Here is a 56,039-nt window from a genome sequence, read left to right as displayed (position 1 = left end):
CACCGTCAGCGGGGTGACCGCGGGCCTGGCGGCGACCGACCGGCGCCTGGTGCCCTACGGCGCGCTGACCGCGACCTTCCATACCGGGCTGGGTTGCCTGCTGGGGCCTTCGTTGCTGTTCTTCATCGTGCGCGGGTTGGTGGGGTAGGGGGCGGCTGGCCTTATCGCGAGCAAGCTCGCTCCTACAGAGGTATACGGTCTCCTGTAGGAGCGAGCCGCGATAGCGCTCGTGTAAACACCGCGCTTTATGTGTCTTGCCGGTTGGCATACATCCGGCACTCGGCCAGCAGCGCCAGCAGGTTCGGGTCGCGTTCCTTGGCCTTGAGGAACACCACGCCGATATGCTGTTGCAGCCGGTAGCGCGCCTGCAGCGGAATCAGCTTCACGCGGTTTTCGTACACCGCGGCAATCCTTCCCGGCAGCAGGGCATAGCCCACCCCCGAACTGACCATGCTCAGCAGGGTGAAGATGTCGTTGACCTGCATCGCCACCTTCGGCTCGAACCCCGCCTGCTTGAACACCCGCACCCCGTCCTGATGGGTGGCGAAGCCCTGGGTCAGGGTGATGAAGGTCGCGTCGCGCACATCGCTGAGGTCGACTTCCGCCTGCTGGGCGAACGGCGAGTCGGCCGGCGTGGCCAGGAAGATATCGTCGGAAAACAACGGGATCTGCTCGCAGTCCGGGTCGCTGACGCTGTCGTCCAGGGACACCAGGATCGCGTCGACCTCCATGTTCTTCAGCTTGTATAGCAGGTCGATGTTGGAGCCCAGGATCAGGTCGATATTCAGCTCGCTACGGCGCAGCTTCAGGCCCATGATCAGCTGCGGAACGGTCTTCACCGTCAATGAATACAACGAGCCGAGCTTGAAGCGCTCCGCCGAGAACCCGGCGGCTTCGCGGGTCAGGCGCACGCTTTCGACCACGTCCTGGATCAGCTTCTGCGCCCGTTCTTCGAGGACGAAGGCGCTTTCCAGCGGTGTCAGGTTGCGCCCTTCATGCTTGAACAGCGGGCAGCGCAGGGCGCTTTCCAGGGAGTGAATGGCCCGGTGCACGCTGACATTGCTGGTCTGCAACTCGGCGGCGGCGCGCGCCAGGTTGCCGGTGCGCATGAACGCCAGAAACACTTCGAGCTTTTTCAGGGTCAACTCTTCATCGATCAGCATGATGGGCGCTCTTATTCGAATGCTCCGATTGTGCCTGCCGGGTCATGACTTGGCTGGAGGTTTTTTCGTCCATAGCTTTATTCGCAAACATTGCGCTTTCAGGCTACAGGCCTGAGCCTTGCGCAGATTTTCGCCTTGGGAGGTGAGTGGCACATGTATCACGGGGAAAGACTCAACGCCTGGACGCATCTGGTGGGCGCGATTGCGGCACTGGTCGGAGGGATCTGGCTGCTGGTGTTGGCCAGCCTCGACGGCAGCCCTTGGAAAATCGTCAGCGTGGCGATCTACGGCTTCACCTTGCTGGTGCTGTACAGCGCCTCGACCGTGTACCACAGCGTGCGCGGGCGGGCGAAAAGCATCATGCAGAAGGTCGATCACTTCTCCATCTACCTGCTGATCGCCGGCAGCTATACGCCGTTCTGCCTGGTGACCCTGCGCGGGCCCTGGGGCTGGACGCTGTTCGGGATCGTCTGGGGGCTGGCGCTGATCGGCATCCTGCAGGAGATCAAGCCGCGCTCCGAGGCGCGCATCCTGTCCATCGTGATCTACGCGGTGATGGGCTGGATCGTGCTGGTGGCGGTCAAGCCGCTGCTGGCGGCCCTGGGCCCCGCCGGCTTCGCCTGGCTGGCCTCGGGCGGGGTGCTCTATACCGTGGGCATCATCTTCTTCGCCCTCGACAGCCGTTTGCGCCATGCCCACGGGATCTGGCACCTGTTCGTGATCGCCGGCAGCCTGCTGCACTTCGTGGCGATCTTGTTCTACGTGCTCTGATCGGCGAGCGCGTTATCGTTCATCGCGAGCAAGCTTCAATTCCCGGTCATCAACCGATCCAGTTGCTCCTGCGCGCGGCCGCCGAAGATCTCCAGCAGGCTGCTCAAGGTGTGCGGCAGCGCCTCCGCCGCGCGGGTCACGGCATACAGGGTAATCGGCAGCGCCGGGGTCAGCGGGCGGATCGCGGTGCTGGCGGGCGAGGCGCCGAGGGCGGTGAAGGGGTCGATCACCGCCAGCCCGGCGCCGGATTCGACCATGGCCCGCGCCAGGGAGTAGGTCTGCACGGCAATGCTGACCCGTGGCGCCGGTTCCACGGCTTTCAGGTAACCGTCGAGTTTCGCCGCCAGCGGGTCGGCGCTGGACAGGCCGATCAAGGGCGCCCCCGCCAGCTCCAGCAGCGGCAGCGGCGTGCCCCTGGCCGCCTGGGGCCAGTAATCCAGCGGCGCCAGCGCCACCAGCACCCCGCTGGCGAGGGCCTGGGCGGTCAGCCCCGGATGATCCGGGCGTTGCAGGGTCAGGGCTACGTCGATCTCACGCATCAGCAGGTTCTGCACCAGCTCGCGGCTGTGGGCGCTGGACAGCTCGCAGACGATGTCCGGGTAGCGCCGGGTCCACTGGTTGATGGCCGGCGGCAACAAGGACAAGGCCAGCGCTGGCGTGGCGCCGATCCGCAGGCTGTGGCCCGGCTCGCGGCGCAGGCTCTGGGCCAGGCGCCGCACCCCTTGCAGGCTTTCGCTGACCTTGTCGACCTCGCGCTCCAGTTCCAGGGCTTCCGGGGTGACCTGCAACTTGCCCTTGACCCGCAGGAACAGCGGGAAGCCCAGCTGCTGCTCGGCGTGCTGCAAGACCTTGGTCACCGCCGGCTGGGAGACGTGCAGCAGTTGCGCCGCGCCGCTGATCGAGCCGGTCTGGCGGATGGCCTGGAAAATCTCGATATGGCGCAGTCGCATGATGAGTCCATAACCTTTGTTTATGGGTGGTCCATCTTTATTCATTGTCCCGGGCCTGTCACCTGGTCCTAACCTGAAGCCCGCTCAACAAGGCTTTAAGGACTGACATGGCACAGCGGGTTTGCATCATCGGCGGCGGGGTCATTGGCCTGGCCAGCGCCTACGCCCTGGTTCGCGAGGGGTTCGACGTCAGCCTGGTGGAGGCGCGCGACGCCTTCGCCAGCCAGACCAGCTTCGCCAACGGCGGCCAGCTGTCGTACCGCTACGTGGCGCCGCTGGCCGATGCCGGCGTGCCCTGGCAGGCGTTGGGCTGGATGCTGCGTGGCGACTCGCCGCTGAAGCTGCGCCTGCGCCTGGACCCGGCACAGTGGCGCTGGATGGCCGGGTTCCTGGCGGCCTGCCGCGGCTCGGTCAACCGCCGCAACGGTGCCCATCTGCTGCGCCTGGCGCTGCTGAGTCAGGCCACCTTGCAGAGCTGGCGCGAGGAGGACCGGCTCGACGGTTTTCACTGGCGGCGCAATGGCAAGCTGGTGACCTTCCGCGAAACCACGAGCTTCGAGCACGCCCGCCACGGCCTGGCCGATCCCCGCCAGCAGCAGGTGCTGTCCGCTGGCGAATGCGCGCAACTGGAGCCGACCCTCGGCGGCGCGCCCTTTGTCGGTGGCATCTTCACCCCGGACGAAGAAGTGGCCGACTGCCATGCCTTCTGCCAGCAACTGGTGGCGCGGCTACAGGCTTCCGGCCGTTGCCAGTTGCTGACCGGGCGCCCGGTCACCGGCATTCGCCAGGTGGGCGGCCAGGTGCAGGCCATCGAGCTGGGCGATGAAGTGCTGGCGGTGGATCAACTGATACTCGCCGCCGGTCATCGCAGTGGCGAACTGGCGTTGCCCGGGCTGAAGCTGCCGCTGTATCCGCTCAAGGGCTACAGCCTCAGCGTGCCGATCGGCGCGGGGCAGCGGGCGCCGGAAATCAGCATCACCGACTACAACCGCAAGATCGTCTACGCGCGGATCGGCCAGCAGCTGCGGGTGGCGGCCATGGTCGATATCGTCGGTTTCGACCCGGCCCTGGACCCCAGGCGCCTGGCCCTGATGCAGCGCCAGGCCCGGGAAACCTTCGCCAACGCCGGCGACTACAATGCCGCCATCGAGTGGGCCGGCATGCGCCCGGCGACCCCCAGCGGCGTACCGCTGATTGGCGCCACCGGCTACCGCAACCTGTGGCTCAACCTCGGCCATGGCGCCCTGGGTTTCACCCTGGCCTGTGGCAGCGGGCGCCTGCTGGCCGAGCTGATCGGCCAGCGCCGCACTTCCATCGACATGCAGGGGCTCGCGCCCCATGCCGCCTGATTTCTTTCGCATACAAGGAGCTGTCCCATGACCATCCAGCGTCTTCACAGCAATGACCGCCTCAGCGCTGTCGCGGGTTTTGCCGATCTGCTGTTCCTCTCCGGCCAGGTGCCGGGCGCGGCCACCGATGCCGCCGGCCAGACCCGCGAAGTGCTGGCGAAGATCGACGCCTTGCTGGCCGAGGCCGGCAGCGACAAGGATCATCTGCTCAGCGCGACCCTCTACCTGAAAGACATCCAGCGGGACTTTGCCGCGATGAACGAGGTCTGGTCGGCCTGGTTGTCCCCGGGCCAGGCGCCAAGCCGCACCACGGTGCAGGCCGCCCTGGCGCGTCCGGACATCCTGGTGGAAATCACCGTCATCGCGGTTCGCCGCTAACGCCTTCACCCACAACGGAGAATAACAATGCAAAAAATCACGTTGCTCGGCTGCACCCTGGGCCTGTTGCTTGGCTCCCCGCTGTACGCCAGCGAGGCGCCGCTGACCGGCACCCTGGGCAAGATCGCCACTGCCGGCAGTATTACCCTGGGCTATCGCGATGCCTCGGTGCCGTTTTCCTACGTGGGTGACAACAGCGGCAAACCCATGGGCTACTCGGTGGACCTGGCGAGCAAGGTCGTCGAGCGCATCCGCGACAAGCTGGCGCTGCCGCAACTGGCGGTGAAGTACAACCTGGTGACGTCGCAGACGCGCATTCCGCTGGTGCAGAACGGCACCGTGGACCTGGAATGCGGCTCCACCGGGGTGACCGCCGAACGGCAGAAGCAGGTGGCGTTTTCCTACGGCTTCATCTACGTCAAAGGCCAGTTGCTGACGGCCAGGGACAGCGGGATCAAGCGTTTCGCCGACCTGCGTGGCAAGAACGTGGTGACCACCGCCGGCACCACCAACGAGCGCTTCCTCAAGAGCTACAACGTCGAGCACAAGGTCGACATGTTCGTGATCAGCGCCAAGGACCACGGCGAAGCCTTCCAGATGCTGCAATCCGGTCGCGCCGCGGCGTTCTACATGGACGACGCACTGCTCTACGGCGAACGGGCCAAGGCCCGCGATCCGCACAACTGGGTGGTGGTCGGCGAGGAGCAGTCGCGGGAAATCTACAGCTGCATGGTGCGCAAGGACGATCCGCAGTTCCTGGAACTGGTGAACGCCACCCTGGCGGACCTGTACCGTTCAGGGGAAATCAACGGGATCTACCAGCGCTGGTTCGAGCAGCCGATTCCGCCCAAGGGCCTGAACCTGGAGTTCCCGATGACCAGCGAGTTGAAGGCGATCATCGCCAAGCCGGTGAGCGATCCGGTGGAGTGAACACCGGTCCGCTTCTGTAGGAGCCAGGCTTGCTGGCGATGGGGGCGGCGCGTATGTCAGGCGGGTTAGAAGTCGCCCCACAGCTGTTGGGCTACCGCCAGCGCCACCACTGGCGCGGTTTCGGTGCGCAGCACCCGCGGCCCGAGGCGCGCCGGCAGGAAGCCCGCGTCCTGGGCCTGGTCCACTTCGGTGTCGGACAGACCGCCTTCCGGGCCGATCAGGAACGCCAGGGTCGCAGGCTTGGCGTGGCTTACCAGCGGCTCGGCCACCGGGTGCAGCACCAGCTTGAGGTCGGCCTGGGTCTGCTTGATCCAGTCGGCCAGCAGCACCGGCGGATGAATCACCGGCACCCGTGAGCGCCCGCATTGTTCGCAGGCGCTGACGGCCACCTGGCGCCAGTGGGCCAGGCGCTTGTCGGCGCGCTCGTCCTTGAGCCGCACCTCACAGCGCTCGCTGAAAATCGGGGTGATTTCATTCACCCCCAGCTCGGTGGCCTTTTGAATCGCCCAGTCCATGCGCTCGCCCCGGGACAGGCCCTGGCCGAGGTGGATCTGCAGCGGCGACTCGACCTGCCCGGCAAAACTTTCATCGAGCCGGACCACCACGCGTTTCTTGCCGACTTCCAGCAGCGTGCCGCGAAATTCGTTGCCCGAACCGTCGAACAGCTGCAGCGCGTCGCCCTCGGCCATGCGCAGTACACGCCCGATGTAGTGGGCCTGGGCTTCCGGCAGCTCGTGCTCGCCGAGGTTCAGGGGGGCGTCGATAAAGAAGCGGGACAGTCTCATGGTGGTTCTCTGGGAAAATTCGGTTCGAGGTGGGTCAATGGATCGTTGCGTCGGCAAGCCCGCTTCTGCAAACGGCGGGCTTGCCGACGAGGGGCTCAACCCGGATCGCGGAAGCCTGGGTGGAAGTCCTTGGGCACCGCCACGCTGACCTTGTCGTTGGTAGCAATGTCGATACCTTCGCTGGCAACGATGGCGAGGAAGTCGATCTGCTCCGGGGTGATCACGTAGGGCGGCAGGAAATACACCACGCTGCCCAGCGGACGCAGCAGGGCGCCACGCTCCAGGGCGTGCTGGAAGACTTTCAGGCCACGGCGTTCCTGCCACGGGTAGGCGGTCTTGCTGGCCTTGTCCTGGACCATTTCGATGGCCAGCACCATGCCGGTCTGGCGCACCTCGGCAACGTGCGGGTGGTCCGCCAGGTGCGCGGTCGAGCTGGTCATGCGCTGGGCCAGCGCCCGGTTGTTCTCGATGACGTTGTCCTGCTCGAAGATATCCAGGGTCGCCAGCGCCGCCGCACAGGCCAGCGGGTTGCCGGTGTAGCTGTGGGAGTGGAGGAAGGCGCGCAGGGTCGGGTAGTCGTCGTAGAAGGCGCTATAGACGTCGTCGGTGGTCAGGCACGCGGCCAGCGGCAGGTAGCCGCCGGTCAGGGCCTTGGACAGGCAGAGGAAGTCCGGGCGGATGCCGGCCTGTTCGCAGGCGAACATCGTACCGGTACGACCGAAGCCGACGGCGATCTCATCATGGATCAGGTGCACGCCGTAGCGGTCGCAGGCCTCGCGCAGCAGCTTGAGGTACACCGGGTGGTACATGCGCATGCCGCCGGCGCCCTGGATCAGCGGCTCGACTATCACTGCGGCGAGGGTGGCGTGGTGTTCCGCCAGGGTCTGCTCCATGGCCGCGAACATGTTGCGCGAGTGTTCTTCCCAACTCATGCCTTCGGGGCGCAGGTAGCAGTCCGGGCTTGGCACCTTGATAGTGTCCAGCAGCAGGGCCTTGTAGGTCTCGGTGAACAGCGGCACGTCGCCCACCGACATCGCGGCGATGGTTTCGCCGTGGTAGCTGTTGGTCAGGGTGACGAAGCGCTTCTTGTCCTTCTGGCCGCGGTTGAACCAGTAGTGGAAGCTCATCTTCATCGCCACTTCGATGCACGACGAGCCGTTGTCGGCATAGAAGCAGCGGGTCAGGCCTTCGGGAGTCATTTTCACCAGGCGCTCGGACAGCTCGATCACCGGCTGATGGCTGAAGCCGGCGAGGATCACATGCTCCAGCTGATCGACCTGATCCTTGATGCGCTGGTTGATGCGCGGGTTGGCGTGGCCGAAGACGTTGACCCACCAGGAACTGACCGCGTCGAGGTAGCGCTTGCCTTCGAAGTCCTCCAGCCACACGCCTTCGCCGCGCTTGATCGGGATCAGCGGCAGCTGCTCGTGGTCTTTCATCTGGGTGCAGGGATGCCATAACACCGCGAGATCGCGTTGCATCCACTGGTTGTTGAGGCCCATGTTCAGTCTCCTGGAGGCGGCTCTAAGTACGCGAGCAAACAATCGCGCAAGCCTATGCAATGCCAGGCCGTGTCACAACCCATTGCATGCCTGGAAGGGCGAATTGATCGCGGTCGCAGGACGGTCTGTCACGTTTTCCCCACGTAGACCTTAATGCCTGGTTAATTTAGTGTTCGTAGGATCAACATCGTATTTCTCGATATTTCAAAGCGAAAATTTCCGCTTTAATTCGATAGTTAAATCGATAGTCTTGGGCAGCAGTTCTTACAGGATTTAAGTAATGCAGCTAGGTAACTCTTCTTCCCGCTACGGCTGGGTAAGCATTTTTCTGCACTGGAGCGTGGCGCTGGCAGTCTTTGGATTGTTCGCCCTGGGCCTGTGGATGGTCGGCCTGGATTACTACAGTGCCTGGCGTAAAGATGCGCCGGACCTGCACAAGAGCATTGGCTTGACGCTGTTCGCGATCATGTTGCTGCGGGTGCTGTGGCGCTTTGTCAGCCCGCCGCCACCGGCACCGGCCAACCACGGTCGCCTGACGCGCCTGGGCGCCAAGTTCGGTCATGCCTTCCTTTATTTCAGTCTGTTCGCTGTGATGATTGCCGGTTACCTGATTTCCACCGCAGACGGTGTCGGGATTCCGGTGTTTGGCCTGTTTGAAGTACCTGCCCTGGTTTCCGGACTGCCGGACCAGGCAGATGTGGCCGGCGAGGTGCATTTGTACCTGGCCTGGGCCCTGGTGATCTTCGCCGGAGTGCATGCTCTGGCTGCCTTGAAACACCACTTTATCGATCGTGACACGACCCTGGCTCGTATGCTGGGGCGCAAAGCCTGATGCTCAACCTCGACTCAAAAGGAATAGAAAGCATGTTGAAAAAGACTCTCGCCGCTCTGGCAATCGGTTCTGCTCTGTTGTCTGCCGGTCAGGCGATGGCCGCGGACTACGTGATCGACAAGGAAGGCCAGCACGCCTTCGTCGACTTCAAGATCAGCCACCTGGGCTACAGCTTCATCACCGGTACTTTCAAGGACCTGGACGGCAAGTTCAGCTTCGACGCGGCCAAGCCTGAAGACGCCAAGATCGAAGTCAACGTGCGCACCGCCAGCGTGTTCACCAACCACGCCGAGCGTGACAAGCACGTCAACAGCAAGGACTTCCTGGAGTCGGGCAAATTCCCTGACGCGAAGTTCGTTTCCACCAGCGTCAAGCCAACCGGCAAGAATGCTGATGGCAAGCAGACCGCCGATGTGGCTGGCGACCTGACTTTCCACGGTGTGACCAAGCCAATCGTGGTCAAGGCCACCTTCCTGGGTGAAGGCAAGGATCCATGGGGCGGCTACCGTGCCGGTTTTGAAGGCACCACCAGCATCAGCCGTAAAGAGTTCAACAAGGACGGGATGGATGTTGGTCCGCAGTCCGACACCGTTCAGCTGTACATCACCTTCGAAGGTGTGAAAGCGAAGTAATGCTTCGCCTGTAGCCGCTGCCGAGCTCGCGAGGCTGCGATAAGGTCCGCAGGACCTTCCAGGGTCCTGAAGCCTGCGACCGGTTCCCGGTCGATCGCAGCCTCGCAGGCTCGGCAGCGGCTACAGAGATCATAAAAAAACGCCCCTGATCGCGAGATCAGGGGCGTTTTTATTGTCGCGAAAACTTCAGCGATTGCGGGTCAGCAAGGCTGGTTTCTCGCCACGTGGACGGCTTGGCAGTTGATCGAGCTGCTCGGGTGTCGGGAAGCGGTCGGCTTTCGATTCCTTGTGCATGATCTTCGGCTGGTTGCCGCGCGGGTTCTGCACCGCCGGCTCCTGACGCGCCTGGTCGTCACGGGCCGGACGACGATTGCGCGACTCTTCGCGACGGGCCTGGCCGTCACGTGGAGCGCCGCTGCGTGGGCCGTTGCGCTTGGCAGGCGGGGTGCCGGTGGTGGCACCGTTGCTGGTGCGCGGACCGCCGGAGCGACCCTGGCCGCCGCTGCGTGGCGCGTTGCTGCTGGTTGCACCCTGGGCTGGCGCGCCAGGACGACGGCCGCGGCCCTGGTTGTTCTTGTTCTGGTACGGGCTGACGTAGTCGGCGCGATTGCCGAAGTTGTCCACGTCGTCGTCCAGGAACTCATCCGGCGCACGGTCGGCGCGTGGCGTCGGCTGGCGCTGTTCGCGGGCCGGGGTGCCTTCGCGAGGCTTCTGCTCACGGGCCGGGCGGTCGCCGCGAGCGGCCGGTTTGTCCTTGCCCTTGTCCTTGCCTTTGTCTTTACGGCCGCCGCCGCCACCGCCGCCATTCGGACCGTCGCCACGCGGGCCACGGGAATTGCGCGGGTTACGCACATCCGGACGCTCGCGCACTTCCGGCTTCTCGGCTTCCACGGCGCTGGCATCGAAGCCCAGCAGATCGCCGTCGGGGATCTTCTGCTTGGTCATGCGCTCGATGCTCTTGAGCAGCTTCTCTTCGTCCGGCGCGACCAGCGAGATCGCTTCGCCCGAACGACCGGCGCGGCCGGTACGGCCGATACGGTGCACGTAGTCTTCGTCGACGTTCGGCAGCTCAAAGTTGACCACGTGTGGCAGCTGGTCGATGTCCAGGCCACGGGCGGCGATATCGGTGGCGACCAGGATCCGCACTTCACCGGCCTTGAAGTCGGCCAGGGCCTTGGTGCGGGCGTTCTGGCTCTTGTTGCCGTGGATGGCGACGGCGGTCAGGCCGTGTTTGTCCAGGTACTCGGCCAGGCGGTTGGCGCCGTGCTTGGTGCGGGTGAAGACCAGTACCTGTTCCCAGGCGCCGGCGGTGATCAGGTGGGCCAGCAAGGCGCGCTTGTGGCTGGCGGCCAGGCGGAACACCCGTTGCTCGATACGCTCGACCGTGGTGTTTGGCGGCGTGACTTCGATGCGTTCCGGGTTGTGCAGCAGCTTGCCGGCCAGGTCCGTGATGTCCTTGGAGAAGGTCGCGGAGAACAGCAGGTTCTGGCGCTTGGCGGGCAGGCGCGCGAGGACTTTCTTCACGTCATGGACAAAGCCCATGTCGAGCATGCGGTCGGCTTCGTCGAGCACGAGGATTTCCACGTGGGACAGGTCGACGCTGCCTTGGCCGGCCAGGTCGAGCAGGCGGCCGGGGCAGGCCACCAGCACATCGACGCCACGGGCCATGGCCTGAACCTGTGGGTTCATGCCGACGCCGCCGAAGATGCAGGCACTGACGAACTTCAGGTCGCGGGCATAGACCTTGAAGCTCTCGTGCACTTGCGCGGCCAGTTCGCGGGTCGGGGTCAGGACCAGTACGCGCGGTTGGCGCGGGCCGTGACGCTGGGATTTGTCCGGGTGACCGTTGGGAAACAACCGTTCCAGGATCGGAAGGGCGAAACCGCCGGTTTTACCAGTACCTGTCTGTGCCGCAACCATCAGGTCGCGACCTTGCAACACGGCGGGAATGGCCCGCTGTTGCACCGGAGTAGGCTGGGTGTAGCCGGCGGCTTCGATGGCGCCGACTAAAGCCTCGGAGAGACCGAGGGAAGCAAAGGACATGAGTAATCCTGTTTTAGTGAGGGCTTGGCCCAGAGGGATAGTCTTGCCTGGCGCGAATGGCGTTTAAGAGGACGCAATCCCGTCCGGTCCTGCTGGCTCCTGAAGGCTCATCGGCGAGGGCTCGCGCGGGCCTTGTGGCTGCGCTGTAGCGGTATCGAGATGCCTTGAACAGGATCGAGCGTCCGGGCGTGAGCCTGGCGGGAAGGCCGGAGTATAACAGAGCAATCAGCGTGCGCTGCTTTCCTGCTGCTCAACGGTTTTGCGCGGTGTGCCGGGCGGCATTGCGCTTGAGTCGGCGATGGCCGGCGCCGCGCCATAGCGGGCGCTCAGTTCGGCGTAGGCCGGCTCGCGCTTGAAGCGCTTGAGTTCGGCGCCGAAACGCTGCACCAGCAAGTCCATGCCAGCATTGCGCCGCACCGCCAGAAACTGGCTCTGGCGGCTGATGACCACCGGGTTCTCGGTGATCTGCTGGCGAATGTTCAGTTGATCGAGCAGATGCTGGCCGACCCGCCGATCGGTGATCAGCAGGTCGATGCGGCCGCGCAGCAGCTTGCCGAAGTTGGCTTCGTGGGTCGGCGCCGGTTCGTGCTTGAACAGGGTGGATTCCCTGAAGTCCTGGCTGTACAGGTAGCCGGGGGAGGTGCCCACGGTCAGCCCGCGCAAGTCTTCCAGGGTGTGGAAGGGAAAGGGCCGGGCGTTGGCATAGAACATCACGAACTCGACGTCCGACAGCGGCTCGCTGGGGTAGAGCAGGCTGCTTTCGCGTTCATGGCTGTGAAAGATGTCCAGGGCACCGTCGGCCTGGCCTTGTTCGAGCATGGCCAGGCAACGTTTCCAGGGCAGGAACTGCCATTCGACTTCGATCCCCAGGCGCTGGAAGACGATCGCCGTGGTTTCGTAATCCAGGCCCTGGGCCTTGCCCTGTTCCTCATAGACATAAGGGGCCCAGGGCTCGGTGACAATGCGCAGCTTCTCGCCATGGGCGGTGAGGCTCAGGCAAGCGCAGATAAAGGCTGTCAGCAGCTGGGCAATGACGGGCATCGCTGGAGATTACGACGAGAGGTCGTCCAATGCTAGAGGCCGTCTAGCTCAAGCCTCAATCAGCCTTTGTCTCGATCAGATGCAGGTAGATGGCCTTGCGCCGCTGGCCCAGTACCAGGCGAATCACCGGGTGGTTGAACCAGCGCTCGAGTTGATGGCTGTTGAGCGGTTTTTTCAGGCGGCCTTCGGCGTTTTCCCGGGCTTTCTCCCACCAGACCGGGGCGCAGGCCTGGTCGAATTCGTTGGTGTGGCGGTAGCAGCCGTAGAGGATTTCGCGCATGAACTGCCGCTGGTGCCCGGGCAGGGCCAGGGTCACGATCTTGTAGGCCAGGCGTTGCAAGGCCGGCGGGCGTGGCAGGGTCGCGGTGACCAGGCGGGTTTCGTCCAGGGCGACGCTGCTGGTGGGCGCTGCGCCGTGCTTGTCCAGCCAGGCCTTGATCTTGGCGCGAAACAGTTGCTTGCGGCTCCAGTAGTGGTGGATCAGGTCGGGGCATTCGCGAACCTGTTTGGTGCGATAGGCCGCCACCGACAGGCAGAACTCTTCGAGGGTGTAGGCGCCGTTGGCCAGCGGGTACAGCTCGTCCATCAGGGCGATGGAGCGGTCCAGCACATCGGCGTCCGCGCGATGCAGGCCGATCACGCCGGAGTTCAGCAGCGGCATCTGGTCGTCGGCGAGTTTTCGTTCCCGCAGCAAGTCGGCCAGGCACTGGTAGAGGCCGGACTCCTTGTTGGCGCCGTAGCACATGCCGAATGCGTTACACAGCAGAGTGCCGGGCTGGACGCGGCGAAACAGCTCCAGTGGCGAGCAGTGGAAAAAGGTATCGGTGTCGATCAGCAACGCCAGTTCGGACTCTTGCAGCACCTGCTGCATCACCACGTGCTTGGCACGAAAGTGGTAACCGTGTGGGGCGATCCAGGCCTGGCGGGTGTTTTCGTCCAAGGGGCGCACGCGCACAGGCAGGTCGCGGTAAGGCGCGGGATTGTCGGTGAAGACCTGGATATCGAGGGCTTCGCCCGGTGTTTCGCGCAGCCCGGCCAGGGCGCTGGCAATACTGAACGCGGCTTCCTGGTGATAGGTCGCGGCGCCGTAAACCAGATAGATCAATTGTGGGCGTGCTGCGGTGCTGCCTGTGGACATCTACGGCGATCCTTCGGATGTATTGGGGGTTAAAAAAAAGGCCCTGGATTTCGCCAAGGCCTTTTTCCGATGCTGTCGGGCGGTTAACGCGGCAGCTTCAGGTTGTTCCAGACGGCCAGGCTTGGCTCGGCTTGGTTCAGAGTATAGAAGTGCAATCCTGGCGCACCGCCTTGCAACAAACGCTCACACATTTCGGTGATGACCTGTTCGCCGAACGCCTGAATGCTTTGGCTGTCGTCGCCGTAGGCTTCCAGTTGCTTGCGGATCCAGCGCGGGATTTCCGCGCCGCAGGCGTCGGAGAAACGCGCCAGCTTGCTGTAGTTGGTGATCGGCATGATGCCGGGCACGATCGGGATGTTCACACCCATTTGTTGCACGCGTTCGACGAAGTAGAAATAACTGTCGGCGTTGAAGAAATACTGGGTGATCGCACTGTTGGCGCCGGCGTTGGCCTTGCGCACGAAGTTGTTGAGGTCGTCTTCGAAATTGCGCGCCTGTGGGTGCATTTCCGGATACGCCGCCACTTCGATGTGGAAGTGGTCGCCAGTCTCTTCACGAATGAAGCTCACCAGGTCGTTGGCGTGACGCAACTCGCCGCTGGCCATGCCCATGCCCGAAGGCAGGTCGCCGCGCAGGGCGACGATACGGTTGATGCCGGCGGCCTTGTACTGGGTCAACAGGCCACGCAGGTCGGCCTTGCTGTCACCCACGCAGGACAGGTGCGGTGCGGCGGGGATCTTCACTTCGCTTTCGAGCTGCAGCACGGTGTTCATCGTGCGGTCGCGGGTCGAGCCACCGGCACCGTAGGTGCAGGAGAAGAAGTCGGGGTTGTAACTGGCCAGCTGGCGGGCAGTGGCGAGCAGTTTTTCATGCCCAGCATCGGTCTTGGTCGGGAAGAACTCGAAGCTGTAGCGACGGTCTTGGGACATGGAGGAAACCTCCAGCTACAAGCTGCAAGCCACAAGCTGCAAGAGTAGCGGAGGTGCGCTCAGCTCTTGTGCCTGGAACGGGCTGCTTGAAACTGTTTAAGCAAATAGGGACGAAGCCGAAAGCTTCGAGCGGCAAGCGCGGCTTGTGGCCTTTGCTTGCTGCTTGAAGCTCAAGGCTTGCAACTGCTCTTAGTACCGGTAAGCGTGCGGCTTGAACGGGCCTTCGACGGTGACGCCGATGTAGTCAGCCTGCTGCTTGGTCAGTTGGGTGACCACGCCACCGAAGCCGCGGACCATTTCCAGGGCCACTTCTTCGTCGAGTTTCTTGGGCAGTACTTCAACGGTCAGGCGCTCGGCTTTCTGGGCTGGCGACAGGTCGGCGTACTTCTGGCCGAACAGGAAGATCTGCGCCAGAACCTGGTTGGCGAACGAGCCGTCCATGATGCGGCTTGGGTGACCGGTGGCGTTGCCCAGGTTCACCAGGCGGCCTTCGGCCAGCAGGATCAGGTAGTCGTCGTTCTGGGCGTCGAAAGCGCCTGGGCCGGTGCGGTGAACCTTGTGCACCTGCGGCTTCACTTCTTCCCATGCCCAGTTCTTGCGCATGAAAGCGGTGTCGATTTCGTTGTCGAAGTGACCGATGTTGCAGACAACGGCGCGCTTCTTCAGGGCCTTGAGCATGTTTGCGTCGCAAACATTGACGTTACCGGTGGTGGTCACGATCAGGTCGATCTTGCCCAGCAGGGCCTTGTCGATGCTCGCTTCGGTGCCGGTGTTGATGCCGTCGATGAACGGCGAAACCAGTTCGAAACCGTCCATGCAGGCCTGCATGGCGCAGATCGGGTCGACTTCGGAAACCTTGACGATCATGCCTTCCTGACGCAGGGACTGGGCCGAACCCTTGCCCACGTCACCGTAGCCGATGACCAGCGCTTGCTTGCCGGACAACAGGTGGTCGGTACCGCGCTTGATCGCATCGTTCAGGCTGTGACGGCAGCCGTACTTGTTGTCGTTCTTGCTCTTGGTCACCGAGTCGTTGACGTTGATGGCCGGGATCTTCAGCTCGCCCTTGGCCAGCATGTCCAGCAGGCGGTGCACGCCGGTGGTGGTTTCTTCGGTCACACCGTGGACGCGGTCCAGCACCTGCGGGTACTTCTTGTGCAGCAGCTCGGTCAGGTCGCCGCCGTCGTCGAGGATCATGTTGGCGTCCCAAGGCTTGCCATCCTTGAGGATGGTCTGCTCCAGGCACCACTCGTACTCTTGCTCGGTCTCGCCTTTCCAGGCGAATACCGGGATACCGGCGGCAGCGATGGAGGCAGCGGCCTGGTCCTGGGTCGAGAAGATGTTGCAGGACGACCAGCGTACTTCGGCACCCAGGGCAACCAGGGTTTCGATCAGCACGGCAGTCTGGATGGTCATGTGGATGCAGCCGAGAATCTTCGCGCCCTTGAGCGGTTGTTCAGCGGCGTACTTGCGACGCAGACCCATCAGGGCCGGCATCTCCGATTCGGCGATGATGGTTTCACGACGGCCCCAGGCGGCCAGGGACATGTCGGCGACTTTGTAGTCGGTAAAATCTGCAGGCGTGATGACAGCGCTCATGAAGAGCCTCCATTCGTAAGTATGCGAATGGGCGCCGTTGTGCGTTTAGTGACTGACCGAACCATCACGGCCAGACAACGCCCCATCCGAGCCTGACAGGTCGAACCTGCTGCAGCGCCCCTCGGACAGGTGGCGGGAAAACGGTATCAGGTGATCGTTACCGTTTTGAAACGGAGGCGATTATAGCCGTCTGCCAGCGACTTCCCAAGGATTTCTGTCGGACGATGATCGAACGGTTATCGCGACCATAGTAGAAGCTCAATAGAGCTCTGCGCCGGGGTCTGCCATGATGCCGGCATCAATCGGCAAGACGGTCAGGAGTGAGTATGAATTTCCACACCCGCAAATGGGTAAAACCCGAAGACCTCAACCCCAACGGCACGCTGTTCGGCGGCAGCCTGTTGCGCTGGATCGACGAAGAAGCGGCGATCTACGCCATCGTCCAGCTGGGCAACCAGCGCGTGGTCACCAAGTACATTTCCGAAATCAACTTCGTCAGCGCCTCGCGCCAGGGCGACATTATCGAGCTGGGCATCACTGCCACCGAATTCGGCCGGACCTCGATCACCCTGACCTGTGAAGTGCGCAACAAGATCACCCGCAAGAGCATCCTCACCGTCGAGAAGATGGTCTTCGTCAACCTGGGCGAGGACGGCTTGCCGGCTCCCCACGGTCGTACCGAGATCCGGTACGTGAAAGACCAGTTCAAGGACGACGAGCCCATCGCCTGACCGCTGTGGGCGTGAGTCTGCCAGCTCCTGCATGAGGGCACTGAACGAGCCCTGAACCCCGGATGTCGTACCTGACAGGGTACCCACAGGTTCAGGAGCCATTAACGTGCAGACAGACGGCAAGACCCCGGGCCTTTCTCCCGAAGAGCAGCACGACGTAGACAAGAACCAGCCGCCCCGCGCGGCGGTCTTGCACGAGATCATCCGCACCCAGGGCGACAAGGAGCTGGAGCGCAGCGTCGCGGCGCTCTGGTGGTCGGCCCTGGCCGCCGGCCTGACCATGGGCCTGTCGCTGATGGGCATGGGCCTGCTCGACTCGCGCCTGCCCGACGGCGAAGGGTTCAAGGTGATTGCCAGTTTCGGTTACTGCGCGGGCTTCCTGGCGGTGATCCTGGCGCGCCAGCAACTGTTCACCGAAAACACCCTGACGGCCGTGCTGCCGATCATGAGCAAACCCACCCGGGGCAATTTCGCGCGCCTGTGTCGCTTGTGGGGCGTGGTCCTGGTGGGCAACCTGTGCGGCACGCTGCTGGTGGCCTACGTGATGCTGCACCTGCCGATTTTCGACGCCAGGACCGACCTGGCCTTCCTCGATATCGGGCGCAATGTCATGGAGAACGATGCCGGACAGATGTTCGCCAAGGGCATCGTCTCCGGCTGGATGATCGCCACCATGGTCTGGATGATCCCGTCCATGGAGAGCGCCAAGATGTGGATCATCATCCTGATCACCTACCTGATGGCCCTGGGGGACTTCACCCATATCGTGGTCGGTTCGGTGGAGGTCTCGTACCTGGTGTTCGCCGGCGAGTTGCCGTGGCGGGATTTCTGGTGGGTGTTCGCCGGGCCGACGTTGGCGGGGAATATCATCGGCGGCAGCTTCATCTTCGCCCTGATCAGCCATGCCCAGGTGCGCAGTGAAAGTGGCCTGCCAAAAACGACTGCGGACCCTGGGCGGGTCCGCGATCGATCAAGAAACGATCAGTGAGCGTCCTGGGTGGCCGCCGGTGCATCCTGGGTGACATGGCGCACCAGTTTGCCGATGGTCAGGCCCTGCAGGAGGATCGACGACAGCACCACGATGTAGGTGATGCTCAGCACCAGGTCGCGCTCCGGGCCCAGTGGCAGGGCCAGGGCCAGCGCCACCGAAACCCCGCCGCGCAGGCCGCCCCAGGTCAGCACCCGGATAGTGCCGCGCGGCACGCTGCGCCAGCGGCGTAGCAGGACGATGGCCGGGGCCACGGTGAGCAGGCGCGACAGCACGATCGCCACCGCCAGCAGGCTCGCAGCCAGCAAGTGCAGCCAGTTGAACGGCAGCAGCAACAGCTCCATGCCGATCAGGGCGAACAGCAGGGCGTTGAGCATGTCGTCGAGCAGTTCCCAGAAGCCGTCCAGATAACGCCGGGTCATGTCGTTCATCGCCAGGTTGCGCCCCAGGTTGCCGATGATCAGGCCCGCCACCACCATCGCGATCGGTGCCGAGACGTGCAGTTCGCTGGCCATCGCCGAGCCGCCGATCACCAGGGCCAGGGTCAGCATTACCTCGATCTGGTGCTGCTCGATGCTCTTGATCATCAGGTACACCAGGTAGCCGATCAGCCCGCCGAACACCACGCCGCCGATGGCCTCATGGGCAAACAGCAGGGCGGTGGCGCCGACGGTCGGGGTTTCGCCGAGCTGGGCGATACCCAGCAGCACAGTGAACACCACCACCGCGGTGCCGTCGTTGAACAGCGACTCGCCGACGATGGTGGTTTTCAGCGGCTTGGAAGCGTTGGCGGTACGCAGCACGCCGAGCACCGCGATCGGGTCGGTCGGCGAGATCAGGGCGCCGAACAGCAGGCAATAGAGGAAGCTCACGTGCCAGCCGAACAGGCCGAAGATCCAGTAGGCCAGGCTGCCGATGACGAACGTGGCGATCAGCACGCCGACCGTGGCCAGCAGGCCGATGGGCCAGCGATAGCTGCGCAGGTCGTTGAGGTTGACGTGCAAGGCGCCGGCGAACAGCAGGAACGACAGCATCCAGTTCATCAGCAGGTCGCCGAAGTCGATCTGGCCGATCAGCTGTTGCACATGCTCTTCCAGGCCGGGATAGCCGAGGAAGCTCAAGCCTTGCAACAGCAGGGAAAACAGCAGGGCGGTGACCATCACGCCGATGGTCGGCGGCAGGCCGATGAAGCGGAAGTTGACGTAGGTGAGCAGGGTGGTCAGGCAGATGAAGGCGGCAACGAGTTCAAGCATCCGGAGTCCCTTGGATAGAAACGTGAAAAGAAAGCCCGAAAACCATCGGGCAAGGGTTTGATGGGCCGCTGGCGACCCGGGGCACACCGACAAGGAAAGTTCAGATTCTTCTGTCGGTGAGCCGGTCGGGACAGTGCGTGGTTCTGTAGGCGAGCGTGGGTCAGTCGCGCGCTCGTCGAGGTTTAGCCGGATACATTGATCGCGGCCGCCTGGCGACGTTGCAGGTGAATGAACAGTAGCGCGGTCAGCACCGTCAGTCCGCCGACCAGTGCGCCGGTCCACGGCAGGTCGGCCAGGTCGGCGCCACTGGCGACGACCAGCCCGCCGATCCAGGCGCCGGCGGCGTTACCCAGGTTGAAGGCGCTCTGGTTCAGGGTCGAGCCCAGGTTCGGAGCCTCATGGGCCTGGTCGATGATCAGCAATTGCAGGATCGGGCACAGGGCGAAGGCGAAAATCCCCCACAGCAGCAACGTGATCGCCGCCGGGATCAGCAGGTGGCTGGTCTGGCTGAACGCGGCCAGCACCAACACCACGGCCAGCGCCATGGCCACCAGCGACGGCAGCAGGCGGCTGTCGGCCAGGCGGCCGCCGAGCATGCTGCCGGCCGTCAGGCCGACGCCGAACAGCAGCAACATGATGGTCACGCCATGGGGGCTGACGCCGGTGACGTCCTGCAGGATCGGCGCGATATAGGTGAAGACGCTGAACAGGCTGGTGGAGGCCAGCACGCTCATGCCCAGGGCCAACAGCACGTTGGTCTTGCCCAGGACCTTGAACTCGCTGGCCAGGTTGGCCTTGTCCATGGCGATGTGCCGGGGCAGCCAGAACCACTGGGCAATGGCGGCGATCACCCCGATCACCGACACCGCCCAGAAGGTCGAGCGCCAGCCGGCGTATTGTCCCAGTGCCGTGCCCAGCGGCACGCCGAGCACATTGGCCAGGGTCAGGCCGGTGAACATCATGGCGATCGCCTGGGCGCGTTTGTTCGGCGCCACCAGGCTGGCGGCGACCACCGAGCCAATGCCGAAAAACGCACCGTGGCACAGCGCGGTGATCACCCGCGCGGCCATCAGCGTGGCATAGTTCGGCGCTAGCGCGCAGAGCACATTGCCGAGGATGAACATCAGGGTCATGCCCAGCAGCGTGGCCTTGCGCGGCATGTTGGCGGTGCCGACGGCGAGGATCGGCGCGCCGAACACCACGCCCAGGGCGTAACCGGTAATCAGCAGGCCGGCATGGGGAATGCTGACGGACAGGTCGCGGGCGACATCGGGCAGCAGGCCCATGATGACGAATTCAGTGGTGCCGATGCCGAAGGCGGCAACAGCCAGTGCGAGCAAGGCGAGTGGCATGCGAGGATTCTCTGTCTGTAGTCTTGACGCCCTGATCAGGCATACGCATGCCAGCTTTGCGCCTCCATCGGATCAGGTCCGGCGGATTGGGCAGCGGCAGGAATTATTGGAATGGATATGCGCAACTGAGTGCGGCGTGGTCGGCGTCAGTATAGACAGCCGAGGCCCTTAGGTGAATCGATTCTCTTATAGCAAACAGGGAGTGTGAGGTGCTGGCGACAACTCTGGTTCTGGTGGCGGCGCTGCTGCATGCGGCGTGGAATACCCTGATCAAGTTCAGTGGTGAACGGTTATTGGTGGTGGCCTGCATGGACAGCGTCGCCTTGTTGTTCGTGGCATTGATGCTGGGGTTCGTCGAGTGGCCACCGCTGCAGATCTGGCCGTGGATCCTGGCGTCGGCGGTTTTCGAGTTGCTCTACCGCTACCTGCTGATCCAGGCCTATCGGGTCGGCGACCTGGGCCTGGTCTATCCACTGATGCGTGGCCTTTCGCCTCTGGTGGTGCTGGCCCTGACCCTGATCTTCGCGGGCGAGGTGCTCAGCCTCCAGCAGATCCTCGGCATCCTGTTGATCCCTTTCGGCATGCTGTGCCTGCTGTGGCAGGGCGGTGGCGGCGACCGCCTGCCATGGTCGATGTTGCCGGTAGTGGCGCTGATCGGCCTGTGCATCGGTTGCTACACCTTTATCGACGGCCAGGCATTGCGCCGCTGGTCCCATCCGCTGGATTACCTGGTGTGGGTGACGCTGCTCAGCGCCTGGCCCTTTCCGTTGCTGGCGTTGCTGCGCAAGCGTGCGGCCTTCAGCCTGTTCTGGCGCGAACAATGGAGGCTGGGGTTGAGCGTCGGGTTCTGCGTATTGTTCAGCTACGCTCTGGTGCTGTGGGCCATGCAGCTGGGATCGATCGCCGAGGCGGCGGCGCTGCGGGAAATCAGCGTGATCCTGGTGGTGCTGTTCGGCATGCGTTACCTGAAAGAACCTTTCGGCCGACCTCGGCTCTTAGCTTGTGGACTGGTGCTGATCGGCATGCTGGTGATGAAGTTCTGACCCCGTTCCCCTCATGACTTTAAAAAGGACTCTGCCATGACCGTCGCTTTCTGGTGTGTATTGATCGCCATCTTCCTGCCGTACCTGTGCAACAGCATCGCCAAGTTCAGCGGGGGCAACTTTGGCCTGCGGCAGAACCATGACCCGCGGGCCTACCTCGAAACCCTCGAAGGTTTCGCCCGGCGGGCGCAAGCGGCGCAGCTCAACAGTTTTGAAGTGACCCCGGCCTTTGCCGCGGGGGTGATCATTGCCCACATCGCCAACGTCGCCGAACTGGTGACCATCGATGTGCTGGCGGTGCTGTTCATCACCAGCCGCCTGCTGTACATCATTTGCTACCTGGCGGACTGGGCGATCCTGCGGTCGCTGGTGTGGCTCGTCGGCATAGCGCTGATTGCCAGCTTCTTTTTCGTTTCGATCTGATCCTGTAGCCGCTGCCGAGCCCGCGAAGCTGCGCTCGGGCGTGCAGCAGGCGCGGTTATCCTGACCCCGCGCATTCTCAGGTTTTGCGCCTGCTACGCAGTCGATCGCAGCCTCGCGGGCTCGGCAGCGGCTACGGGGCTACAGGGTCATTTGCTGTCGGTGACTTCAGGCACTTTCGGCAGCGTGGCGCCCTTGGGCCAGAGCATCCAGATCTGGCCCTGCTGTTTCATGTCTCCCGCCAGTTGCCCGGCCGCGTCGCCGGTGCCCCAGAACAGGTCGGCGCGAACTTCGCCGGCGATCGCGCCACCGGTGTCCTGTGCCGCCACCGGGCGGATCAGGCTGCTGCCATCCGGCCGGGTGGTGGAGAGCCATAACAGGCTGCCCAGCGGAATCACCTTGCGGTCCACCGCCACGCTGTAGCCGGACGTCAGCGGTACGTTCAACGAGCCGCGCGGGCCTTCGTTGCTGTCCGGGTTGCGGTTGAAGAACACGTAGCTGGGGTTGCTGCCCAGCAATTCCGGGATGCGATTGGGGTTGGCCTTGGCCCAGGCCGCGATGGTGCCCATGGTCACGTCTTCTTTCTTCAGCTCGCCCTGATCCACCAGCCAGCGGCCGATGGGGCGGTACGGGTGGCCGTTCTGGTCGGCATAGCCGATGCGCAACTGGCGCCCGTCTTCCAGCTGGATGCGGCCCGAGCCCTGGATCTGCAGGAATTGCAGGTTCATCGGGTCGGTCAGCCAGGCGATCACCGGCGCCTTGACCCCCTTGGTCTCGATGGTCGCGGCATCGTCGTAGGGTTTCAGTACCCGGCCTTCGAGGCGGCCGCGCAGGCGCTTGCCCTTGAGTTCGGGATAAATGCTGTCGAGGGCGACGATGATCATGTCTTCCGGCACGCCATAGACCGGCACTGAAGCGGCCTGGGTCTGGGTCAGGCTGCCCGGATAGACCGGCTCGTAGTAGCCGGTGATCAGGCCGTTGCTGCTGCCGCTGGCCGAGCGCAGGCCGTAGACGTCCAGGTGCTGCTTGAGAAAGCTGCGGACATCGAGGGCGGTGAGCGGCACATTGGCCGCCGTCGCGCAGGTCGGGCCCCACACCGGGTCGGCTTTCAGTCGGGTGCAGGCGCTGCGCCAGGAACCGAAGCCGGCCAGCAGGTCGTCGTCGGACACAGTGGGCAAGGCTTCCCAGCTGGCGCTGGTATAGGTGGCGATGGCATGGGGCTGGGGTGGCTTGCCGACTTCGCCGCCATTGCATCCGGCCAGCAGGATCGCGGTCGGCAAGGCCCAGGCCAGGTGTCGACGCCACAGCTTGAAACGGGTGTTCATTGGGTACTTCCTTTGTGGCTTGCCTGGGCGCATGGCAACGTCAGGCAATCCATATTGTTAATAGGGCTATTGGTCTTTGCCGGACAGGCGAGGATACTGGCGGCCGTTTCCCGTGACTCGAAGCCACCATGACGCTTAAAAGACTCTCTGTTGTATTGCTGGCCTGCCTGACGCTGTCCGCCTGCGGCGGTGTCGATCCGAACTCCCCGCTGGGTCAGCGCAAGGCGATCTTCAAACAGATGCTCAAGACCGGTGAAGACCTGGGCGGCATGCTCCGTGGGCGTATCCCGTTCGACGGCCCGCGCTTTACCGAAGGCGCAATCAAGCTGGACAGCCTGTCCCATGAACCCTGGAAGCACTTCCCGCAGGTCAAGGAACAGGAGCACACCAGCGCGACTGACGATGTCTGGCAGAAGCAGGCACGTTTCCAGGAACTGGCCCGCACCCTCGAGGCGGCCACCGGTGAACTGGTCATCGCCAGCAAGGTCCAGCCATACAAGGCCAGCAACCTGGGGCCGGCGGTACAGAAAGTCGAAGATGCCTGCAGCGCCTGCCATAAAGAGTTTCGCGATCACTGATCCCGTCGCCTGAGGTGTCTGCGGCAGGCACATCTGCCGCGGCGGCTTGAACTTACTTGTCCAGTTCGTCGAGGGCTTCCTGCAATTCCTTGCGGGACTCGGCCAGCTTGTCCTTGCGCTTGTTGATCTTCTCGGCGTCGCCTTTTTTCATGGCCTTGTCCAGGTCGGTCTGGCGCCGGCTGACTTCGTGCTTGGCGTCCAGCACCTTGTTTTCGCGTTCCTTTTTCAGCGAGGCGTCGGTGCAGTTCGCGGTGGCTTCGCTCAGGGCTTTTTCCAGGCCGGCCTGTTGTTCGCTGTTGCCGTGGGCCTTGGCCTGTTCGAGCTGGGTGCTGATGGCCTGGCGCTTGGCGGCGCAACCCGTGAGTTCCGGTGCCTGCTCGGCGGCCATCAGGGCTGGGGTTGTCAGGGCGAATGCGGCGAAGAGGGTGAACGGTGCAAGAAATTTCATAAAGGCTCCATGTGAAAAGATGAATAGCAGGAGTGGGGCGACGGGCTGTTTGAGCCATCTGCATCCTCGGGGTTCAATGCCGCCGGCTGTAAAGGTTTCAGAAGCCTTCGATTCCGGCGGCACGTAATTCTTCACTCACGGCCAGGACCTGCGGATCGCGGAAGAAGGCGCTCAACTGAGCGGCGCGTCCCGGGCCGATAGCGCTTTGGGCCTGCCATTGTTCGGTGGTTCTGGCAGCCAACGCTGCCCAGCCATCTTCGAGCCTGGCGTCGCCGGTCGGTGGCAGTCCAAGGGCTTTGAGCCAGCGATGAAACGGTTGCCGGCGGGCGCTGTGCAGGCTGTTCAGCAAACGCGCGATGCTGCGTTCGCCAAGGCCGGTAATGTTAGCAAGCTCTGCAGGTTCAAGGGTCAACCAATCGACCAAGCCGTTGATCAGTCCGGCGTCCACCAGCTTCTCCCAAGTGCCAGGGCCGACATGGGGCAGGTCCAGCCCGGATTTTCCGCTCAGCCAGGTCAGGCGTGCGAGGAACTGGCTCTCACAGCCGGGCAGGGGGTGCCAGCAACTGAGTGCATGGAAGGCCGAGGCATCCGGAACCTGCAGCGGAACACGCTGGGGCGTGCGCAGTATCACCGCGTTCAGGCGCGGGATGGTCAGGCCGGCGAGGCTGATCGACACCTGGTCGCCAGGGCGGATATCCAGTTTCTGCCAGCGCGGCAGCGAGCCGACGCTGACCCGCCTGATCTGCCGGTCGTCGAGCTGGACCGGCTCCAGTTCGAGCATCGGGGTGATCCGGCCGGTGCGGCCGATCTTGAAGTCGACCTTGCGCACCCTGGCCAGGGCCTGGGCGAATGGGTATTTCCACGCGGCGATCCAGTAGGGCGCCTTGGCCTGCCAGCGTTGCGCCTCTGGGCGTCGGCTCTGGCGCAGGACGATGCCATCGCTGGCGAAGGGCAGGGCCGAGCGATACCAGTGCTCTCGCCAGTGCCGGACCTCGGCGAATGTGCTGACGCGCTGGCTGTACTCGCTGCTGTGGGCAAATCCCAGGGCCTTGAGGCCGGCCAGGCGCTGCACCAGGGTGCTCGGGCCTTGTGGCCAGTCCCAGACGAACAGGCCGATCCGGCTGGCTTGCCGAGGGTCCAGCTGGTTGCGGGCCAATAGGCCGGCGACCTGGCCGCGGGCATTCAGGCTGCCAGCCTTGGCCTGTATGTGATCGTTCTGGCGCCAATAGAGCTCGCCCTGTAGCAGCAGGTCCCGCGGTTCGGGCAGGCGTTTGGGGATGGCGCTTATCAGTTGCGCGGGCCCGGTCCAGTCCTGGCCCTGAAGGCCATCCCCGCGGCTGATGGCTTGCTGGAAGCGTCCCTGGCGATAGATCAGGGTCACGGCCACGCCGTCGATCTTGGGCTGTACCCAGACCTCCTCGCGCCCGGCGAGCCACTGGCGTACGGCACTTTCATCGGCCAGTTTCTCCACTCCGGTATGGGGAATGGGGTGCAGGACAGTACCGCGTGCGGTGCGTAGCGGGTTGGCGCGGTCTGCGCTGACGGTGGGGAAACAGCTTTGCCAATGTTCGAGCCGGGCGCGGGACTGGTCGTAAAGCTCGTCAGTCACCGGCGACAGGCCTTCACGGTGGTAGCTGTCGTCCCAGCGGTTGATTTGCTGTTGCAGGGTGGCCGTTTCGGTTTGCGCCTGGGCAGGTGTCCAGTCGGGACACGGGCTGGCGACGCTTGGCAGGGCGATGGCGCTCAGGAGGATTGCGGCCAATAGCGTTGCTCTGTAGGGCATGGGGAGCATCCTTGCTCGGGGAGTCAGGTTGCAGGCTAGTGGGGTGGATAGCAGGGAGAAAGGGTGTATGGATTGCCGGGTATTTCGCGGGCTGGTTGGACGATGCGCGGGTTTTTTCGCGAGCCGGCTTATACCCCCAGGAATCAGGCTGACCCTATAGGAGCGCCCTGCAAATCATGAAACCTTCAGCCACAAAAAAGCCCCGCAAGGCGAACCGTGCGGGGCTTGGGTAAGTGCTGCCGGGATTACAGGTTGGCAGCGGCGCGCAGGGTTTCGGCGCGGTCGGTCTTTTCCCAGGTGAAGGTGGTGAAGGTGTCATCACCCACGGTCTTGGTTTGCGGGGTACGGCCGAAGTGGCCGTAGGCCGCGGTTTCGCGGTACATCGGGTGCAGCAGGTCGAGCATGGTGGTGATCGCGTACGGACGCAGGTCGAACACTTCGCGCACCAGCTTGATGATCTTGTCGTCGCTGATCTTGCCGGTGCCGAAGGTGTTCAGCGAGATCGAAGTCGGTTGCGCCACGCCGATGGCGTAGGACACCTGGATCTCGCAGCGCTCGGCCAGGCCGGCGGCGACGATGTTCTTGGCCACGTAACGACCGGCATAGGCGGCCGAACGGTCGACCTTCGATGGGTCCTTGCCGGAGAACGCGCCGCCGCCGTGACGGGCCATGCCGCCGTAGCTGTCGACGATGATCTTGCGACCGGTCAGGCCGCAGTCGCCGACCGGGCCGCCGATGATGAACTGGCCAGTCGGGTTGATGTGGAACTGGGTGTCCTTGGACAGCAGCTCGGCCGGCAGCACGTGCTTGACGATCAGTTCCATCACGCCTTCGCGCAGGTCTTTGTACGACACGTCAGGGTTGTGCTGGGTCGACAGGACCACGGCGTCGATGCCGACCACCTTGCCGCCTTCGTAGCGGCAGGTGACCTGGGACTTGGCATCCGGACGCAGCCACGGCAGCAGGCCGGACTTGCGGGCTTCGGCCTGGCGCTGCACCAGTTGGTGCGAGAAGGTGATCGGGGCCGGCATCAGCACGTCGGTTTCGTTGCTGGCGTAGCCGAACATCAGGCCCTGGTCGCCGGCGCCCTGGTCTTCAGGCTTGGCGCGGTCGACACCCTGGTTGATGTCGGGGGACTGCTTGCCGATGATGTTCATCACGCCGCAGGTCGCGCCGTCGAAACCGACGTCGGAGCTGGTGTAGCCGATGTCGGTGATGACGTCACGAACGATCTGCTCCAGGTCAACCCAGGCCGAGGTGGTGACTTCGCCGGCGACGATGGCCACACCGGTCTTGACCAGGGTTTCCACCGCTACGCGGGCGTGCTTGTCCTGGGCAATGATGGCGTCCAGCACCGCATCGGAAATCTGGTCGGCGATTTTGTCCGGATGCCCTTCAGACACGGACTCGGAGGTGAAAAGGGAGTATTCGCTCATCTCGACGGTTTCCTAAAATTTACCGATGGTGAGTGTCGCCAGCCGGTCGCTGAAAGTGGCGGACCTGGATCTGGAAACCATTACGTAAACCTACATACAGACTTTCTCCGGGAACCAGTCCCGCAGCGGTGGCCCAGCGGGCCAGATCATCCTGGTCAAACCCCAGCCAGAGATCACCGCAGGCCTCCCTGGCCCAACTCTGGTTGTGGCTGCACAACTCTGTCACTAACAGGCTGCCGCCCGGTTGCAGCAAGCCGGCCAGGCGCTTCAGCGCATCGGCCGGCGCGGCGAAATGGTGCAGGACCATGTTCAGCACCACGCAATCGGCCGTCAGGCTCGCGCCATTCAATGCATCGGCCAGTTGCAGGCTGACGTTAGCCAGCGTTTCGCGCTCACAGACCTGGCGTGCCAGTTCGAGCATGGCCGGGCTGTTGTCCAACGCGGTCACCCGGGCGAAACGACGGGCCAGTTCCGGCAGGAAACTGCCATCCCCGGGGCCGACTTCGATCGCCGTGGCGGTGTCCGTGAAGTTCAGTTTGTCGAGCAGTGCCAGCACGCTTTCGCGGTACTGGGGCAGTCCTGCGATCAGGTCCTGCTGGGCGCGAAATTTCTCCGCGACCCGTGAGAAAAAGTCCTGGCTGGCGGCCGCCCGCTGGCGGTGCACCAGGCCGATACGCGATTGCACTTCGCCGGGCAGCGTCAGGTTGTCCACTTCATCCAGCAGGGCGGCGTGCAGCCTGCCGCCCAGCAGTTCGGTGTGGGGCAGGGCGCGCCGGTAGAAGATCGCGTTGCCTTCGCGGCGGGTTGCCACCAGGTCGGCCTGGGCCAGGACCTTCAGGTGGTGGCTCATGCCGGACTGGCCGATGGCGAAGATCTGTGCCAGTTCCAGTACGCCGAACGAGTCGTTGGCCAGCGCGCGCAATACATTCAGCCGCAGCGGATCGCCGCCGGCCTTGCACAGGGCCGCCAGCTCGTCGCAGTCTTCATGGTTCATGGAGGGCGCGCGTAAATTCATAAGGCCAGCAGTCTAGTGACGCACCCCCAACCTCGCAAGACCAATATCAAAAAGTTTTGATATTGCTCGATAGATGGCACTTAACGCAGGTCCCTGTGTTCTACAAACGAACCGCGGAATGGTTTCATCAGGCGATTGCCCCTTTATCGACCGGAAAAACGCGCCAGAGTCACTATCTGTCATTGCCCCCGCCTACCGGCTGAGGGAAAATGCACGCCTTTTTCCGATTCGTTTTTATTCAACCCGACTTAGATAACCCCCAGGAGATCAGCGATGCCAAGCCGTCGTGAGCGTGCCAACGCCATTCGTGCCCTCAGCATGGATGCCGTGCAAAAAGCCAACAGCGGCCATCCCGGCGCCCCCATGGGGATGGCGGATATCGCCGAAGTACTTTGGCGTGACTATCTGAAGCACAACCCGAGCAATCCATCCTTCGCCGACCGTGACCGCTTCGTGCTGTCCAACGGCCACGGCTCGATGCTGATCTACTCGCTGCTGCACCTGACCGGCTACGACGTCACCATCGACGACCTGAAGAGTTTCCGCCAGCTGCACAGCCGCACCCCGGGCCACCCGGAATTCGGCTACACCCCGGGCGTCGAGACCACCACCGGCCCGCTGGGCCAGGGTCTGGCCAACGCCGTGGGCTTCGCCCTGGCGGAAAAGGTCCTGGCGGCGCAGTTCAACCGTCCAGGGCACAACGTCGTCGACCACCACACCTACGTGTTCCTGGGTGATGGCTGCATGATGGAAGGCATTTCCCATGAAGTCGCTTCCCTGGCCGGCACCCTGGGCCTGGGCAAGCTGATCGCCTTCTACGATGACAACGGCATCTCCATCGACGGCGAAGTCGAAGGCTGGTTCACCGACGACACGCCAAAGCGTTTCGAAGCCTACAACTGGCAGGTGATCCGCAACGTCGACGGTCACGACCCGGAAGAGATCAAGACCGCGATCGACACCGCGCGCAAAAGCGAGCAGCCGACCCTGATCTGCTGCAAGACCACCATCGGCTTCGGTTCGCCGAACAAGCAAGGCAAGGAAGACTGCCACGGCGCGCCACTGGGCGCCGAGGAAATCGCCCTGACCCGCGCCGCGCTGAAGTGGAACCACGGCCCGTTCGAAATCCCGGCCGATATCTATGCCGAATGGGATGCCAAGGAAGCCGGTCGCGCCGTCGAAGCCGAGTGGGACCAGCGTTTCTCCGCCTACTCCGCCGAATTCCCCGAGCTGGCCAACGAGCTGGTGCGTCGCCTGAGCGGCGACCTGCCGGCCGATTTCTCCGAGAAGGCCGATGCCTACATCGCCGAAGTCGCGGCCAAGGGCGAAACCATCGCCAGCCGTAAGGCCAGCCAGAACGCCCTGAACGCGTTCGGCCCGCTGCTGCCGGAATTCCTCGGCGGTTCGGCCGACCTGGCCGGTTCCAACCTGACCCTGTGGAAAGGCTGCAAGGGCGTCAGCGCCGAAGACGCCAGCGGCAACTACATGTACTACGGCGTTCGCGAGTTCGGCATGACCGCCATCATGAACGGCGTGGCCCTGCACGGTGGCCTGGTGCCTTACGGCGCGACCTTCCTGATGTTCATGGAATACGCGCGCAACGCGGTACGCATGTCGGCCCTGATGAAGCAGCGCGTGATCCACGTCTACACCCACGACTCCATCGGTCTGGGCGAAGACGGCCCGACGCACCAGCCGATCGAGCAGATCGCCAGCCTGCGCTGCACCCCGAACCTCGACACCTGGCGTCCAGCCGATGCCGTGGAATCGGCGGTGGCCTGGAAAAACGCGATCGAGCGCAAGGACGGCCCTTCGGCACTGATCTTCTCCCGTCAGAACCTGCAGCATCAGACCCGCAATGCCGTGCAGATCGCCGAAATCAGCCGCGGCGGCTACGTGCTCAAGGACTGCGCAGGCGAGCCTGAGCTGATCCTGATCGCCACCGGTTCCGAAGTCGGCCTGGCGGTGCAGGCTTTCGACAAGCTGACCGAGCAGGGCCGCAAGGTGCGCGTGGTGTCCATGCCATGCACCAGCGTGTTCGATGCCCAGGACGCCGGCTACAAACAGTCGGTCCTGCCGTTGCAGGTCAGCGCGCGTATCGCCATTGAGGCCGCACACGCGGACTACTGGTACAAGTACGTCGGCCTGGAAGGTCGCGTCATCGGCATGACCACCTACGGCGAGTCGGCGCCTGCGCCGGCCTTGTTCGAAGAGTTCGGTTTCACCCTGGAAAACATCCTGGGTCAGGCCGAAGAGCTGCTGGAAGACTAAAAAAGCGCGAATGCGGCGGCCTCTGGTCGCCGCATCACTTTGTAGGAGCGAGCTTGCTCGCGATGGTCGTCAACGATAACGCTGGCTATCTGGATAACCGCGTCGTCCTGAAGTCCATCGCGAGCAAGCTCGCTCCTGCAATGGTTTTGTATCGCTCATGAAGTTGTCGGCTAACGAGAACCCCATGCCTCAACCGCGTCCCTACAAAGTTGCACTCAACGGCTACGGCCGGATCGGTCGTTGTGTCTTGCGTGCCCTGTTCGAACGGGGGGCTGCGGCCGGGTTCGAGATTGTCGCGATCAACGATCTGGCCGACATGGCCAGCGTGGAATACCTGACACGCTTCGACTCCACCCACGGCCGGTTTCCCGGCGAAGTGAAGGTCGACGGCGACTGTCTGCATATCAATGGCAACTGCGTGAAGGTCCTGCGCAGTGCCACCCCCGAAGGCATCGATTGGGCGTCCCTGGGCGTCGATCTGGTGCTCGAATGCTCCGGCGCCTATCACACCCGTGAAGACGGCCAGCGTTTCCTCGACGCCGGTGCGCCGCGGGTGCTGTTTTCCCAGCCGATGGCCAGCGAGGCGGATGTCGACGCCACCATCGTCTATGGCGTCAACCAGGACTGCCTGACCGGCGACGAGCTGCTGGTGTCCAACGCGTCCTGCACCACCAATTGCGGCGTGCCGCTGTTGCGCCTGCTGGACCAGGCCATTGGCCTGGAGTACGTGTCGATCACTACCATCCACTCGGCGATGAACGACCAGCCGGTGATCGACGCCTATCACCATGAAGACCTGCGCCGCACCCGTTCGGCGTTCCAGTCGGTGATCCCGGTGTCCACTGGTCTGGCGCGCGGTATCGAACGGCTGCTGCCGGAACTTGCCGGGCGAATTCAGGCCAAAGCTGTGCGCGTGCCGACCGTCAACGTGTCCTGCCTCGACATCACGATGCAGACCGTGAGCGATACCGACACCGGCGAAGTCAACCGGATCCTGCGCGAGGCCGCCACCAGCGGTCCGCTCAAGGGCCTGTTGGCCTATACCGAGTTGCCGCACGCCAGTTGTGATTTCAACCATGATCCGCATTCGGCGATCGTCGATGCCAGCCAGACCCGTGTTTCCGGCCCGCGGCTGGTGAACATCCTGGCCTGGTTCGACAACGAATGGGGTTTTGCCAACCGAATGCTGGACGTTGCAGGACACTATCTGCAAACAGCCGCACCCAAAGCTGTCTCTTAACTTCCCGTTTCCAAAAAAACAGTAACCCAGGAATTGCGACCCATGACCGTGTTGAAGATGTCCGACCTCGATCTGCAAGGTAAGCGCGTACTGATCCGCGAAGACCTCAACGTCCCAGTCAAGGACGGTGTTGTCACCAGCGATGCGCGAATCCTGGCTTCGCTGCCGACCATCAAGCTGGCCCTGGAAAAAGGCGCGGCCGTGATGGTCTGCTCGCACCTCGGCCGTCCGACCGAAGGCGAGTTCTCCGCCGAGAACAGCCTCAAGCCAGTGGCCGACTACCTGAGCCGTGCCCTGGGTCGTGAAGTGCCGCTGGTGGCCGACTACCTGGGCGGCGTCGACGTCAAGGCCGGCGACATCGTGCTGTTCGAGAACGTGCGCTTCAACAAGGGCGAGAAAAAGAACGCCGACGAGCTGGCCCGGCAATACGCCGCCCTGTGCGATGTGTTCGTGATGGACGCCTTCGGCACCGCGCACCGCGCCGAGGGTTCGACCCACGGCGTGGCCAAGTTCGCCAAGGTCGCCGCTGCCGGCCCGCTACTGGCCGCCGAACTGGACGCGCTGGGCAAGGCCCTGGGCGCCCCGGCCAAGCCGATGGCGGCCATCGTCGCCGGCTCCAAGGTGTCGACCAAGCTCGACGTCCTCAATAGCCTGAGTCAGATCTGCGACCAACTGATCGTCGGTGGCGGCATCGCCAACACCTTCCTCGCCGCTGCCGGTCACCCGGTCGGCAAGTCGCTGTACGAGCCGGACCTGCTGGATACCGCGCGCGCCATCGCCGCCAAGGTCAGCGTGCCGCTGCCAGTGGACGTGGTAGTGGCCAAGGAATTCGCCGAAAGCGCGACCGCCACCGTCAAGCTGATTGCCGAGGTGGCGGCTGATGACATGATCCTGGACATCGGCCCGCAAACCGCGGCGAATTTCGCCGAGCTGCTGAAGTTGTCGAAGACCATCCTGTGGAACGGTCCGGTCGGCGTGTTCGAGTTCGACCAGTTCGGTAACGGCACCAAGGTGCTGGCCCAGGCCATCGCGGAAAGCGCGGCGTTCTCCATCGCCGGCGGCGGCGACACCCTGGCGGCCATCGATAAATATGGCGTGGCCGAGCAAATCTCCTACATTTCTACCGGCGGTGGCGCTTTCCTCGAATTCGTCGAGGGCAAGGTGCTGCCAGCGGTCGAAGTCCTGGAAAGCCGGGCCAAAGCCTGAAGTCCCGATGGCCAGGCAAAGGAGTGTTCATATGGTCAAGACGTTACCGCTGTTGATCGTCGCGGGCCTGCTGGCCGGTTGCGGCAGCCAGCCTGCCCAGCCGGAGCCCGAGTCGGGAGAGCCTGAGAGAGGTTGCTATCAGGCCGACTGGCAGGCCGAGACCGCGCCTGTGATCAACAAGCGCATGGGGCCCGATGGTCTGGACAAGTACGAGACTCCAGCCAAGGCCAAGGAACATGGTTGCCCTTGACGGGTCTGATTCGATAACGCGTTGTGCTGGCGGCCGTGGGCCGTCAGCCGAGGAACACCGATGAAAGGCTTTATCGCCGTGGCTGCGCTGGGATTGCTGGCAGGTTGCGCCAACTTCGACCTGTTCAAACCGGCCGAGACGGACAACTGGACGACCTGGGTGTGCGACAGCCAGGCGCAAGTGGTCTGGCGCTATACCGACAGCAGCCGCAAGGAAGTCGATGTGCGGTTGGGCGGGGCCGATCAGGTCTATCGCCTGAAGCTGGAGCCGAGCGGTTCCGGTTCGCTGTACAGCAACGACATGCTGGCGTTTCACGAAAAAGGTGACGAAGGCCTGGTTTACTGGGTCGCCACCAACGATTTGATCGGCCGCGGCTGTAAAGCGCCGTAGGCCGGGAGCCGATGCCGCTTCTATTAATAGGCGCGCGCCGGGCTCGCAAGATTGATGCAGCAACGAATCGGCAGGCCGGGCTGACCCCCGATCTGCAATCACTTGAATAGCAGCCGCCGCTACGGCAGGCTTGCACGATTAACGACCCTCGACCGGGAGAGATACACACAATGGCACTCATCAGCATGCGCCAGATGCTGGACCACGCAGCCGAATTCGGCTACGGCGTTCCAGCCTTCAACGTCAACAACCTTGAACAGATGCGCGCCATTATGGAAGCAGCTGACAAGACTGACTCTCCGGTGATCGTCCAGGCTTCGGCCGGTGCCCGCAAATACGCCGGCGCGCCTTTCCTGCGTCACCTGATCCTGGCGGCGATCGAAGAATTCCCGCATATCCCGGTGTGCATGCACCAGGACCACGGCACCAGCCCTGACGTCTGCCAGCGTTCGATCCAGCTGGGCTTCTCCTCGGTCATGATGGACGGCTCCCTCGGCGAAGACGGCAAGACCCCGACCGACTACGAGTACAACGTTCGCGTGACCCAGCAGACCGTGGCCATGGCTCACGCCTGCGGCGTTTCGGTGGAAGGCGAGCTGGGCTGCCTGGGTTCCCTGGAAACCGGCATGGCCGGTGAAGAAGACGGCATCGGCGCCGAAGGCGTGCTGGACCACAGCCAGATGCTGACCGACCCGGAAGAAGCCGCGGACTTCGTCAAGAAGACCCAGGTCGACGCCCTGGCTATCGCCATCGGTACCAGCCACGGTGCCTACAAGTTCACCAAGCCGCCTACCGGCGACGTGCTGGCCATCGACCGCATCAAAGAGATCCACAAGCGCATCCCCAACACCCACCTGGTGATGCATGGTTCGTCTTCGGTTCCGCAAGAGTGGCTGGCGATCATCAACCAGTACGGCGGCGACATCAAAGAAACCTACGGCGTGCCGGTTGAAGAAATCGTCGAAGGCATCAAGTACGGCGTGCGCAAGGTCAACATCGACACCGACCTGCGCCTGGCGTCCACCGGTGCGATGCGTCGCCTGATGGCCACCAACCCGAGCGAGTTCGACCCGCGCAAGTTCTTCGGCGCCACCGTGACCGCCATGCGCGACGTGTGCATCGCCCGTTACGAAGCCTTCGGCACCGCTGGCAACGCCTCGAAGATCAAGCCGATCTCCCTGGAAGCGATGTTCCAGCGTTACCTCAAAGGTGAGCTGAACGCCAAGGTCAACTAAGCCTTAGCGTTTCACAAAAAAGCCCGCAGCGATGCGGGCTTTTTTGTGCCTGTCATCCGGATGAAGTGGCCTTGCGCTATTATTTGGCCGGCTATCCAGGGAGCCATCATGTTAGTATCGACGCTGTTTTGATTCGGGCTGGACGATACAGAAATCCTGCTTTCTTAAAGTCGAATGTAGTCGTGTCAGGTAGTACATGAAGATTTTTTTCCTGGGCTGGACGGCTCAATACGAGCGTCGGATGATTGATTATTTGTCCACCCGACACAGCGCGAGGTTGATGGTCTTCCCTTCGACGGCCAAGAGAATGGGCCGCTACATCAAGTCGATCAACAAAAGGCTACGCCATCCAAGAGTGGGCACTGGCTGGCTTGGGAAACTGGTGCTTTCGGTCAACCGGGTGGGGCGCGACGACATTCTGGTTTGCAACGAGGGGCAGGTGAAACGGGGCTTGATTCCCAGTGTCATCGCCAGTTTCACCGGCAAGAAAGTGTTGTTGATGCGCGATCTGGTGGACGCGGACTTTGTCCGGGAAATGCATCGGCATTTCGATCGTATCTATAGCTTCGACAAAGACCAGTGCGCTGCTTTCGGCATGGAGTACATGGAGCAGTTTTTCCCCTTCGGATTCCACGAAATGCAAGGGCTGGTCGACGCCGCGACGGCGAACGAGCACGCGCCAAAATGCTTCTTTCTTGGACAGGACAAGCGGCGTGTCGCCAGGATTGAGGCCATGGCGCAGGCGCTTGAGCGTGAAGGTGCGAGCGTCGATTTCGCCATCGTCCGGGACAGTACCTCGAAGGAACACTCCAGGTTCCATATCGACAAGGTCCTGACATATGACGACAACATCCGCCGATCGCTCGCGGCGGATGTGCTGCTGGAAGTCAATCAGGACGGCCAGTCGGGCCTGACGCTGAGAGCACTCGAGGCAGCTTTCTTCAACAAGAAGCTGATCACCACCAACGAGTCGATAAAGACCCTGGATTTCTACCGGCCGGAAAACATATTCGTCACCGTGGATGGCTCGCTTCCGGGCATCGGCAGCTTTCTGAGGGGAAAATCGGTCAAGGTGGATCGGGATATCTTATGCAGATACACCCCTGACCGTATGCTCGAACGCATCATCGAAGATGTTGGCGCCATGCACTAGGCTCGATAAGGCGTTGGCCACCCCTTGAGAAAAAACCGCAGCGATGCGGTTTTTCTGTACCTGTCTCCCGACATGCCTCACGTATCTGCCATTCGCGGGAGCGTCAGGTCGGGTTGTGATCGATATCCAGCTTGTAGAAGGTCACCTTGCCGCCTTCGGTGGTGTAGCCGGTGTTGTCCTGCACGTACACCCCGGCCTTGAAGTACAGCGGCTTGTCGCGCCAGGTGCTGCTGAGCTGGGTGTCCCATTGATAGCCTGCGGCGCTGACGCCCAGGGCACCGCCAGGGCTCAGGTGGATCAGGTAGGAGAACTCGCGATCCAGCGGCACGTTTTCGGCGACGATGATCACCCGGCTATCGATGTCGTCCGGATGCATGCGGACCTTGGCGACTATGTTGCCGCTCTGGGTGGTGGTCTTGTACTGGTACTCGACCTTCACCAGGGGCTTGGTGCTGTTGTAGGCGTGGATCTGGCCGATGACGATCTTGCCCGAGGACGGCACCTGGTTCACCGCCAGGGTGGCGTAGAGCAGGTTGTCGGCTTCCGGGTAGGTCCAGTTTTTCAGGGTGCCGTTGGCGTAGGTTTCACGCAGCTCGCTGCGTGGGTAGATGGCGTTGGCGGTGCGGGAGCCGGTGACGGGCGACCAGAAGAACAGGGTGCCGGTGTCGGAATGGAAATATTGATCCTTGAAGCCCTCCACCAGTCGGGGGGTGTCAATAGTCGCCGGTGGACTGCCTTCGGGAATGCTCAGATTCCAGGTTGCGAGGTCGATCATAGTCAAAGCTTCCCGATTTGATGCCGGATAAAAAAGCCGACAAAGGCTTTAGCCTGCGCTTTTGAAGGCGATCTTTATAAGCGTAGAAGGGGCTTTTGTTAATGCCCGTCCGGCGGATAATTGGCGTCAACCATCTGTCGAAAAAAACGCCTTCATCGGTTTCAGCAGCTATGGGGCTGACCGTTAGTCGGGTGCCTCGGGCTTTGGCTAAATGATGGCGCTGTGACAGCTTCTGCTTTATTGGATCCAGGGCTAGAGTGAAGTCACAGTATTTGTCCGGTCTTGTTCGCAGGCCGACCCTACACAGACAAGAGAAGCAGCATGGAATGCGCGCAAACTCGGCCAGGTGAAGCCAGCTCGGTCTTACTGATTGTTGATGATTACCCCGAAAATCTGCTCAGCATGCGAGCACTCCTGCAGCGCCACGACTGGCAGGTCATGACCGCGGCCTCGGGTGTCGAGGCCCTGGGGCTGTTACTGGAACACGAGATCGATCTGGTGTTGCTGGATGTACAGATGCCGGAAATGGACGGTTTCGAAGTCGCCCGCCTGATGCGCGGCAGCCAGCGAACCCGCCTGACCCCGATCATTTTCCTCACCGCCAACGAGCAGTCCAAGGATGCGGTGATCAAGGGCTACGCCAGCGGCGCGGTGGATTATCTGTTCAAGCCGTTCGATCCGCAGATCCTCAAGCCCAAGGTGCAGGCGCTACTGGAGCAGCAGCGCAATCGCCGCGCGCTGCAGCGCCTGAGCCATGACCTGGAGAGTGCCAGGGCCTTCAATGCCTCGGTGCTGGACAACGCCGCGGAGGGGATTCTGGTAGTGGATGAGGGCGGGGTCATCCGCTTTGCCAACCCGGCGATTTCACGCTTGCTCAACGCTCCGGTGAATGAGCTGGAGGGGGCGTGGCTGCTCGACTATCTGCAAAAGCCCCATGTGCCGCAGTGGGCCGAATCCGAGCTGTATGCCAGCTATCGCAAGGGCGAGACCTACCGCCTGCACGACGCAACGTTGCGTACGGCTTCGGGCCAGCAGGTGTCGGTGGCGTTGTCCTGTGCGCCGCTGTCGAGCGAGCAGAAGGCGATGGTGGTGACCCTGCTCGACATGTCGGAAGTCCGTCATCTGCACCAGCAACTGGAGTACCAGGCAGTGACCGATCCGCTGACCGGCCTGCTCAACCGTCGTGGCTTCTACCAGACCGTGGAGAGCCTGTTGTTGCGCAGCGAGCGCTCCGACAAGTCGCTGGTGCTGCTGTACCTGGACCTGGACGGTTTCAAGCGGGTCAACGATTCCCTGGGGCATGACGCCGGGGACCGGGTGCTGCGCTGGGTGTCCGAACAGATAAAGGCCTGCCTGCGTTCCTTCGACATCCTGGCGCGCATGGGCGGCGATGAGTTCACCGCCTTGCTGGAGCTGGAATTTCCGGAACAGGCGGCGAAGATTTCCGAGAAGCTCATCGAGCGCATATCGATCTGTCAGCAGTTCGATGGCCTGGAGGTCGCGCTGGGGGCCAGTATCGGTATCGCCACCTACCCCGATTGCGGTTCCAACCTGGATGGCCTGATGCGCGCGGCGGACATCGCCATGTACGAGTCCAAGCGTGCCGGGCGCCAGCAATATCGTTATTACGACCACGAAATGAACGGCCGTGCCCGCTCGCGGCTGATGCTCGAGGAAAGTGTGCGCAGCGCGGTCGAGCACAAGGAGTTCAACCTGGTGTACCAGCCCCAGGTGGCGATTGCCGATGGGCGCCTGCGCGGTTTCGAAGCCCTGTTGCGCTGGCGGCATCCGAGCGTCGGCGATGTGCCGCCGGGGTTGTTTCTGCCGTTGCTGGAGGAGGCGCGGCTGATCAGCCGCCTGGGCAGCTGGATCTATCAGCAGAGTGCGAGCCAGCGGGCGTCCTGGAAAACGCTGTTCGCCGAACAGACCGTGCTGGGCGTGAGTTTGAGTGGCACCCAGTTCGCCATGCCGAACCTCGCCACCGAACTGCGCCAGGTCCTGGAACGTCATGGCCTGGAACCTCGGCAGTTGGAGGTCGAGATTACCGAAGACGCCTTGACCCAGAACCTCGACGAGTCGCGCAAGCAGCTGCGCCTGTTGCGCAGTCTCGGGGTGCGGGTGGCGCTGGATGACTTCGGTTCGGGCGCCTGTTCGCTGGCCCACCTGCGGGATCTGGAGCTCGACACCCTCAAGCTCGACCGTCACCTGATCGCCAGGTTGCCGGATTCGGCACGGGATGCGGCGCTGGCGCGCTGCGTGATCGACCTGTGCAAGGCGTTCGGCGTGCTGGTGATCGCCGAGGGCGTAGAGACCCTGGAGCAGTACCGCTGGCTGCAGGCCAACGGTTGCGAGTACGTGCAGGGCTTCCTGGTGGCGCGGCCGTTGATCGCCGCGGATGCCGAGCGCTTTGCCGAGCCTTTCGACTGGAGCGCGTTGCCGGGTTGAATTCGCTACACTGGCGGCCTTTCGTGATTGCGTTGCCGCCCCATGACCGCGTTGAAATACCTCCAGGCCTATCCCGCCACCCTGCAAGAGCAAGTGCGCCAGCTGATTGCGCAAGGGCGGCTGGGCGATTACCTGAGCCAGCGGTACCCCGGCAAGCACGGGGTGCAGAGCGACAAGGCGCTGTACGGCTATGCCCTGGAGTTGAAGCAGGAGTACCTGCGCAACGCCCCGGCCATCGACAAGGTGCTGTTCGACAACCGCCTGGACCTGACGCACCGCGCCCTGGGCCTGCACACCACGATCTCGCGGGTCCAGGGCGGCAAGCTCAAGGCCAAGAAGGAAATCCGCATCGCTTCGCTGTTCAAGGAGGCGGCGCCGGAGTTCCTGCGCATGATCGTTGTCCACGAGCTGGCGCACTTCAAGGAGAGCGAGCACAACAAGGCGTTCTACAAGCTCTGCGAGCACATGCTGCCGGGCTATCACCAACTGGAATTCGACCTGCGGGTCTACCTGACCTGGCGCGACCTGCAAGCCAGGGCAGGTGGTTCCGAGTAACCCTGTACAAGGAACGGGCGATGGACGTGAGCAAGACCAAAAGCAGCTTTTACCGCCGGCTGTATGTGGCGTACCTGATCGACAGCGGCCTGGCCAGCAATGTCCCGGCCCTGACCGAGGCCACCGGCATGCCGCGGCGCACCGCGCAGGACACCATTGCCGCCCTGGCGGATCTGGATATCGTCTGTGAGTTCGAGCAGCAGGACGGCGCGCGCAATCATGCCGGCAGCTATCGGATCAAAAGCTGGGGCGCGATCGACAAGGGTTGGATCGAAGCGAACCTGTCGCGGATCAAGACGGTGCTGGAGTATCCCTGAGGGATTCGATCTGAATGCAAGCCCGCTGGCGCCAGCAGGCTTGCGATTGTCCTGTCAGGCCCGGCGCATGCCGATATGGGGAATATCGTCTTCCAGGTACTCCTCGCCCACGACATTGAAGCCGTAGCGCCCGTAATACCCCTGCAAATGCGCCTGGGCCGACAGATAGATCGGCATCTGCGGCCAGCGTTTCTGCGCCTGTTTCAGGGCGTGCTCCATCAGTTCATGGCCCAGCCCCTTGCCCCGCGCTTGCGGGGCGATCACCACGCGGCCGATGACCACGTCGCCGCCCTGGGAGGTCGGGTCGAGCAGGCGCAGATAAGCCACCAGCTGGTCATCGTCCCAGGCCATCAAGTGGCAGGTGTCACCTTCCAGATCCTGGCCATCGACTTCCTGGTAGGCGCATTTCTGCTCGACCACGAAGACTTCGGTACGCAACTGCAGGATCGCGTACAGCTGCTCCTTGCCCAGATCGGTGTGGTGTTTGCAGACCCATTCGATTGTCATCGTTTCATCCTTTGGAAAGCGGTGCCCGGATGTTAAGCGCCTGGCGGGTGGCTTGTCTTGCCCGGCGCTGGAGTGGTGTTTCTGTGAGATAGGTCAAAATGCCATCATTGCATTGGTTCGCGGCGGTCTTCTTTGTGTAATCTGCGCTGAGGCGCTGTGCAGTGGCGCCCATAAGCTACTGTTAGGAGCTGGGTCGCGGCCGTCCACCGGCCGGAGAACCTCGAGTCTGGGCAAAAAAACACGCAGGGCTGTCCGCCCGCTAAGGATCTTTTAGCATGCCGCGATTGCATCGAGCCTTTGCTTTGATCGGATTGCTGTTGCTGGGCCAGAGCGTTTATGCGGAAAAATTGCGATTGGTCGCCGACGCCTGGCCGCCCTTCACGGATGCGACGCTGGTCAACGGCGGGCTGGCCACCGACATCGTCAGCACCGCGCTGGCCCGGGCCGGTTATGCCAGCGAGTTCGAACAGGTGCCCTGGGCGCGGGCCTTGCTTGGCGTCGGCGAGGGGCGTTATGACGTGCTGGTGAATGCCTGGTTCAATGAGACCCGCACCCAGCTGGGGCAATTCTCCTCGGAGTACCTGGTCAATCGGGTGCGTTTCATCCGGCGCAAGGATGCCCCCATCGAATACACCAGCCTCAAGCAACTGCACCAGTACCCCATCGCGGTGGTGCGCGGTTATGCCTACTCCCCCGATTTCGACAGCGATCCAGAGCTGCAGAAGGTCCTGGTGCACAACTTCGCGATGGCGGTGCGCATGCTGGCAGCCGACCGGGTCAAGCTGACCCTGGAGGACGAGTACGTCGCCCGCTATTACCTGGCGCGGGAGTCGCCGCGGGTGCGTAACGCGGTGGAGTTCCTGCCCAATTCCCTGAGCGAGAACGGCCTGCATATCCTGGTCAGCCTGAAGAACCCCGCGCATGCGCAGATCGTGGCGGGGTTCGATCGAGAGATCGAGGCGATGAAAGCCGACGGCAGCTACGACCGCCTGCTGCGCCAGCATGGGATGTGAAACGGCGCCATTAAAGCTGCTGCCGCAGGCTGGGCGCCGAGGCCAAAACCTGCGGCGTTCTTGAAAGCTTGCGCCTCCTGCGGCAGCGGCTACGCGGCCTGTTCTTCGCCGGTGTCCTTGATCAGATGCGCCGCCAGGGTCCGCAAGGGGCCCAGTTGGCGGCAGATCAGCGCCAGTTGGGTCTGCACCAGCCGCTGGCCTTCATCGATCTCGTCCGGCATCTGCTCCAGTTCGTTGGCCAGGGCTTCTTCGGCATCGCTCTGGATCGCCACCGGCTGCTTGCTCGCCAGGCCCTGGGCGATTTCATCGATGCTGCTGGCCAGGCTGACCCCGGCCCCGTCGATCAGGTGCTCGCGGACTTCCGCCGGCAGTTGGGTTTCCCGATGCGCGCCGAGGCCGGAGAGGTAACTGAGCAAGGTGTGCGAGAGCACCAGGAAGCGAAAGCCCACGTCCGCTTCCTTACGGAAATGCCCGGGCTCCATCAGCATATTGGCCAGGGTGGTGGACAGCGCCGCGTCGGCGTTGTGGGCGTTGCGCCGGGCCAGGCGGTAAGCCAGGTCGTCGCTCTTGCCGGCCGCGTACTGCTGCATGATCCGCCGCAGGTAGATGCTGTTGCAGGTCAGGGTATTGGCCAGCACCTTGTTCAGGCGTCGGCCCTGCCAGTCCGGCAGGAACAGGAACACCGCCAGGCCGGCGATCAGGCTGCCCAGCAGGGTATCGAACAGGCGCGGCAGCAACAGCCCGTAGCCGTCGCCCACCTGGTTGAAGCAGAACAGCACCATGATGGTGATGGCGCCGGTGGCCAGGGTGTAGCGGGTGGTGCGGTTGGTAAAGAACACCACCCCGGCGGCAATCGCGAACAGCGACTGCACCAGCGGGCTGGGGAACAGGTCGAACAGCGCCCAGGCGACCACCAGGCCGATGGCGGTGCCGATGATCCGCTGGCCCAGCTTGCGCCGCGTGGCACCATAGTTCGGCTGGCAGACGAACAGGGTGGTGAGGATGATCCAGTAACCCTGGGAGGGGTGGATCAGGTGCACCATGCCGTAGCCGATGCTCAGGGCCAGGGGCAGGCGCAGGGCGTGGCGAAACAGCAGCGATGTCGGGGTCAGCTGGGTGCGCAGGCGGGTCCAGACGTCCTTGAGGTTGCGCGGCGAACGGTCCAGCAGGCTGCTGTCGGTGGCGTCGGCAAGGGCGTCGGGGTTGCTGGCGTCACTGAGCAGGCGGTCGAGGGTGCCGAGGTTGGCGGTCAGGGCCCGCAGCGAACGCAGGAGGCCGCGCCAGGCCGGGTTGCTCTGGATGCGCAGGTGTTCCAGGGAGGCGTGCAGGTCGCTCAGGGCTTCGGCGAAGCTGGCATCGTAGACGAAGGGCTGGCGCAGCTGGATGGATTCGCCCAGGGCCCGGCAAGCCTTGCCCTGCTGGCGCAGCAGGCGCTGGCAGCGGAACAGTACATCGCTGTGGAAGAACGCATCGGCCAGGGCGTTGTAGGGGTAGTGGGACGAGCTGGCGCGTTCGTGGATGTCCTGGGCGAGGAAGTACAGCTTCAGGTAGCGGCTGACTTTCGAGCCCGGCCGGCCGTTGCCGACCCGGTGCAGGATGATTTCCTTGGCGGCGTTCAGGGCCGCCACCACCCGGCCGTTCTGCTGCGCCAGTTCCAGCCGGCGCGCTTCCACGTCCAGCTGGCGGATCGGCTCGAACAGCGACGACTTGAGCTTGAGGTAATAGCCCAGCTCGCGGAACAGGCGCGCCAGGCTCTGCTGCACCGGCTGGTTGGAAAACATCGCCTGCCACAGTACCGACAGCAGGCCGTACCAGGCGGCACCGGCCACCAACAGCAGCGGTTCGTGCCAGAAGTCGGTGACGGCGCCGCCGCGCTGGTCCACGCCGATCATGGTGTAGACCGACAGGATCAGGGTCGCCGAGGCAATCGCCCCATAACGTTCGCCCAGGGCGCCGAGCATGGTCAGGCCAAAGCTGGCCAGCGCCAGGGCGATGACGAAGATCCAGGGATAGGGGAACAACAGTTCGACGGAAAGGGCAGCGACGCTGAAGCACACCAGGGTCACGGCCAGGGAATTGATCCGGCCTTGCCAGCTGTCGTCGGTCTCGGCCAGGGCGCTGGCGATAATCCCCAGGAACAAGGGGATCAGCAAGGCCATTTCGTCCTGGTACCAGCACAGCGCCATGCTCCCGGTCAGAGCGATGAACACCCGCACGCTGTAGCTGAATTTATCCAGCGCCCAAAGGCGCCGCAGTGACTGACGAAAGCTGGTCGATGACATGAAGTGAGAAAGCCTTCCGGGGCGATGCCGCTAAATTGAGCCAGTATTGACGACCGCGCAATGGGGTCGTCACATCCGACAGCAAATTCTGTTCCCGCTGATGTTCATCGGTACCTGTAGCCGCTGCCGCAGGCTGCGATCGACCCGAAGGGGCGCAGCGGTCTGGCGTCCCCCGAGGTCCTGCGGACCTATCGCAGCCTGCGGCAGCGGCTACAGGTGTCAGGGGAATGCCGGGAAGCGGATCAGACGTACTGCGCGGCCGCGTAGCCGGAGGCCCAGGCCCACTGGAAGTTGAAGCCGCCCAGGTGGCCGGTGACGTCCAGCACCTCGCCAATGAAATACAGCCCCGGGCTCTTCAGCGACTCCATGGTCTTGGACGACACCTCGCGAGTGTCGACGCCGCCCAGGGTCACTTCGGCGGTGCGATAGCCCTCGGTGCCGGCCGGGACCACTTTCCAGCACGCCAGTTGCTCGGCGATCTGCGCCAGTTCGGCGTGGGTGTACTGCTTCATCGGTTTGGAGACGAACCAGTTGTCCGCCAGCAGGCCGGCCATCTTCTTGGTGAAGATCTCGCCGAGCAGGGTCTTCAGCTCGCTGTTCGGGCGTTCGGCCTGCTGCTGTTGCAGCCAGCTTGCGGCGTCGTGGTCCGGCAGCAGGTTGATCTCCACCGTGTCGCCGGATTCCCAGAACGAGGAAATCTGCAGGATCGCCGGACCGCTCAGGCCACGGTGGGTGAACAGGATGTTCTCGCGAAAGCTCATGTCGTTGCAGCTCACCAGGCAGTCCACCGAGGTACCGGACAGCTCGCCGCACAGCTCCTTGAGCTGGTCGGTGATAGTGAACGGCACCAGGCCCGCGCGGGTCGGCAGCAGCTCGTGGCCGAATTGCTTGGCCACCTGATAGCCGAAGCCGGTGGCGCCCAGGGTCGGAATCGACAGGCCGCCGGTGGCGATCACCAGGGATTCGCACTGGAGCTGGCCGAGGGTGGTTTCCAGCAGGTAGCCGCTGTCGAGCTTCTCGATCTGCTGGATCGAGGTGTCCAGGTGCAGCTGCACGCCGACCTGGTCGCACTCGTCGAGCAGCATGCCGAGGATGTCGCTGGACTTGTTGTCGCAGAACAGCTGGCCGAGTTTTTTCTCGTGGTACGGCACGCCGTGCTTGGCCACCAGGCCGATGAAATCCCACTGGGTGTAGCGGGCCAGGGCCGACTTGCAGAAATGCGGGTTGTGCGAGAGGAAATTGCCCGGCTCGGTGTACATATTGGTGAAGTTGCAGCGCCCACCGCCGGACATGAGGATCTTCTTGCCGGCCTTGTTGGCATGGTCCAGCAGCAGCACCTGGCGGCCACGGCCGGCCGCGGTCAGCGCGCACATCAACCCTGCGGCGCCAGCGCCAATGATCACGACTTCGGTAGAGCGCAAAACGGTGTCCTCAATAGGGGGCAAACAACCCTGTAGCCGCTGCCGCAGGCTGCGATAAGGCCGAAGGCCTTCAGCGATCTCAAGATCCCGCGCCCCTTCGTACGGAGTGCCGCCCAGATCGATCGCAGCCTACGGCAGCGGCTACAGGTCAAGCGGTGGTATTACAGGATGCGCACGCGCAGCGAACGGCCCTTGATCTTGCCGTTGTTCAGGCGTTGCAGGGCCTGCTTGGCGATGCCGCGGTCCACGGCGACATAGGCCTGGAAATCGAAGATCGCGATCTTGCCGACCTGAGTGCCGGGGATGCCGGCTTCACCGGTCAGGGCGCCGAGGATGTCGCCCGGACGCACTTTGTCCTTGCGCCCGGCGCCGATGCACAGGGTGCTCATGGCTGGCAGCAGCGGGCCGCCGCCCTGGGATTTCAGGCTGTCGATCTGTTCCCAGTTCAAGGGCGACTTCTGCAATTGCTCGATGGCCTGGGCGCGGTGCGCCTCGGACGGCGCCACCAGGCTGACGGCCAGGCCTTTCTCGCCGGCGCGCCCGGTGCGGCCGACGCGGTGGATGTGGATTTCCGAATCCCGCGCCAGTTCGACGTTGATCACCATGTCCAGGGCATCGATGTCCAGGCCGCGGGCGGCCACGTCGGTGGCCACCAGCACCGAGGTGCTGCGGTTGGCGAACATCGCCAATACCTGGTCGCGGTCGCGCTGTTCCAGGTCGCCGTGCAGGCCCACCGCGGACATGCCCTTGGCGGTCAGGTGGTCGACGGTTTCCTGGACCTGCTGCTTGGTGAAGCAGAAGGCCACGCAGGATTGCGGACGGAAGTGGTTAAGTACCTTGACTACCGCATCGATGCGCTCTTCCGGCGAGATCTCGTAGAAACGCTGCTCGATCTGGCTGTCGGCGTGCAGGGCTTCGGCCTTCACCTGCTGCGGGTCGCGCATGAACTTCGAGGCCAGCTGCTTGATGCCCACCGGGTAGGTGGCGGAGAACAGCAGGGTCTGCCGGCGCTCGGGGGTGTAGGCGATGATCTCTTCGATCGGGTCGTAGAAGCCCATGTCCAGCATGCGGTCGGCTTCGTCGAGGACCAAGGTGTTGAGACCGTCGAGTTTCAGCGAGCCCTTGCGCAGGTGCTGGGACAGGCGGCCCGGGGTGCCGACGATGATGTGCGCGCCGTGTTCCAGCGAGGCGATCTGCGGGCCGAAGGACACGCCGCCACACAGGGTCAGGACCTTGATGTTGTCTTCGGCGCGGGCCAGGCGGCGGATTTCCTTGGCCACCTGGTCGGCCAGCTCGCGGGTCGGGCAGATCACCAGGGCCTGGCAACCGAAGTAGCGCGGATTGATCGGGTTCAGCAGGCCGATGCCGAACGCGGCGGTCTTGCCGCTGCCGGTCTTGGCCTGGGCGATCAGGTCCATCCCCTTGAGGATCACCGGCAAGCTTTGCGCCTGGACCGGCGTCATCTGGGCATAACCGAGTGAGTCGAGGTTAGCCAGCATGGCGGCGGACAGCGGCAAAGTATTAAAAGCGGTGGCAATGGTGGTCACGGGACGGGCCTGTAAAACAAAATGTCGCGCAGTGTATCAGTCCCGCTCCCTTTACCTGCAATTTCTGGACGAGCGAGCCATCGCTCGCTCCTGTAGCCGCAGCCGACGTCAATCGAGCTGCATGTTTTATCCGATGCGGCTCAGTGCTCGATATGCTCCTGGACCTTCTTCGCCCGCCGGCCGTCCCTGGGCGACAGTTGCAGGAAGATCGCCGCCGCCAGCATCGCCATGATCCCTACCGTGAGGAAAGTCAGCTGGAAGGCGCCGAGCACGGTGTTCACGCCGTCATTGCCGGCTTCGGCGGTGGAGCCGCCGAGCAGCGCGCCGGCGCAGGCCACCCCCAGGCTCAGGGACAGTTGCGCCACCACCGACAGCAGGCTGTTGCCGCTGCTGGCGGAAGCGTCGTCGAGGTCGATCAGGGTCACGGTGTTCATCGCCGTGAACTGCAGCGAGTTGATCGCCCCCAGCACCGCCAGCATGCCCAGCAGCAGCGGGTAGGGCGTCTGCTGCGTGACCAGGCCCATGCTGGCGAGCATGATCCCCAGCGCCAGGGTGTTACCGGTGAGGACGATGCGATAGCCCAGGCGTTCGATCAGCGGGCGGGCGATGGACTTGGCGAGCATCGCCGCGGCGGCCAGCGGCAGCATGCTCATCCCGGCCTGGGACGGTGAATAACCGAGGGCCACTTGCAGCAGCAGCGGCACCAGGAACGGCAGGGCACCGCTGCCGAGGCGGGCGAACAGATTGCCGAGGATGCCTACGGCAAAGGTCCGCACCTTGAACAGCGAAGGCGCGAACAGCGGATTGTCGATATGCCCGGCCCGCAGCCAGTAGGCCGCGAGGCAGGCCAGGCCGCCGAACAGCAGCAACATCACCCGCAGGTGCGGCAGGTGCAGTTCGCCCAGGCCCTCCATGGCGATGGTGATCAGCACCATCGCCGCGCCGAACAGCAAAAAACCCAGGCCGTCGAAACGCGTGCGTTCGCTGCCGCGCAGGTCGGGAATGAAGCGCCAGACGGCATAACAGCCGATCGCGCCCACCGGCAGGTTGATCAGGAAGATCCAGTGCCAGGTCAGGTACTGCACCATCCAGCCGCCCATGGTCGGGCCGATCAGCGGGCCGAGCAGCCCGGGAATAGTGATGAAACCCATGATCCGCACCAGTTCCGAGCGCGGGTAGGCGCGCAGCACCACCAGCCGGCCGACGGGCAGCATCAGGGCGCCGCCCAGGCCCTGGATCACCCGGGCGCCGACCAGCATGCTCAGGGAGTTGGACAGGGCACAGAGCAACGAGCCGATGCTGAACAACAGGATGGCGCCGAAGAAGATCTTCTTGGTGCCGAAACGGTCGGCGATCCAGCCGGAAGCCGGGATCAGTAGCGCCACGGTGAGCATGTAGGCGATGACCACGCCCTGCATGCGCAACGGATCTTCCGCCAGGTCGCGGGCCATGGCCGGCAGGGCGGTATTGAGGATGGTCCCGTCGAGGGATTGCATGAAGAAGGCGATGGCCACCACCCACGGCAGCCAGCGGGCGGTGGTGGCGTCAAGTTCGGCACGGTTGGGCATGGGACCTCTTTCTTGTGGTGAGCACGTATCCCCCTGCAACCGCATCGCGGGCAAACCTCGCGCCTACAGACGCCATCCCGTAGGAGCGAGATTTGCGTGCGACAGCGGTTACAAGGTCAGCGTCAGCCGGCTCACCAGCGCGCCCGGCAATTGCGCCGAAGCGGTCTGGCGCTGGCTGTAGGTACTGGCCGACAGCAGCAGCTCGCGCTCCCGGGTCAGGCCTTCCAGGTGCGAACCCAGCAGGCTGTAGACGCTGTCATCGAAACGCATGGTGCTGACCGGAGCCTGGATCTCGCCGTTCTCCACCCAGAAGGTGGCGAAGCGGGTCATGCCGGTCAGGCGCGCCGCCGGCTGGTCCGAGTAGTTCAGGTACCACAGGTTGCTGATGTACAGGCCGGTGCCCAGTTGCTTGAGAATCTCCTGCTGCGACAACTGCCCGGGCGCCATGTTCAACGCGCTGGGGTATTCGCCGCTGCCGGCACCGTTGGTGGCCAGGCTGTATTCGGCGGCGCTGCGCGAGTTGATCAGTTGCCCTTGGGCGACGCCGCCGGCGATCAGCGACAGGTCGCTGCGCGGGTAGCCTTCATCGGAAAACGCCGGGCTCAACGAGCCGCTGACCTGCTCGTCCAGCGACACCAGGGGGCTCAGGCTGGCATCGCCGGCATAGAGCTTTTGCAGCGGGCTGTGCTTGCTGGCGATGGACTGCGCGGAAAAACCGCCCCAGCTCAGCATGCCCATGATTTCTTCCAGGGCCGCCGGCGCCAGGTAGGCGCGATAGTGCCCGGGCGCCAGGGTGCGCAGCGGTCGTCCGAGAAACGCCAGCTGTTCCCGGGCCTGCTGGAAGCGCTGGGCGAAGCCCAGGCTGCTCCATTCATGCCCGGCGTAGCTGGCTTTGACGGCCTGGCCATTCTCGTGGAACAGGCTGAAGTCGAAGTTGAAGCTGTTGGCCTGGTGCCAGCCAAAGGCTCCCGAGGAACTGGCAAAACCCCGGCTGATCGGGCCGGCCGCATAGAACCCCACCAGGTCCAGCCCGGCGGCGGCCTGGCCGATTTCGGCCACTACCTGCTCGCTGCTGGGCAGCGGGTGCTCCTGCACATTGTGGGTGTTCCAGGCATCGGGGTTGAGCAGCAGGTACGGGTCCCGGGGCAGCAGCGGCAGGGTCTCGCGCAATTGTTGCAGGCCTTCGGCCAGGCGCTGGACATCGACCTGCGGATCGCCGGCGAGGGTAATCTCGAGGTCGGCATGGCGCCCGTCGTCGATCAGCTTGAAGCCGAGGCTGGCCTGCTGCACTTGCCCGGCTTGGCGCACCTTGGCGTGGTTGAAGCGGATGAACTGCGAAGACTCGGCGGCGTAGCTCAGGGTGAACTGTTCGGGCTCGCGCACGGCATCGCGCAGCCAGTCCACCAGAGCCTTGAACTGCTCGGCCTGATTCAGGGACGTACTCATCAGGCATCTCCTCCAAATACATCGACATGGCTGAACACACAGGCCGGCGAGGCATGGCCGACGCGGATCACCTGGTTCGGTTCGCCCTTGCCGCAGTTCGGCGTGCCCAGGACCTTGAAGGTGCTGGCGTCGCCGACGGCGCTGAGGTTTTTCCAGAAATGCGCGGAAATCGCCCGGTAGTTGGGGTTTTTCACCACGCCCTTGAGTTCGCCGTTCTCGATCAACTGGCCCCATTCACAGCCGAACTGGAACTTGTTGCGCGCATCGTCGATGGACCAGGAACGGTTGGTGGACATCAGGATGCCATTCTCGATACCGCCGATCAGCTTCTCCAGCGGCTGGTCGCCGGGTTCGATATTAAGGTTGGCCATGCGGTCGATGGGCGGGCGGTTCCAGCTGCAGGCGCGGCTGTTGGCCACGCCGTCGAGGCCGGCACGAAATTGCGAGAGCGCGCCGCCCAGCGGGCGCAGCAGCAGGCCTTGCCTGATCAGGAACTGCTTGCTGGCGGGCGTGCCGTCGTCGTCATGGCCGTAGCTGGCCAACTGCTCGGGAATGTCCGGGTCGAAGGTCACGTTGAGCAGGCTGGAGCCATATTGCAGGCTGCCGAAGTCGCTGCTTTTCACGAAGCTGGTGCCGGCGTAGTTGCGCTCGTCGCCGAGGATGCGGTCCAGCTCCAGCGGGTGGCCGATGGATTCGTGGATCTGCAGCATCATCTGGTCCGGCATCAGCAACAGGTCGCGCGGGCCCTGGGGCGTATTGGGCGCCAGCAGCAATTGCAGCGCCTGGTCGGCGACCTGGGCTCCGGCGCCGATCAGCCCGCAGCGGCTGATCACGTCGGCGCCGCCCTGCTGGCCGAAGTTCTCGCGGCCCAGGCTGCGGGTCTGGCTGTCGCTGCCGTCGTAGGCGGTGACGTCCATGCCCGGGTAGACGAAGCGCTGGGCCTGGCGCAGTTCGGCGCCGGCACTGTTGAGGTAGATCTGCTCGACCTGAGTGAGGCCGAGGCTGACCTGCCAGTTCACCAGGCGCTCGTCCTTGGGCACGGCCGCGGATTCGTCGCCGAGCAACTGGTAGCAGTCGCTCAGGGAGGGAAAGGGCTGGTCGAGGTTGGGCGAGAAGTAGTCGCCGCGGTCGCTGGATACCGCCTGTTCGCGCAGGTCGAGCAGGGCGTGGGCGGCGATCAGCCGGGCTTGTTGCTCGGCGCGTTGCAGCGCGGCCTGCAGGCCGCTTTGCGACAGGTCGTTGGTGGCGGCGTAAGCCTCGACGCCATTGACCCGCACGGTGAGCATCGCGCCTTCGTCGCGGCTCAGGCTCGGCGGCTCCGCGACGTTCTTGCGCACCGACAGGTACTGGCCGGATTCGCGCACGTAGCGCAGGGAAAAGAATTCGGCGCCCGTGCGCAAGGCAGCGAAGCGCTGCTTGAGCTGGGGGTGGAAATCGAACATGTGGGGAACCTCCATGTGAACAGTCTGGCTGTTGCAGGCCTTATCGAGAGCAAGCGGGCGTCGGGCCAGGGTTTTTCTGTAGGAGCAGCCGGTCGAAGCTAGATTGCTCGCGATAAAGCCCGAAGGGCTTGGAAGCCAGGTCGGAAAGGTGCTGGGGAATGCTGCGAGCGCCTAGATTAGGCCCGTGCGGTGCGCGGTATCAAGCAGGGAGGCGCAGGGAAATGTTGGAGAACTGTAGTCGTGGCCAAGGGCTGTGATTCGGCAATCGGGTTCTTGCCTGGTGAATCGTGGTGGCTGGTTTACGTCGGCTGCGCCGCCGATCGTCCGAACGCGGCCCGAACCTGCGGCAGCGGCTACAGGCCGGATACAGCAAAAAGGCGCCGATCGTTGCAATCGGCGCCGTTCGAAGTTACTGCGCGGTAGCGCTCACTTCACGTACCGGCTTGCCACGTACCGGGGCATCGCCCGCCACGTAGTAGGCGGCCTTGCTGCGCGGCAGTGGCTGGCGGCCACGGATCTTGTCGGCGATTTTCTCGGCCATCATGATCGTCGGCGCGTTCAGGTTGCCAGTGGTGATGATCGGCATGATCGAGGCATCGACCACGCGCAGACCCTGCATGCCATGTACGCGACCCTGGCCATCGACCACGGCCATTTCATCGGTGCCCATCTTGCACGAGCAGGATGGGTGGAACGCGGTTTCGGCGTGCTCGCGGATGAATTTATCCAGCTGCTCGTCGGTCTGCACCTCGATGCCCGGGCTGATTTCGCGGCCGCGGAAGGCGTCCAGCGCCGGCTGTTGCATGATTTCCCGGGTCAGGCGGATGCCGTCGCGGAATTCCTGCCAGTCCTGCTCGGTGGCCATGTAGTTGAAGAGGATGCTCGGGTAGTCGCGCGGGTTCTTCGACTTGAGCTGGATCCGGCCGCGGCTTGGCGAACGCATGGAACCCATGTGCGCCTGGAAACCGTGCTCCTGCACACCGTTGCTGCCGTTGTAGTTAATCGCCACCGGCAGGAAGTGGTACTGGATGTTCGGCCATTCGAACTCTTCGCGAGTGCGGATGAAGCCGCCGGCTTCGAACTGGTTGCTGGCGCCGATACCGGTGCCGTTGAACAGCCACTCGGCACCGATGGCCGGCTGGTTGTACCAGAGCAGCGACGGGTACAGCGAGACCGGCTGGGTGCAGGCGTACTGCAGGTACAGTTCCAGGTGGTCTTGCAGGTTTTCACCAACGCCCGGCAGGTCGTGGACCACCGGGATGTCCAGGCTTTCCAGGAGCTTGGCCGGGCCGACGCCGGAACGTTGCAGGATCTGTGGCGAGGCGATGGCGCCGGAGCACAGCAGCACTTCCTTGCGGGCACGGGCTTCGACGCGCTCTTCGGCGGAGCCGACCAGGTAACGCACGCCAACGGCACGCTTGCCTTCGAACAGGATCTTGTCGGTCAGGGCGTGGGTGACGATGCTCAGGGTCGAACGCTTTTTCGCCACGTCGAGGTAACCGCGGGCGGTACTGGCGCGACGGCCTTTAGGCGTCACGGTACGGTCCATCGGGCCGAAACCTTCCTGCTGGTAGCCGTTGAGGTCTTCGGTGCGCGGGTAACCGGCCTGCACGCCGGCTTCGACCATGGCGTGGAACAGCGGGTTGTTACCGGCTTTCGGCGTGGTCACGCTGACCGGGCCTTCGCCGCCGTGGTAGTCGTTCGGGCCGATGTCGCGGGTTTCGGCTTTACGGAAGTACGGCAGGCAGTCCAGGTAGGTCCAGTCTTCCAGGCCTGGCAGTTTTGCCCAGCCGTCGTAGTCCATGGCGTTGCCGCGGATGTAGCACATGCCGTTGATCAGCGAGGAGCCGCCCAGGCCCTTGCCGCGGCCGCACTCCATCCGGCGCCCGTTCATGTGTGGCTCTGGATCGGTCTCGTAGGCCCAGTTGTAGCGACGGCCTTGCAGCGGGAACGCCAGGGCGGCCGGCATCTGCGTGCGGAAGTCGAAACGGTAGTCCGGGCCGCCGGCTTCGAGCAGCAGCACGGTGACGCCTTCGTCTTCAGTCAGACGGGTCGCCAGGGTGTTACCGGCGGAGCCGGCACCGATGATGATGTAATCGTATTCTTGGGACATTGAATGCACCCTCTTTGAGATGGGTCGGATCGGACGATCAATAAACCTGTAGCCGCTGCCGAAGGCTGCGATCGGCCCGGAACGGGACGCGCTCTTGAGGCTCTCGAAGGCCCTACGGGCCTTGTCGCAGCCTCGCAAGCGGGGCAGCGGCTACAGGGTTTGTCGTTCAGGCTGGGTGTCTTAGAACACCGAGGCGTAGTCGCCCAGCTCGACCTGTACCGATTTGATGCGGGTGAAGTTGTTCAGCGAGCTGATGCCGTTCTCACGGCCAACACCCGACTGCTTGTAGCCGCCGACCGGCATCTTGGCGTCGGATTCGCCCCAGGCGTTGATCCAGCAGATACCGGCTTCGAGCTGATGAATCACGCGGTGCGCGCGGTTCAGGTCACGGGTTACCACACCGGCGGCCAGGCCGAAGTCGGTGTCGTTGGCGCGGCGGATCACTTCTTCTTCGGTTTCGTAGGTCAGGATGCTCATCACCGGGCCGAAGATTTCTTCGCGAACGATGGTCATCTCGTCGGTGCAGTCGGTGAACACGGTCGGTGCCACGAAAGCGCCTTTGGCGAATGCGCCGTCGGTCAGGCGTTCGCCGCCGCACAGCAGGCGGGCGCCTTCTTCCTTGCCCTTGGCGATGTAGCCCAGCACGCTTTCCATGTGGGCGAAGCTGACCAGCGGGCCGAAGTTGGTGTTTTCGTCTTCCGGGTTGCCAACGCGAATGCGCGCGACGCGCTCGACGATCTTGGCTTCGAAAGCGGCTTTCAGGTGGCTCGGTACGAAGACGCGGGTACCGTTGGTGCAGACCTGGCCGGAGCTGTAGAAGTTGGCCATCATCGCGGTGTCGGCGGCGCGATCCAGGTCGGCGTCGTCGAAGATGATCAGCGGCGACTTGCCGCCCAGTTCCATGGTCACGTCTTTCAGCGAGGAGCTGGAAGCGCTGGCCATGACCTTCTTGCCGGTGTCGGTGCCGCCGGTGAAGGAGACTTTCTCGATGCGCGGGTGTTCGGTCAGCCAGGTGCCGACTTCGCGGCCGCTACCGGTCAGGACGTTGAACACGCCAGCCGGAACGCCGGCTTCGGTGTAGATCTCGGCGAGTTTCAGGGTGGTCAGCGAAGTGACTTCGCTTGGCTTGAAGATCATCGCGTTACCGGCCGCCAGGGCTGGCGCGGATTTCCACAGGGCGATCTGGATCGGGTAGTTCCACGCGCCGATACCGGCCACGACGCCCAGCGGCTCGCGACGGGTGTAGACGAACGAAGTGGTGCGCAGCGGGATCTGCTCGCCTTCGATGGCTGGTACCAGGCCCGCGTAGTATTCCAGCACGTCGGCGCCGGTGACGATGTCGACATACTTGGTTTCGGAGTAGGCCTTGCCGGTGTCCAGGGTTTCCAGGGCAGCCAGTTCATCGTTGCGCTCGCGCAGGATGTCCACGGCGCGACGCAGGATGCGCGAACGCTCCATGGCAGTCATCGCGGCCCAGATCTTCTGGCCTTTCTCGGCGCTGACGACAGCGCGCTCGACGTCTTCTTTAGTCGCACGTTGCACTTGAGCGAGGACTTCACCGTTGGCCGGATTGATGGCGTCGAAGGTGGCGTCGCTGCCGGCGTCGGTGTAGCCGCCGTCAATGTAGAGTTTTTGCAGTTCGAAACGGGCCATGTTGATAGTCCTCGCAAGTGCATAAGTGGTTGGCGTTCACCACTGGGCGTGCCGTGTAGCCTGGGCGCGCTGGTCAGTGGCGGTTCAGGGGGCCGAGCGTCTTGTAATGTGCTCTAGCGCTCCTGCTTAGCCAGTTGGAAATCCATGTATTCGTAAGCGATCCGGTGCGCCTGCTCGGTGTCGAAAGCGTCTCCCGACAGCGCGCCGCGCAACCATAAACCGTCGATCAGGGCTGCCAGGCCTCGCGCCGCGCTGCGTGCATCATCCAACGGCAGGACGCGGCGGAACTGGCAGCACAGGTTGGAATACAGGCGGTGATCGTTGATCCGCTGCAACCTGTGCAAAGACGGGTGGTGCATGCTGGTGGCCCAGAAGGCCAGCCAGGTTTTCATTGCCGGGCCATTGACCTGGCTGGCGTCGAAGTTGCCTTCGATGATCACCTGGAGGTGCGCCCGCGGGCTGCTGTCCTCCAGCGCCTGACGGCGCGCGGTGACGTTCTCGCTGAGGACACTCATCAGATACTGCGCCGTGGCGGCGATCAGGCCGTTCTTGTCCTGAAAGTAGTGACTGATGATGCCGTTCGAGACACCGGCCAAACGGGCGATCAGCGCAATGCTGGCGTCCCCCATCCCGACCTGATCGACCGCCAGCAACGTGGCTTCGATCAACTGCTGGCGGCGTATGGGTTGCATACCGACCTTGGGCATCTTGCACATCTCCTTAGGCCTGCTGGCAGTCGTGAAACGGCTACCGGCGTGAGGGCCAGTCTATTTTGTTTTGATTGAACGTTCAATCA

Annotated in this window: 50 protein-coding genes and 1 riboswitch (1 of these 51 only partly in view); of the genes, 23 read left to right on the top strand and 27 right to left on the bottom strand. The window is 63.5% G+C overall.

Annotated elements, in window-relative coordinates:
* A protein-coding gene (gene madM / locus CRO75_RS11040) for a malonate transporter subunit MadM (protein ID WP_097135239.1) crosses the window boundary here: on the top strand, positions 1–148 show its 3' portion. The gene continues 617 nt to the left of window position 1, outside the view; only the last 148 of its 765 coding nucleotides appear in the window; its start codon lies beyond the left edge, outside the window; the stop codon is at positions 146–148.
* A gap of 97 nt (positions 149–245) precedes the next feature.
* Here the strand turns inward: madM and CRO75_RS11035 are convergent, their stop codons facing one another.
* Positions 246–1,163, bottom strand: a complete 918-nt coding sequence (locus tag CRO75_RS11035) for a LysR substrate-binding domain-containing protein (RefSeq protein WP_009046004.1) — start codon at positions 1,161–1,163, stop codon at positions 246–248.
* Between the two features lie 153 nt (positions 1,164–1,316).
* On the opposite strand from CRO75_RS11035, the gene CRO75_RS11030 reads away from it, so the two are divergent.
* Complete coding sequence (locus CRO75_RS11030) at positions 1,317–1,934, top strand: hemolysin III family protein (RefSeq protein WP_023969242.1); 618 nt, start codon at positions 1,317–1,319, stop codon at positions 1,932–1,934.
* A 35-nt stretch (positions 1,935–1,969) separates the two neighbouring features.
* Here CRO75_RS11030 and CRO75_RS11025 read toward each other — a convergent pair whose 3' ends face one another.
* Positions 1,970–2,884, bottom strand: a complete 915-nt coding sequence (locus tag CRO75_RS11025; RefSeq protein WP_097135237.1) for a LysR substrate-binding domain-containing protein — start codon at positions 2,882–2,884, stop codon at positions 1,970–1,972.
* 107 nt (positions 2,885–2,991) lie between these two features.
* Here CRO75_RS11025 and CRO75_RS11020 point away from each other — a divergent pair, with 107 nt between their 5' ends.
* Genes CRO75_RS11020 through CRO75_RS11010 form a run of 3 tightly spaced genes read left to right on the top strand, consistent with a single transcriptional unit; the run spans position 2,992 to position 5,541 of the window.
* Positions 2,992–4,233: a D-amino acid dehydrogenase gene (locus CRO75_RS11020; protein WP_097135235.1), complete on the top strand. Its 1,242-nt coding sequence runs from the start codon at positions 2,992–2,994 to the stop codon at positions 4,231–4,233.
* 27 nt (positions 4,234–4,260) lie between these two features.
* Entirely contained in the window at positions 4,261–4,611 is a 351-nt protein-coding gene (locus CRO75_RS11015) for a RidA family protein (protein ID WP_009046000.1), read from the top strand.
* A gap of 27 nt (positions 4,612–4,638) precedes the next feature.
* A complete protein-coding gene (locus tag CRO75_RS11010; RefSeq protein ID WP_097135234.1) occupies positions 4,639–5,541 on the top strand; it encodes a transporter substrate-binding domain-containing protein in 903 nt (300 codons plus the stop codon).
* Between the two features lie 65 nt (positions 5,542–5,606).
* On the opposite strand, the gene CRO75_RS11005 is transcribed toward CRO75_RS11010, so the two are convergent.
* Together CRO75_RS11005 and CRO75_RS11000 are read right to left on the bottom strand one after the other, a co-directional pair.
* The gene (locus tag CRO75_RS11005) at positions 5,607–6,326 is read right to left on the bottom strand and encodes a 16S rRNA (uracil(1498)-N(3))-methyltransferase (protein ID WP_097135232.1); all 720 of its coding nucleotides are present in this window, start codon (positions 6,324–6,326) and stop codon (positions 5,607–5,609) included.
* A gap of 95 nt (positions 6,327–6,421) precedes the next feature.
* Positions 6,422–7,828: an adenosylmethionine--8-amino-7-oxononanoate transaminase gene (locus CRO75_RS11000; protein WP_097135230.1), complete on the bottom strand. Its 1,407-nt coding sequence runs from the start codon at positions 7,826–7,828 to the stop codon at positions 6,422–6,424.
* 280 nt (positions 7,829–8,108) lie between these two features.
* On the opposite strand from CRO75_RS11000, the gene CRO75_RS10995 reads away from it, so the two are divergent.
* Positions 8,109–8,660: a cytochrome b gene (locus CRO75_RS10995; protein WP_097135228.1), complete on the top strand. Its 552-nt coding sequence runs from the start codon at positions 8,109–8,111 to the stop codon at positions 8,658–8,660.
* 32 nt (positions 8,661–8,692) lie between these two features.
* On the top strand, positions 8,693–9,292 hold the full coding sequence (locus CRO75_RS10990) for a YceI family protein (RefSeq protein ID WP_007932534.1): 600 nt from the start codon (positions 8,693–8,695) through the stop codon (positions 9,290–9,292).
* Between the two features lie 186 nt (positions 9,293–9,478).
* Here the strand turns inward: CRO75_RS10990 and CRO75_RS10985 are convergent, their stop codons facing one another.
* The 5 genes from CRO75_RS10985 to ahcY form a co-directional block, all read right to left on the bottom strand.
* Positions 9,479–11,335 carry a DEAD/DEAH box helicase gene (locus tag CRO75_RS10985; protein ID WP_097135226.1) on the bottom strand — a complete coding sequence of 619 codons (1,857 nt, stop codon included), beginning with the start codon at positions 11,333–11,335 and terminating at the stop codon, positions 9,479–9,481.
* A gap of 225 nt (positions 11,336–11,560) precedes the next feature.
* Positions 11,561–12,376, bottom strand: coding sequence for a transporter substrate-binding domain-containing protein (locus CRO75_RS10980; protein WP_097135224.1), 816 nt, complete (start codon positions 12,374–12,376; stop codon positions 11,561–11,563).
* Between the two features lie 55 nt (positions 12,377–12,431).
* A complete protein-coding gene (locus CRO75_RS10975) occupies positions 12,432–13,514 on the bottom strand; it encodes a hypothetical protein (RefSeq protein ID WP_097135222.1) in 1,083 nt (360 codons plus the stop codon).
* Positions 13,515–13,597: 83 nt separating this feature from the next.
* Positions 13,598–14,443, bottom strand: coding sequence for a methylenetetrahydrofolate reductase [NAD(P)H] (metF, locus tag CRO75_RS10970; protein ID WP_007932530.1), 846 nt, complete (start codon positions 14,441–14,443; stop codon positions 13,598–13,600).
* A gap of 189 nt (positions 14,444–14,632) precedes the next feature.
* Positions 14,633–16,042 carry an adenosylhomocysteinase gene (gene ahcY, locus CRO75_RS10965; protein ID WP_009045993.1) on the bottom strand — a complete coding sequence of 470 codons (1,410 nt, stop codon included), beginning with the start codon at positions 16,040–16,042 and terminating at the stop codon, positions 14,633–14,635.
* Between the two features lie 22 nt (positions 16,043–16,064).
* Positions 16,065–16,171, bottom strand: a riboswitch (S-adenosyl-L-homocysteine riboswitch).
* A 197-nt stretch (positions 16,172–16,368) separates the two neighbouring features.
* On the opposite strand from ahcY, the gene CRO75_RS10960 reads away from it, so the two are divergent.
* Both CRO75_RS10960 and CRO75_RS10955 read left to right on the top strand, forming a co-directional pair.
* A complete protein-coding gene (locus CRO75_RS10960) occupies positions 16,369–16,773 on the top strand; it encodes a hotdog domain-containing protein (protein WP_007932525.1) in 405 nt (134 codons plus the stop codon).
* Positions 16,774–16,873: 100 nt separating this feature from the next.
* Positions 16,874–17,761, top strand: a complete 888-nt coding sequence (locus CRO75_RS10955; protein ID WP_097135219.1) for a formate/nitrite transporter family protein — start codon at positions 16,874–16,876, stop codon at positions 17,759–17,761.
* On the opposite strand, the gene CRO75_RS10950 is transcribed toward CRO75_RS10955, so the two are convergent.
* Together CRO75_RS10950 and CRO75_RS10945 are read right to left on the bottom strand one after the other, a co-directional pair.
* Positions 17,755–19,014: a sodium:proton antiporter gene (locus CRO75_RS10950; protein WP_092419460.1), complete on the bottom strand. Its 1,260-nt coding sequence runs from the start codon at positions 19,012–19,014 to the stop codon at positions 17,755–17,757. The two genes, CRO75_RS10955 and CRO75_RS10950, sit on opposite strands and share 7 nt — an antisense overlap.
* A 182-nt stretch (positions 19,015–19,196) precedes the next feature.
* A complete protein-coding gene (locus tag CRO75_RS10945) occupies positions 19,197–20,366 on the bottom strand; it encodes an MFS transporter (RefSeq protein ID WP_085533026.1) in 1,170 nt (389 codons plus the stop codon).
* 209 nt (positions 20,367–20,575) lie between these two features.
* Here CRO75_RS10945 and CRO75_RS10940 point away from each other — a divergent pair, with 209 nt between their 5' ends.
* The gene (locus CRO75_RS10940; RefSeq protein ID WP_097135216.1) at positions 20,576–21,409 is read left to right on the top strand and encodes an EamA family transporter; all 834 of its coding nucleotides are present in this window, start codon (positions 20,576–20,578) and stop codon (positions 21,407–21,409) included.
* A 36-nt stretch (positions 21,410–21,445) separates the two neighbouring features.
* Positions 21,446–21,832, top strand: coding sequence for an MAPEG family protein (locus tag CRO75_RS10935; protein WP_097135214.1), 387 nt, complete (start codon positions 21,446–21,448; stop codon positions 21,830–21,832).
* A 146-nt stretch (positions 21,833–21,978) separates the two neighbouring features.
* On the opposite strand, the gene CRO75_RS10930 is transcribed toward CRO75_RS10935, so the two are convergent.
* Positions 21,979–23,154 (bottom strand): MltA domain-containing protein, encoded by a 1,176-nt coding sequence (locus tag CRO75_RS10930; RefSeq protein WP_007922346.1) that lies wholly within the window; start codon positions 23,152–23,154, stop codon positions 21,979–21,981.
* A 128-nt stretch (positions 23,155–23,282) separates the two neighbouring features.
* Between CRO75_RS10930 and CRO75_RS10925 the strand changes: the two genes are divergently transcribed.
* A complete protein-coding gene (locus CRO75_RS10925; RefSeq protein ID WP_097135213.1) occupies positions 23,283–23,732 on the top strand; it encodes a cytochrome c in 450 nt (149 codons plus the stop codon).
* Positions 23,733–23,784: 52 nt separating this feature from the next.
* Here CRO75_RS10925 and CRO75_RS10920 read toward each other — a convergent pair whose 3' ends face one another.
* The 4 genes from CRO75_RS10920 to CRO75_RS10905 form a co-directional block, all read right to left on the bottom strand.
* Positions 23,785–24,180 (bottom strand): DUF1090 domain-containing protein, encoded by a 396-nt coding sequence (locus CRO75_RS10920; RefSeq protein ID WP_097135211.1) that lies wholly within the window; start codon positions 24,178–24,180, stop codon positions 23,785–23,787.
* 97 nt (positions 24,181–24,277) lie between these two features.
* Positions 24,278–25,963: an NAD-dependent DNA ligase LigB gene (gene ligB / locus CRO75_RS10915; RefSeq protein ID WP_097135208.1), complete on the bottom strand. Its 1,686-nt coding sequence runs from the start codon at positions 25,961–25,963 to the stop codon at positions 24,278–24,280.
* A gap of 245 nt (positions 25,964–26,208) precedes the next feature.
* Entirely contained in the window at positions 26,209–27,399 is a 1,191-nt protein-coding gene (gene metK / locus CRO75_RS10910; protein ID WP_009045984.1) for a methionine adenosyltransferase, read from the bottom strand.
* Positions 27,400–27,418: 19 nt separating this feature from the next.
* Positions 27,419–28,414, bottom strand: coding sequence for a metalloregulator ArsR/SmtB family transcription factor (locus CRO75_RS10905; RefSeq protein WP_097135207.1), 996 nt, complete (start codon positions 28,412–28,414; stop codon positions 27,419–27,421).
* 273 nt (positions 28,415–28,687) lie between these two features.
* Here CRO75_RS10905 and tkt point away from each other — a divergent pair, with 273 nt between their 5' ends.
* The 7 genes from tkt (at position 28,688) to CRO75_RS10870 (ending at position 36,159) form a co-directional block, all read left to right on the top strand.
* On the top strand, positions 28,688–30,685 hold the full coding sequence (gene tkt, locus CRO75_RS10900; RefSeq protein ID WP_007922335.1) for a transketolase: 1,998 nt from the start codon (positions 28,688–28,690) through the stop codon (positions 30,683–30,685).
* Between the two features lie 184 nt (positions 30,686–30,869).
* Entirely contained in the window at positions 30,870–31,925 is a 1,056-nt protein-coding gene (gene epd, locus CRO75_RS10895) for an erythrose-4-phosphate dehydrogenase (RefSeq protein WP_009045982.1), read from the top strand.
* 42 nt (positions 31,926–31,967) lie between these two features.
* Positions 31,968–33,131, top strand: coding sequence for a phosphoglycerate kinase (locus CRO75_RS10890; protein WP_097135206.1), 1,164 nt, complete (start codon positions 31,968–31,970; stop codon positions 33,129–33,131).
* 31 nt (positions 33,132–33,162) lie between these two features.
* Positions 33,163–33,381: a hypothetical protein gene (locus CRO75_RS10885; RefSeq protein ID WP_009045980.1), complete on the top strand. Its 219-nt coding sequence runs from the start codon at positions 33,163–33,165 to the stop codon at positions 33,379–33,381.
* A 60-nt stretch (positions 33,382–33,441) separates the two neighbouring features.
* Complete coding sequence (locus tag CRO75_RS10880) at positions 33,442–33,771, top strand: MliC family protein (RefSeq protein WP_007922315.1); 330 nt, start codon at positions 33,442–33,444, stop codon at positions 33,769–33,771.
* 170 nt (positions 33,772–33,941) lie between these two features.
* Entirely contained in the window at positions 33,942–35,006 is a 1,065-nt protein-coding gene (fba, locus tag CRO75_RS10875) for a class II fructose-bisphosphate aldolase (protein ID WP_003229012.1), read from the top strand.
* Between the two features lie 196 nt (positions 35,007–35,202).
* Positions 35,203–36,159, top strand: a complete 957-nt coding sequence (locus CRO75_RS10870; protein WP_097135205.1) for a hypothetical protein — start codon at positions 35,203–35,205, stop codon at positions 36,157–36,159.
* A gap of 103 nt (positions 36,160–36,262) precedes the next feature.
* Here the strand turns inward: CRO75_RS10870 and CRO75_RS10865 are convergent, their stop codons facing one another.
* Positions 36,263–36,934, bottom strand: a complete 672-nt coding sequence (locus CRO75_RS10865) for a polysaccharide lyase family 7 protein (RefSeq protein WP_097135204.1) — start codon at positions 36,932–36,934, stop codon at positions 36,263–36,265.
* A 321-nt stretch (positions 36,935–37,255) separates the two neighbouring features.
* On the opposite strand from CRO75_RS10865, the gene CRO75_RS10860 reads away from it, so the two are divergent.
* Genes CRO75_RS10860 through CRO75_RS10850 form a run of 3 tightly spaced genes read left to right on the top strand, consistent with a single transcriptional unit; the run spans position 37,256 to position 40,251 of the window.
* The gene (locus tag CRO75_RS10860) at positions 37,256–39,379 is read left to right on the top strand and encodes an EAL domain-containing protein (protein WP_097135203.1); all 2,124 of its coding nucleotides are present in this window, start codon (positions 37,256–37,258) and stop codon (positions 39,377–39,379) included.
* A gap of 42 nt (positions 39,380–39,421) precedes the next feature.
* Entirely contained in the window at positions 39,422–39,934 is a 513-nt protein-coding gene (locus CRO75_RS10855; protein WP_007922309.1) for a M48 family metallopeptidase, read from the top strand.
* Between the two features lie 20 nt (positions 39,935–39,954).
* Complete coding sequence (locus tag CRO75_RS10850) at positions 39,955–40,251, top strand: winged helix-turn-helix domain-containing protein (RefSeq protein WP_007922307.1); 297 nt, start codon at positions 39,955–39,957, stop codon at positions 40,249–40,251.
* A gap of 54 nt (positions 40,252–40,305) precedes the next feature.
* On the opposite strand, the gene CRO75_RS10845 is transcribed toward CRO75_RS10850, so the two are convergent.
* Entirely contained in the window at positions 40,306–40,758 is a 453-nt protein-coding gene (locus tag CRO75_RS10845; protein ID WP_087089510.1) for a GNAT family N-acetyltransferase, read from the bottom strand.
* 275 nt (positions 40,759–41,033) lie between these two features.
* Between CRO75_RS10845 and CRO75_RS10840 the strand changes: the two genes are divergently transcribed.
* The gene (locus tag CRO75_RS10840) at positions 41,034–41,771 is read left to right on the top strand and encodes a transporter substrate-binding domain-containing protein (protein ID WP_097135202.1); all 738 of its coding nucleotides are present in this window, start codon (positions 41,034–41,036) and stop codon (positions 41,769–41,771) included.
* 89 nt (positions 41,772–41,860) lie between these two features.
* On the opposite strand, the gene yccS is transcribed toward CRO75_RS10840, so the two are convergent.
* From yccS to betI, 9 genes are all read right to left on the bottom strand, one after another.
* Complete coding sequence (gene yccS / locus CRO75_RS10835; protein ID WP_097135201.1) at positions 41,861–44,053, bottom strand: YccS family putative transporter; 2,193 nt, start codon at positions 44,051–44,053, stop codon at positions 41,861–41,863.
* A 242-nt stretch (positions 44,054–44,295) separates the two neighbouring features.
* Positions 44,296–45,474: an NAD(P)/FAD-dependent oxidoreductase gene (locus tag CRO75_RS10830; RefSeq protein ID WP_009045973.1), complete on the bottom strand. Its 1,179-nt coding sequence runs from the start codon at positions 45,472–45,474 to the stop codon at positions 44,296–44,298.
* Between the two features lie 161 nt (positions 45,475–45,635).
* Positions 45,636–46,973: an ATP-dependent RNA helicase DbpA gene (gene dbpA / locus CRO75_RS10825; protein WP_239990570.1), complete on the bottom strand. Its 1,338-nt coding sequence runs from the start codon at positions 46,971–46,973 to the stop codon at positions 45,636–45,638.
* Between the two features lie 188 nt (positions 46,974–47,161).
* A complete protein-coding gene (gene mdtD, locus CRO75_RS10820) occupies positions 47,162–48,634 on the bottom strand; it encodes a multidrug transporter subunit MdtD (RefSeq protein ID WP_256596201.1) in 1,473 nt (490 codons plus the stop codon).
* Positions 48,635–48,697: 63 nt separating this feature from the next.
* Complete coding sequence (locus CRO75_RS10815) at positions 48,698–50,035, bottom strand: TldD/PmbA family protein (RefSeq protein WP_085533047.1); 1,338 nt, start codon at positions 50,033–50,035, stop codon at positions 48,698–48,700.
* Entirely contained in the window at positions 50,035–51,477 is a 1,443-nt protein-coding gene (locus CRO75_RS10810; RefSeq protein WP_087089500.1) for a TldD/PmbA family protein, read from the bottom strand. Before CRO75_RS10810 ends, CRO75_RS10815 begins: the two co-directional genes overlap by 1 nt.
* A 409-nt stretch (positions 51,478–51,886) precedes the next feature.
* Positions 51,887–53,590 carry a choline dehydrogenase gene (gene betA / locus CRO75_RS10800; protein WP_053262939.1) on the bottom strand — a complete coding sequence of 568 codons (1,704 nt, stop codon included), beginning with the start codon at positions 53,588–53,590 and terminating at the stop codon, positions 51,887–51,889.
* Between the two features lie 180 nt (positions 53,591–53,770).
* Positions 53,771–55,243: a betaine-aldehyde dehydrogenase gene (betB, locus tag CRO75_RS10795; protein WP_007925976.1), complete on the bottom strand. Its 1,473-nt coding sequence runs from the start codon at positions 55,241–55,243 to the stop codon at positions 53,771–53,773.
* A gap of 113 nt (positions 55,244–55,356) precedes the next feature.
* The gene (betI, locus tag CRO75_RS10790; RefSeq protein ID WP_007925978.1) at positions 55,357–55,950 is read right to left on the bottom strand and encodes a transcriptional regulator BetI; all 594 of its coding nucleotides are present in this window, start codon (positions 55,948–55,950) and stop codon (positions 55,357–55,359) included.
* Positions 55,951–56,039: the final 89 nt, after the last annotated feature.

It is taken from the genome of Pseudomonas sp. LAMO17WK12:I10 (assembly GCF_900215185.1).
In the GTDB taxonomy this organism is placed as follows: domain Bacteria; phylum Pseudomonadota; class Gammaproteobacteria; order Pseudomonadales; family Pseudomonadaceae; genus Aquipseudomonas; species Aquipseudomonas chlororaphis.
This window is presented reverse-complemented; position numbering and strand designations above follow the sequence as displayed.

What these genes read in the sequence shown, in the direction of transcription:
- CRO75_RS10935 (WP_097135214.1), top strand. Translation starts at nt 21,446, where the DNA reads ATGACCGTCGCTTTCTGGTGTGTATTGATCGCCATCTTCCTGCCGTAC.
- CRO75_RS11035 (WP_009046004.1), bottom strand. Translation starts at nt 1,163, where the DNA reads ATGCTGATCGATGAAGAGTTGACCCTGAAAAAGCTCGAAGTGTTTCTG.
- CRO75_RS11010 (WP_097135234.1), top strand. Translation starts at nt 4,639, where the DNA reads ATGCAAAAAATCACGTTGCTCGGCTGCACCCTGGGCCTGTTGCTTGGC.
- epd (WP_009045982.1), top strand. Translation starts at nt 30,870, where the DNA reads ATGCCTCAACCGCGTCCCTACAAAGTTGCACTCAACGGCTACGGCCGG.
- CRO75_RS10850 (WP_007922307.1), top strand. Translation starts at nt 39,955, where the DNA reads ATGGACGTGAGCAAGACCAAAAGCAGCTTTTACCGCCGGCTGTATGTG.
- CRO75_RS10960 (WP_007932525.1), top strand. Translation starts at nt 16,369, where the DNA reads ATGAATTTCCACACCCGCAAATGGGTAAAACCCGAAGACCTCAACCCC.
- CRO75_RS10990 (WP_007932534.1), top strand. Translation starts at nt 8,693, where the DNA reads ATGTTGAAAAAGACTCTCGCCGCTCTGGCAATCGGTTCTGCTCTGTTG.
- CRO75_RS11020 (WP_097135235.1), top strand. Translation starts at nt 2,992, where the DNA reads ATGGCACAGCGGGTTTGCATCATCGGCGGCGGGGTCATTGGCCTGGCC.
- CRO75_RS11015 (WP_009046000.1), top strand. Translation starts at nt 4,261, where the DNA reads ATGACCATCCAGCGTCTTCACAGCAATGACCGCCTCAGCGCTGTCGCG.
- CRO75_RS10880 (WP_007922315.1), top strand. Translation starts at nt 33,442, where the DNA reads ATGAAAGGCTTTATCGCCGTGGCTGCGCTGGGATTGCTGGCAGGTTGC.
- betI (WP_007925978.1), bottom strand. Translation starts at nt 55,950, where the DNA reads ATGCCCAAGGTCGGTATGCAACCCATACGCCGCCAGCAGTTGATCGAA.
- CRO75_RS10980 (WP_097135224.1), bottom strand. Translation starts at nt 12,376, where the DNA reads ATGCCCGTCATTGCCCAGCTGCTGACAGCCTTTATCTGCGCTTGCCTG.
- CRO75_RS10845 (WP_087089510.1), bottom strand. Translation starts at nt 40,758, where the DNA reads ATGACAATCGAATGGGTCTGCAAACACCACACCGATCTGGGCAAGGAG.
- CRO75_RS10865 (WP_097135204.1), bottom strand. Translation starts at nt 36,934, where the DNA reads ATGATCGACCTCGCAACCTGGAATCTGAGCATTCCCGAAGGCAGTCCA.
- betB (WP_007925976.1), bottom strand. Translation starts at nt 55,243, where the DNA reads ATGGCCCGTTTCGAACTGCAAAAACTCTACATTGACGGCGGCTACACC.
- CRO75_RS10810 (WP_087089500.1), bottom strand. Translation starts at nt 51,477, where the DNA reads ATGTTCGATTTCCACCCCCAGCTCAAGCAGCGCTTCGCTGCCTTGCGC.
- metF (WP_007932530.1), bottom strand. Translation starts at nt 14,443, where the DNA reads ATGTCCCAAGACCGTCGCTACAGCTTCGAGTTCTTCCCGACCAAGACC.
- CRO75_RS10995 (WP_097135228.1), top strand. Translation starts at nt 8,109, where the DNA reads ATGCAGCTAGGTAACTCTTCTTCCCGCTACGGCTGGGTAAGCATTTTT.
- CRO75_RS11005 (WP_097135232.1), bottom strand. Translation starts at nt 6,326, where the DNA reads ATGAGACTGTCCCGCTTCTTTATCGACGCCCCCCTGAACCTCGGCGAG.
- CRO75_RS10920 (WP_097135211.1), bottom strand. Translation starts at nt 24,180, where the DNA reads ATGAAATTTCTTGCACCGTTCACCCTCTTCGCCGCATTCGCCCTGACA.
- CRO75_RS10905 (WP_097135207.1), bottom strand. Translation starts at nt 28,414, where the DNA reads ATGAATTTACGCGCGCCCTCCATGAACCATGAAGACTGCGACGAGCTG.
- ligB (WP_097135208.1), bottom strand. Translation starts at nt 25,963, where the DNA reads ATGCCCTACAGAGCAACGCTATTGGCCGCAATCCTCCTGAGCGCCATC.
- CRO75_RS10855 (WP_007922309.1), top strand. Translation starts at nt 39,422, where the DNA reads ATGACCGCGTTGAAATACCTCCAGGCCTATCCCGCCACCCTGCAAGAG.
- dbpA (WP_239990570.1), bottom strand. Translation starts at nt 46,973, where the DNA reads ATGCTGGCTAACCTCGACTCACTCGGTTATGCCCAGATGACGCCGGTC.
- CRO75_RS10985 (WP_097135226.1), bottom strand. Translation starts at nt 11,335, where the DNA reads ATGTCCTTTGCTTCCCTCGGTCTCTCCGAGGCTTTAGTCGGCGCCATC.
- metK (WP_009045984.1), bottom strand. Translation starts at nt 27,399, where the DNA reads ATGAGCGAATACTCCCTTTTCACCTCCGAGTCCGTGTCTGAAGGGCAT.
- CRO75_RS11025 (WP_097135237.1), bottom strand. Translation starts at nt 2,884, where the DNA reads ATGCGACTGCGCCATATCGAGATTTTCCAGGCCATCCGCCAGACCGGC.
- CRO75_RS10890 (WP_097135206.1), top strand. Translation starts at nt 31,968, where the DNA reads ATGACCGTGTTGAAGATGTCCGACCTCGATCTGCAAGGTAAGCGCGTA.
- CRO75_RS10840 (WP_097135202.1), top strand. Translation starts at nt 41,034, where the DNA reads ATGCCGCGATTGCATCGAGCCTTTGCTTTGATCGGATTGCTGTTGCTG.
- CRO75_RS10860 (WP_097135203.1), top strand. Translation starts at nt 37,256, where the DNA reads ATGGAATGCGCGCAAACTCGGCCAGGTGAAGCCAGCTCGGTCTTACTG.
- yccS (WP_097135201.1), bottom strand. Translation starts at nt 44,053, where the DNA reads ATGTCATCGACCAGCTTTCGTCAGTCACTGCGGCGCCTTTGGGCGCTG.
- CRO75_RS10815 (WP_085533047.1), bottom strand. Translation starts at nt 50,035, where the DNA reads ATGAGTACGTCCCTGAATCAGGCCGAGCAGTTCAAGGCTCTGGTGGAC.
- CRO75_RS10930 (WP_007922346.1), bottom strand. Translation starts at nt 23,154, where the DNA reads ATGAACACCCGTTTCAAGCTGTGGCGTCGACACCTGGCCTGGGCCTTG.
- CRO75_RS10975 (WP_097135222.1), bottom strand. Translation starts at nt 13,514, where the DNA reads ATGTCCACAGGCAGCACCGCAGCACGCCCACAATTGATCTATCTGGTT.
- CRO75_RS11000 (WP_097135230.1), bottom strand. Translation starts at nt 7,828, where the DNA reads ATGGGCCTCAACAACCAGTGGATGCAACGCGATCTCGCGGTGTTATGG.
- CRO75_RS10925 (WP_097135213.1), top strand. Translation starts at nt 23,283, where the DNA reads ATGACGCTTAAAAGACTCTCTGTTGTATTGCTGGCCTGCCTGACGCTG.
- ahcY (WP_009045993.1), bottom strand. Translation starts at nt 16,042, where the DNA reads ATGAGCGCTGTCATCACGCCTGCAGATTTTACCGACTACAAAGTCGCC.
- fba (WP_003229012.1), top strand. Translation starts at nt 33,942, where the DNA reads ATGGCACTCATCAGCATGCGCCAGATGCTGGACCACGCAGCCGAATTC.
- CRO75_RS10885 (WP_009045980.1), top strand. Translation starts at nt 33,163, where the DNA reads ATGGTCAAGACGTTACCGCTGTTGATCGTCGCGGGCCTGCTGGCCGGT.
- betA (WP_053262939.1), bottom strand. Translation starts at nt 53,590, where the DNA reads ATGTCCCAAGAATACGATTACATCATCATCGGTGCCGGCTCCGCCGGT.
- tkt (WP_007922335.1), top strand. Translation starts at nt 28,688, where the DNA reads ATGCCAAGCCGTCGTGAGCGTGCCAACGCCATTCGTGCCCTCAGCATG.
- mdtD (WP_256596201.1), bottom strand. Translation starts at nt 48,634, where the DNA reads ATGCGGTTGCAGGGGGATACGTGCTCACCACAAGAAAGAGGTCCCATG.
- CRO75_RS10870 (WP_097135205.1), top strand. Translation starts at nt 35,203, where the DNA reads ATGAAGATTTTTTTCCTGGGCTGGACGGCTCAATACGAGCGTCGGATG.
- CRO75_RS11030 (WP_023969242.1), top strand. Translation starts at nt 1,317, where the DNA reads ATGTATCACGGGGAAAGACTCAACGCCTGGACGCATCTGGTGGGCGCG.
- CRO75_RS10950 (WP_092419460.1), bottom strand. Translation starts at nt 19,014, where the DNA reads ATGCTTGAACTCGTTGCCGCCTTCATCTGCCTGACCACCCTGCTCACC.
- CRO75_RS10945 (WP_085533026.1), bottom strand. Translation starts at nt 20,366, where the DNA reads ATGCCACTCGCCTTGCTCGCACTGGCTGTTGCCGCCTTCGGCATCGGC.